Origin of the sequence: Carnobacterium sp., from assembly GCF_045617425.1 — a bacterium.
Taxonomy (GTDB): Bacteria; Bacillota; Bacilli; order Lactobacillales; family Carnobacteriaceae; genus Carnobacterium_B.
The window spans coordinates 173014-230684 of record NZ_JAZLIO010000009.1 but is presented as its reverse complement, the minus strand read 5'-3'; the positions used below and the strand labels follow the sequence as shown (position 1 = coordinate 230684).

The following is a 57671-nucleotide window of genomic DNA, read 5'->3' as shown; positions in this document are numbered from 1 at the left end:
GATGAAGGGCTATCACACTAAAAAGGGTGATGGAACAACTAGAACGAAAGTTTTAGTTCCAGATTCTGCTCATGGAACAAATCCTGCTAGTGCCCATGCTGCCGGTTTTGATGTGGTGGAAATCGCTTCTAATGCGAATGGAACAGTGGATTTAGTCGAACTAAAGAAACAAGTTGGCAACGATACTGCTGGTTTGATGTTGACCAATCCGAATACATTAGGTATTTTTGAGAAAGACATTATCGAGATGGCTGAAATTGTTCATCAAGCGGGTGGACTTGTTTATTATGATGGAGCAAATTTGAATGCTATTTTAGGTCAGACAACTCCAGGAATGATGGGCTTTGATATCGTTCATTTGAATCTACATAAATCCTTTAGTACTCCACATGGAGGAGGAGGTCCTGGTTCTGGTCCAGTAGGGGTCAAGGAATTCTTAACTTCGTATTTACCTGTCCCACGAATTGAAAAACAAGGAGGTCAGTATGTCTTAAATACAGATTATCCTAATTCTATTGGTCGAGTAAAAGGCTATTATGGAAATTTCGGGGTCAATGTTCGTGCGTATACGTATATACGTACAATGGGGCCTGAAGGATTAAGACAAGTATCCGAAAGTGCCGTATTGCATGCCAATTATTTACGTAAGAAATTAGAACCTTATTACGATACACCTTATACTCAATACAGCAAACATGAATTTGTTTTATCCGGATCAAGACAGAAAAAACTTGGGGTTCCAACGACTAGTATTGCAAAACGGATTCTTGATTTTGGCTATTACGCTCCAACGGTTTATTTCCCTTTAATTGTGGAAGAAGCAATAATGATTGAACCAACGGAAACAGAAACAAAAGAGACGTTGGATATATTTGCAGATGCACTGATTCAAATTGCTAAAGAAGTTGAAGAAACACCAGAGCTAGTGTTAACCGCACCGCATACAACTTTTGTAAAACGGTTAGATGAAGTGAAAGCTGCAAGACAGTTAATGGTTAAGTACTCAAAGGAATAGAATGAAAAAACAACCCAACACGTAAATTTACGTAGTTGGGTTGTTTTGTTTTAAAATCAAAATGTATGGTCTATAGTTACACGAATTTAACTATATTTTTTACTACAATGATTTACATCACTTTTGTTGGATTCAAACGACCGTCTGGATCAAAAACTTGTTTGATTTTACGCATGTAAGTTAAATAATTTGGATCAGTCATTTTAGCAAGATAAGGTTTTTTGATAATTCCAATACCATGTTCTGCAGAAGGGAGTCCACCAAGCTCTTTAATTTTTGCGTACATTTTTAACAATACGTCATCACGTTTTGTTTCCCATTCTTGTTGATCTTCTACCGTTCCACGAGCAACACAAGTATGAAGATTTCCATCTCCAGCATGCCCAAAACTAATCATGCTTAGCCCACTTTCAGCTTCTAATTGTTTTGTGTATTGGTAAAGGACAGAAAGTTGATTAATAGGAACCGTTTCATCCATCGTTACTTGTTCAGTGTAATTTACAACTGCAGTTAACAAAGAATCACGTAATGCCCATGCCGTTTTCTCTAGTTCAGGTGTGTCTAGAATAACGATTTCTAAAACGTTATGAGGCTGAACACTTTTTTTAAGTAATTCAACACGATTCATAATCGCTTCTATGCTGTCGCCATCTATTGTCGTTAAAAGATACGATTCTCCTTGTTGGCTAGGAAAAAGAATACCATTTTCTTTTTCACTCAAGTGGATCGTTTCTCTTTCAAAAAATTCAAGAGCAGTTGGATCAACTCCATTTTGCAAAATCGATAAAACAGCATCCGTTGATTCTTTAAGAGTAGGAAAAGCGACAATAAGGGATAAACTAGCTTTAGGCAATGGAATGACTTTTAACTTGATTTGAGTAGTAATTCCAAGTGTTCCTTCAGAACCAATAAATAAATCTTTTAAATCATAACCAGAACTATTTTTGATATTTACACTACCTAAAGTCAATTCTTCACCAGTTGCTAAAATGACATCCAATTGACGAACGTAATCTCTTGTTACACCATACTTAACCGCACGCATGCCGCCAGCATTTGTAGCAATATTCCCACCAATAGAAGAATTTTTTGAGCCAGGATCAGGTGGGTAGAAGAAACCTTTACTTTCGACGAACTCTTGGATCTCATGAAGCAATACACCTGGTTCAACCGTTAAGGTCAATGTTTCTAAATCTAAATCAATGATTTTGTTCATTAGGTGTAAATCAATAATCAATTCATTTTGAACTGGAGCCGTTGCACCAGATAATCCCGTACCTGCTCCACGAGCAATAATGGAAAGATTTTCTTGATTAGCAAATGTAACCAGCGCAATAACTTCAGCTTTTGTCTTGGGTAATGCAACGCCATATACGCTCTCAGCACGACCTACATATTCATCAAATAAATATTTTTCAGGAATATCTTTCCCTTCAAAAATACGAGTTGAGTCGGTAATGATCTCTTTTAATGACATAAAAAAACTCCTTTTAAGTATGAAATAGATAAGTATTTTAGTTCTCACATCAAGTAGTTTAGCACTTAACTACTAGAAAATGCAATTGAATTATAGTATGAGAACGCTCTGAAACGTTGATAAATCAATGATTTTAAAATTGGTATAGGTCGATTTTGTGAAAAATAATTGGAATAAAACTAAAAAAGGATAGAGATTGAAATCTCTATCCTTTTTAGCTATTTAGGAAGTTAATACAGATTGTATATTAGGTGTTTCCTGTGTAAAATTAGGTGCTAAAAGCATATTTTCTAATGTTTGTAGTCGGTGAATCTCATAAGTTGGAATAGGCGTTGCATTTTTAGATCCATTAGGATTAAACCAACATGTATCAATTCCAGCATTGACCCCACCTTGAATGTCAGAAGTTAAAGAATCTCCAATAATTAATGTTTTATTAGCAGAATGGTGAGGGATTTTTTCAAAAACATGGTTAAAAAATTCTTTAGTAGGTTTTTGATAGCCAACTTCTTCAGAAACAAAAATATCTTTGAAGTAAGTGGTCAGTTCTGAGTTATTTAGGCGGATGAACTGTGTACGTGCAACTCCGTTTGTTACCACATAAAGGTTATATTGTTTGGTTAACTTTTGAACTAAAGATTTTGCACCATCAATCAATACGGCGCTTTCTTCCAGATATTGTCTGTATAAGTTATCTAAATGAGCTCCATTTAATGTTAAACCAACTTTTTTAAATAAAATTGAAAAACGAGTATGCAATAATTCTTCCCGCTTAATTTCTCCTTTTTCAAAAGAAGACCATAATTTTTGATTCATATCTTGATAAAATTGCTTAATATCGTCTGTTAAGACAATATCGTGTTCGCTAAATAATTTTTGTAAAGCATAATTTTCAGCTGCTTTAAAATCAAGCAGTGTATCATCTACATCAAATAAAAGTGTTTGGTATCTTTTCAAATGAGTAGCCCCCTTTATTGTATTAATTGTTTTACATAGTCTCTAAAAAGTATACCATTTATCTTGTGTAAAGATAGAAAATTCAGCATAATAAAGCTAACTAATCAAATTTAAAGGATGGATGAAATGAAAGAAAAACAAGTTATATTGAATGGAAATAGTGTTGAAATTTTGGACTATTTTAAACAGAACTTAATGGTTGATCATTATGAACAATCGGCTACCTACGGATTAGATTTTGAATATGGGAAAGGCTTTTTAACTGTTTTTGAAAAATACTTTTTTAGAAATGACAGTGTAGCAAGTTTGACTCTTCATATCCATCCTTTAGAAAATGAACAAGTTGAAGTGATTATAATCGTATCAGGCAGTGAAAGTGGGATTTTCAAAATAGATTGGTGGATAGGAAAGTCGATCATGAAATCAATGGATAAATTGATAGAGGAACTTAGATAGATCAAAAAGCAAGTTGATCAAGTTTAAAGGTAAGTATAAAACAAATCGGTTCGTTTTAAAATATAGGTGTACTCAATCATTTTTGGTATACTATTAGCAGTAAGTGAAAGAGAACAAAAAGAAAGGTTTGATGGAATGAGAAAATTTTTCTCATATAGTTTAGTATTGATTTTTTTGATTGGTTTTGGCTACTGGTTAGGCAGTTCGACTATTTTAGAAGGTACAAAGATTAGTGATACTATTTCTCTGATGGAGAACAAGTTGAATGATAATCCATTAGTACTTGTAGAAGAGACCCCAAATACGAGTGAACAAGAACAATCAATGAATGTGGATTCAACAAGCACGAATGATTTAACAGAGACCGATGAAATTGATGTTGCAGTTGTGGAAAACCGGATGTTAGAATTATTAAATGATTTAAGAAGTGAATTGGGAGTTGCGCCTGTAAGTTCAAATGATCAGTTAAAAAAAGCAGCTAATATACGAGCAATTGAAACAGGAGAATCATTTTCCCATACACGTCCTGATGGAAAAGCTACTTTTACCGTATTAGAAGAGCCAGAAGTTAACTATTCTTACCGGTTAGCGGGAGAAAATTTAGCAATGGGAACGAATTACCTGGCGGAAAAAGAAATGGCTGAATGGTTGTTTAAAGGATTAAAAGATAGTCCAGGGCATTATGAAAATATGGTAAAAAAGGATTTTGAAGAAGTAGGAATTGGTGTTCATTATGATGGCACCAATCTTTATATTGTTCAAATATTTGGAACACCATTATAAGTGTTTTATGCATAAACCTGTTAGGTGAATAGTAAAAAAGATTGAGTTTAATAACTCGATCTTTTTTTGTCGCACTATATGTTGTGGTTGAAAAATAAATCAATCTGATATATAGTGTTTTTGAACAGATGCAACAAAATAGAAGGAGAGTATTTGTGCAACTTTATACAAAGACGGGCGATAAAAAGGGTATACAAATTTAATTAGTGGCGAGAAGGTAAGAAAAGACACAAATCGCGTGGATGCCTATGGAACAATAGATGAATTAAATTCGTTGATTGGATATATTGTGATCCAACTAGAAGAAGGAGATTCAACGTTAAGAGCAGAAAGATCTATTGTTAGTATAGGATTTGAGGAAACGGTGAATCAATATGTTGTAGTTTATATGAATCGATTATCTGATTATTTTTTCGCTGTTGCTAGAGCTGTCAATCATCACTATAATGTAAAGGAAATTTTATACGAAAGAGGAGGAAAAGTTTTTCATCCTGAATTAAAAAAAGAAGATTTAAGTTAAAAAGAATAATTGAGCAGAGGTATTCGATAATTGGAGGAATAAATAAGATGAAAATCATTAAATTAGGACTTATAGGATTAACCGCTCTTAGTTTAGTAGCCTGTGGAGAAACGACTATGTCAGAATCAGACTCTTCTGCTGAAAAAAGCACTTCCTTGGTAGAAGGTCAGGTTAAAGAAACACTCTCTATTATTATTGCATTAGAAGAAGACGGAAAAGAAGTAGACACAGCAACAAAAAACTTAGAAGTATCCGAGGGCACTACGGTCTTAGAAGCCCTAAAAAAAGAATATGAAGTAGTTGAAGAAGGCGGATATATTTCTTCTATTGAAGGAATGAAGCAAGACGAGGAAGCAGGAAAGTATTGGATGTACGAAGTAAACAATACAAAGGCAACTGTAGGAGCAGATGAATACGAGTTACAAAATGGAGATTTGGTGAAGTGGTTTTTAAATGCTTCGCAATAAAAGTGTTGGAAAATTATCCATTCAAAGAATAACCTTACTTGCCTTTCTCACAGCACTTTGCCAAGTTAGCCGTCAATTGCTCCAGTTCCTGCCGAATGTTCAGCCAGTAACGGTTATCTTAATTATTTTAACGTTAACCTTAGGAATAAGTGATGCTCTAATAGTATCTGTATTGTCGATTTTTTTATCAAATATGACACTTGGGATGGGTGTCTGGACAATTGCTCAAATCGGTTCATTCTTTGTAGTGATTTTGGTTACGGGACTAGTAATCAAACCTATGTTTAAAAAAATTCCTTTTGCACTGATGGTTATTTATGCTGGATTTACCGGCTATTTATATGGATTCATTATCTCACTGATCCAAGCCCCTTTTTTTGGTATTCAAAATTTTTGGATTTATTATGCTTCAGGTATTCCTTATGATACAATGCATGCAGCAGGGAATAGTGGGTTTTATTTGATTCTAGCACCGATTTTATTTCCTTTATTAAAAAAATTTCTTAACAAGTATTATTCCAATGGTGATTGGAAGTAAAAAAGATAAAAAGACAGAAAGTTCATTGCAAAACTGAACTTTCTGTCTTTTTTAGTTAACTGTTCTATTTATAGATAAGAAGAAGGGTTAACACGAGTTCCATTTTTGTACATTTCAAAATGTAAATGTACTCCGGTAGAAGATCCAGTTGTTCCCATTGTTCCAATTTGTTGGCCTTGAGAGACCTGTTGCCCTGGAGAAACAAGTAAACTTCCTGCAACCATATGAGCATAAAGAGTTTGCATGCCATTTCCATGGTCAATTTTTACATAGTATCCCCATGATGAATGATATCCTGCAATGACAACTGTACCACTTTGAGCGGCTACGATTGCTCCACCACCACCAAAGTCAATTCCCCCATGTAATTTATGCTCGCCTGTAATTGGATGTATACGATAGCCATAAGGTGAAGTAGAATATCCGCCACTAGGATGAATAAAACCTGAATTAGATGACGGTTTTGATTCTGGTTTAGGTTCTGGCTTAGGTTCTGGTTTGGGTGTAACAGTCGGTTTTTTTGACGAACTAGAATTACTAGAACTATTTGATGAACTACTCGATTTATTAGCACTTGTTGATTTGTCAGGAGAAGAGCTGGCAATTGTTGTTTTTTGTTCGGCAGCTTTTTTAGAAGCTTCCTCTTGCTCTGCTTTTTCTCGTTCAGCTTTTTCTTGAGCCGCAATAGCCGTTAATCTAGTTTCTTCCTCAGCAGCAGCCTTTTTAGCTTCTTCTTCAGCAGCTTTTTGAATGGCTAATTGTCTTGCTTGTTCTTCTTCAATTATACGTTGACGTTCTTCTTGCATTTCTTCAGATAAAGTACTTGTTTGAGTAGCAATTACTTGCTGCTCTTTAACAAATGTATTTTTTTCTTCTTCTGTCATATCATATTGAATAGCAACCTGGACGATTTTATCATCCATTTCAGCTTTTTGAGCGACTAGATTATTTTTAGATAATTCAATCGCATTTTTTGTTTCTTCAATAGCAACTTTTTCAAATTCGGCTTTTACTTCATTAGTTTCCAAAGATTTTTGGTCCACCGCTTGTTCAGTTACAATAGTCTTATTAGCTGTGACAAGTTGATTAACAATGCCTATGCGTCCTACTAAGTCTGAAAAACTTTCAGCAGTTAACATAAGGCCTATTAAATTAGAAGTACTCCCATCCGTTTGTACAGAACGCGCTTGGTTTTCAAGCTTGCCTGTCCGTTGAGCAATGAGTGCTTTTAAAGCTTCAATTTCATTTTTCAATAGTTCAACTTTTGCTTTAGACTCTTCTAATTTTTGTTCTTGATTGTGTAATTTCATAACCGTTTCGTCAATTTGAACTTGCAGTGTAGTGATGTCTGATTCTAAATGACCTTTTTCTGTTTCTAAGTCGTTTAAGGTTTCGTCTTGTTCTTGGATTCTATTATTAAGCTCTGATGATTGTGATTCAAGTTCGTTTTTTTCTTGTTCCATCTCTTCCAACGTAGCCGCTTGAGCAACAGTTGGTAAAAATGGACTAGCGAACATCATCGAAGCCATAATTCCTGTTATTACTTTCTTTTTCAATAGTTTACCCCCATAAATCGTCTTGCATTTGCATACTCAAAAAGTATAGCATAGATAATGAGCAAATAGGATGTTAGTTGTGTAACAAAAAGCTAGAATAGTATTACATAACGATTGTAAGCTGAAATAAACAACGGTATTCATTTTGATAATAACCGAGATAGAAATATAAAAATGAATACCGTGTAACCGTTCTATTCATTAACAGATAGTGGTAAACTAAAGGCAAGAAAAGTAGAGTGGAAATGATGAAGGAGGCGAAATTAGTGTATTATTTAGGCATTGATATTGGAGGCACAGAAACGAATTATGGGTTGATCAATAATCAAGGTGAACTAAGAGAAATCAAGACTAGAAAAACACCTATGCAATCGTTAACGCATTTCCTAGACATGATGGGAGATATTTATGATGAATATGCTCATCAAATTGAAGGTATGGCCATTAGCATGCCGGGTATTATTCATTCAAAAACGGGATATGCTGTTCATGGTGGATCATTAAAATACATCAAGAAAATGAATATGGTTGAGATGTTGGAAACGAGATGTCAAACAACGATTCATGTAGAAAATGATGGCAAAGCAGCAACACTTGGAGAATTGTGGAAAGGGAATTTAAAAGGCATTCAACATGGAATCATGCTGAATCTTGGAACGGGTATCGGTGGAGGAATAGTAGTAAACGGTGCAGTGTTGAAAGGACAGCACTATTCTGCTGGAGAATTTTCATTTATTAAAACGAATACAGCTAGAAGTAAGGATGCATCCTACATGTTTGGGTATCAAAATGGAATAAGGCGGTTGTTTCAAAATATAGCTTTGCAATGTAAACTACCTGTAGAATCCATAGATGGTTTTAAAATGTTTGAACTAATTGAAGGTGGAAATAAAGAAGCCGCATCCTGTTTGAATGACTACTGCTATACATTAGCTATTCAACTGTTCAACTTGCAAACTATTTTAGATCCAGAAAGAATTATCATTAGCGGCGGAATTAGCGGAAATCCGTTATTGATTCAACTCATTAAAGAAAACGTAGGTAAAGTGTATGAAGAAGAGTTAGGTGAAGGGGTGTTTATTGTACCTGAAATAATGAAAAGCAGGTTTGGAAACAAGGGAAATATCATTGGCGCTTTATACAATTATAAATTGAATGAAGAGTAAAAAAATAAAAAGCTTTCAAAACATGTTATAAAATATAACATGGTTTGAAAGCTTTTTTAGGTTATTTTTGCTATTTAATTTAAAATGCTTGTTTAGAGCTTTTTTTAATGTTAGATTTTATAACATATAAAAAAGGGAGGTAAAAATATGTTTTCATCTGTGGATACGTTATGGGTTCTTGTTGGAACGGTATTAGTATTTTTTATGCAAGCAGGTTTTGCGATGGTTGAAACTGGATTTACTAGAGCAAAAAATGCTGGTAATATTATCATGAAAAATTTGATGGATTTTGTATTAGGATCTTTAATGTATTGGATCATTGGTTTTGGAATAATGTTTGGTCCAAGTATAGTTGGTTTATTTGGAAAACCGGATTTATTTGTACAAGGAAATTATGACACTACTATACCGGGGTATGTATTTTTAATGTTTCAAACGGTCTTTGCTGCAACTGCAGCAACAATTGTTTCCGGAGCAATGGCAGAAAGAACAAAATTTAGTGCATACCTAGTTTACACATTGATTATTTCTACAGTTGTTTATCCTATTTCTGGACATTGGATCTGGGGTGGAGGATGGTTAGCACAATTAGGATTTGTCGATTTTGCTGGTTCTACAGCTGTTCATATGGTTGGTGGAGTAACAGCCTTAATCGGAGCAAAACTTGTTGGCGCTAGAATTGGAAAATACGATAAAGATGGAAAAGCAAAAGCTATTCCAGGACATAGTCTAACATTAGGAGCTTTAGGTGTTTTCATTCTTTGGTTTGCTTGGTTTGGATTTAATGGGGCTTCAACGGTCTCCGCCACGGGTGACGAAACATTAGCTCTTATCGGGACGATCTTTTTAAATACAAATTTATCTGCAGTAACGGCTACCTTAATTGCTATGGTGATTACATGGATAAAATATGGAAAACCAGATGTTTCTATGACACTAAATGGTTCGCTAGCTGGTTTAGTAGGAATTACAGCAGGATGTGCGATAGTTTCACCATTTGGTGCAGTAGCTATAGGAGCTATTTCTTCTATTGCATTAGTCTATGGAATAGAATTTGTTGAAAAAAAGGTTAAAATTGATGATCCAGTTGGTGCTTTTGGAGTTCATGGAATTTCGGGTGCTTTAGGAACGATTCTAGTAGGTGTTTTTGCGACTGATGACGGTCTGCTTTATGGCGGCGGTATTAGTCTTTTAGGGGTTCAATTATTAGGAGTTATCGCTGTCATAGCATGGGTAACGATTACTATGTTCATTACGTTTAAACTCGTTGATAAGACAATTGGGTTACGAGTAACAGAAGAAGAAGAAATTGCAGGGATGGATATTTCAGAACACGGATTAGAATCAAGCTATGGTGACTTTGTAACGGTTCCTTTTGGGCAAAAACCCCTATTCGAAGGATTAAAATTTGAAAGTCCAGAACCTGAATTAGCTTTTTCAGATGTAGGACCTTTTGCTATCCATGAGGAAGATAGTCGTGAAACAGTTGAAATTCATCAACAGGTAAAGCCACCTTTTACAACTGGTGAAAAGGAAGAGGCTCGTTTGATGAAAGTGGACATTATAACAAATGAGTCTAAATTTGATAGTTTGAAAAAATCTTTAAATGGTATTGGTATCACAGGTATGACAGTAACAAAAGTACAAGGATATGGCCTGCAAAAAGGACAAACAGCTTATTATAGAGGAGTTGAAATCGAAGCGGATTTACTTCCTAAAATAAGATTAGAAGTAGTGGTTAGCAGTATTCCAGTTTCTCTGGTGATAGAAACTGCTCGAAAAGCACTATATACGGGTACAGTTGGAGATGGGAAAATTTTTGTCTACAATGTTGAGAATGTCGTTCGAGTCAGTTCTGGAGACCAAGGAACAAAAGCTTTAGAATATGATGAAGAGAAAGAAGAAGTTAGGGTCTAATAAATAAAATAAACCAATAAGAAAGTTCTATAAGAACTTTCTTATTGGTTTATTTACTGCTCTATTTATTGTTTCTTAAACTAACAGGTTTATCTAGCATTTCTTTGTAGATAATTCCTTTTACATAATCATTTTGAAAATGAAGATTTTTAGCTTTAACCTCAGTTTGGTAACTTGATTTTCTAGTAGAAGTTACCTTATCAATTGGGGTTAATGAAGTTAGGTCATCTCTATCAAAAAGCGTCTGACTTTTACTTTTATTAACGTCATGTGCATTAAATAGAGTTGAATTTGGAGCTGTAGAAGATCGAACGGGTTCTGATTTTCTTTTAGTATTTTGTTGTAGGTTGCCGCCTCTTTTATGATCTGCATCTTGTTGCATGCGACTAGACAATTGTTTTGCATGCGCTTGTTGGTTTCGTTTTTGTGAAGAATCCTTAGCGTTGCTTGCATACTTTTGTCGAGTGGTATTGTTTGTTAAAAAGGCATCTTTTAAAGAAACAGACTCATTCTTTTCTAATTCTTCTCTTTGATAAGTTTGCCTTTGATTATTTTGTGATGGAGAAGAGTTGCCTACGATAGACGTAATGAAAAAACGGTAAATAGTAGCGATAATAGAAAAGAATGTAGTCCCTATAAGAAATAAAACGACAAGGGCTATTAAAGTATTCATTATCTATCACTTTCTCTCTCAGTAGAATCTGAAATAGAATTTCTCATTTTAGTATCGGCATTAACATTATTCATATTGTAATAATCCATTGCGCCTAAGTTTCCTGATTTTAAAGCTTCGGCTAAAGCCAAAGGTACTTCAGCTTCAGCTTCCACTACGCGTGCACGCATTTTTTGAACTTCAGCAATCATTTCTTGTTCTTGGGCAATCGCCATAGAACGTCTTTCTTCTGCTTTAGCTTGTGCGATATTTTTATCTGCTTGAGCTTGTTCCATTTGTAAGCTGGCACCGATGTTACGACCAACATCAATATCTGCAATATCAATGGAAAGAATTTCAAAAGCAGTACCAGAATCTAATCCTTTTCTTAAAACTGTTTTCGAGATAGAATCCGGATTTTCTAAAACATCTGTGTGTTTAGCTGCACTACCAACGGTGGTTACAATTCCTTCACCAACACGAGCAATGATGGTTTCTTCACCGGCACCACCGACTAAACGTTCGATATTTGCACGGACAGTTACTTTAGCACGAGCTTTAACTTCGATACCGTTCATTGCCATTGCTGCAATGACCGGTGTTTCAATAACCTTTGGATTAACACTGACTTGAACAGCTTCAAAAACGTTTCTTCCTGCTAAGTCAATTGCAGCAGCTTGCTTGAAAACTAAGTCAATATTTGCACGTTGTGCGGCAATCAAAGCATCAATCACTTGATTAATGTCACCACCGGCTAAATAATGGGCTTCTAATTCATTGATATCAATATCTAAACCGGCTTTAGTCGCTTTGATCAACGGACGAATGATATTTTGCGGAGTCACTCGTCTTAAGCGCATTCCTACAAGTGTTCCTATATTAACTTTCACGCCTGAGAAGTAGGCAGTAACCCATAATCCAACGGGTACAAAACGGAAAAATAAACTAATAACGATAATAACGATAATGGCTATGAATAAAAAGCCAATCCAATTTGTGGGGCTCTCTGCAACTGTTGTCATGTTTAATCCACTCTCCTAACAATAATTTTATATCCTTCTACTTTTGTGACAATAACGGGAGTACCTTCATCAATATGTTCGCCTGTACTGACAACATCTAACTCTGTACCATCGAATGCTACTTTTCCAGATGGTCTAAGAGAAGTAGTTGTTTTTCCAGTTTTTCCTAAATAAGCTGTAGCATCATTGTTGCTTGAAAATCCGCTTTTTCTATCTAAGTTATTATTAAGAACGAGTTTTTGTAAATGTGTCAGCGAGTAACCTCTTCGTATGAGCATGATCACCAAAAATGAAGATGCGACGACAGCGATACTTAAATCCCGCAAGGTTGTTCCTAAATCATTATTGGTTAAATAGACACCACCGATGATTAAAAGAAAACCAATTATACCTGCTACACCAAAGTCTGGTATAAAAACTTCAAAAATCAGAAGACAGATCCCTAAAATAAAAATAATGATGGGAATCCAATTTTCTAAACTATTCAAATAAAAATAGCCACCAAAACTTGCTAATGCCAATAGTCCTCCTAAAGTAGATTGAGGCGTTAATGCCGCTATTACTAAACCAACAAAACCAACAGTCAATAATAGTATTTCCAATCTGTTCACCCCCTTTACGATAAGCTCCTTTAATAGTTGCCTGACTAAGTTGTAATTGGACTTACCTACTATCATTTTACCATTAGTAACACAGTAACGCACTTTTAACTCAACATTTCCTAATCTTTTTTTGTTATTTATCTAGTGACATTTTGATGTTAAATATAATTTAGACAGATTAAGTGAGGCTAGTGAAATTGAATTTTTGAAGGAAGATATTAAAAATATGAAAAGAGGTATAAGTTAAATAGGAGCGTATACGAAAAGTACTACAAGAATGACTCAGGTAAAACGCGTCTAAGAAACAACTATGGTTTACTGATTGGCCAATTTTATACAAATCCAGGAGCAGTTTTACTCTCAAATTTATCAAAAGCTCACTTTATACTAAATTTGGTTCAAGCTCGATTAGATGGACTTGTTATTGGGAGTCTAATGGATTTGCTAGGTGCAATAATCATTACGTATGCTATTAAATTAGATGATAAGGAAACACAATTAATAAAAAATAAGAACAATTAAGTGTTTTTTTTGTATTATCCTAAAAAGTTGATCATCCTTTTTAGGTTATTTTTTTAATGGAAAACCACATTAACATATCAGTAAGCGTTTTCCTTTAGTAGTGGTATAATAACTACAGAGTTAAAAAATAAGTTAATTTTAAAGAAAGTAAAAAATAGTTCGATTATTAGATAAATACATTGTAAAATGAAAATACAATGATAGAACGATGAAAGAATGACGGGTTGAAAGTTGGGAGTGAATAGAGTGACGAATAAATCGATGGATGAAGAAACCAAAAATAACCTTGAAAAAGAATTATATTTATTTAACACAGGTGAGCATTTTGATAGTTATTTAATTATGGGATGTAAAAAAGATAGTTACAAAGGAAAAGATGGGTTTCGATTTACCGTTTGGGCTCCTAATGCAAAAAGTGTTGGCTTAACAGGTGATTTTTCAGATTGGCAGATGGGAATTGAAATGGAAAGAATAGGGAGAACTGGCTGTTGGACGGTGTTCAATGATCAAGCAATTGAAGGACAATGCTATAAATACCGAATAGAACAATCTGATGGAACGGTAAAATTAAAAATTGATCCATACGCTTTTGAATTTGAAGTAAGACCTAACGATGCATCTATCGTAAAGAATTTGCCGGAAAAAAAATGGCGAGACGGCCTTTGGACATCAAGTAAGAAACGTTTTTCTATCTATGAACGCCCACTGAACATTTATGAAGTACACCTCAGCTCATGGAAACACCATGAAGACGATTCATGGTACACCATTCCAGAATTGCAACAAGAATTAATTCCTTATGTGAAAAAAATGGGGTACACACATATTGAATTTATGCCCTTGATGGAACATCCCTTAGATGCATCTTGGGGTTACCAATTGACTGGTTATTATGCGTTGTCTTCGAAGTTTGGTACTATGGAAGATTTTCAAAATTTTGTAGAAGCGGCTCATTTAGCAAACATTGGTGTGCTAATGGATTGGGTACCGGGTCACTTCAATCGAAATGATTACGGAATGGTTTATTTTGATGGAACACCTCAATTTGAATACAAAGATAAACATAAAGCAGAAAATAATCGATGGGGTACGATGAATTTTGATTTAGGAAAGGATCAAGTTCAAAGTTTTTTGATTTCAAATGCTCTTTATTGGATCGAACAATTTCATTTAGATGGGTTAAGAGTTGATGCAGTATCGAGTATGTTGTATCTTGATTACGATATTGGTGAATGGATACCTAATGAAGATGGAAGCAACCATAATAAAGTTGGTGTCGCATTCATACAGAAATTAAATGAAAAAGTATTTGAAAGGCACCCTGACACGCTGATGATAGCTGAAGAAAGTACCGCTTGGTCAAAGGTTACAAAACCTGTCTACATGGGGGGCTTAGGATTTAATTATAAATGGAATATGGGATGGATGAATGACACACTGAAGTTTTTTGAAATGGATCCATCATCTCGCAAACATCATTTTAATTTAATCACCTTTTCTTTTATGTATGCATTCAATGAAAATTTTATTTTACCATTTTCTCATGATGAAGTGGTCCATGGAAAAAAATCATTGATGCATAAAATGCCAGGTGATCGTTACAACCAATTTGCCAGCTTGCGTACGCTAGAAGCATATATGATGGTTCACCCAGGAAAAAAATTAAATTTCATGGGAAATGATTTTGGTCAATTTCTAGAATGGCGGATTCATGAAGGATTGGAATGGGAAAGTTTGGATGATGAAATGAATGCTAAGCATTTGTACTTTATGGAATCGCTAAATCTGCTTTATAAAAAAGAGCGTGCACTTTGGGAAATGGATCACCAAACACAAGGTATCCAAATCTTAGATGCGGATAATTCTACTGAAACCATTTTGTCATTCATTCGTAAAGGAAAAAAACCGCGTGACTTTGTAATAGTCATTTGTAATTTTGTTCCAATTGAACGTAAAGGGTATAAAATAGGCGTTCCTTTTGAAGGGGTTTACGAAGAATATTTAAACACTGAGAGGCATGAATATGGTGGCGTCTGGACACATCAGCAAGGACCGTTGAAAACGATAAAAGAAACGACACATCATCAAAATTATACCATTGAATTGATTGTACCGGCAATGAGTGTTTTAATTTTACGACCAAAAAGAATTTTTGGAGTACCAAAAAATTAATCGATAAAAAGGAGGGTTGAGGAAGAATGCTAAGTAGATTCTTCCAATAGTATAATGAAAAAAACTGAAACGTTAGCTATGATTTTAGCAGGAGGACAAGGAACTCGGCTTGGAAAATTAACTAAAGATATTGCTAAACCGGCTGTACCATTTGGTGGGAAATATAGAATCATTGATTTTGCATTAAGCAATTGCGCTAATTCCGGAATCAAGAATGTTGGCGTTGTGACTCAATACCAGCCTTTGGAATTAAATACTCATGTCGGAAATGGGGAAAGCTGGGGACTGAACACGCACGATGGTGGAGCTACTATTCTACAACCCTATTCAAGTGTAGATGGAGAAAAGTGGTTTAAGGGAACTGCTCATGCTATTTATCAAAATATTGATTTTATTGATCGTTATAATCCAGAATACCTATTGGTTCTTTCAGGTGATCATATTTATAAAATGGACTATCAAGATATGATTGCATTCCATAAAGAAAAAAATGCAGCTCTAACAGTAGGAGTCATTCCAGTTCCTCTTGAAGAAGCACCTCGTTTTGGAATTATGAATACTGATCAGACAGACCGAATTATTGAATTTGAAGAAAAACCATCAGAACCTAAAAGTAATTTAGCTTCAATGGGAATTTACATCTTTGACTGGCCTATGCTAAAAAGTTACCTCGTTGATAACCACGCTAAAAACCGTACAATGGAAGATTTTGGAAAAGACGTTATTCCAGCTTACTTAAGAAACAGTGAAAATATATTTGCTTATGCATTTAAAGACTACTGGAAAGATGTTGGAACAATTGAAAGTCTTTGGGAAGCAAATATGGAATTTTTAGATCCAAACCATGCCTTAAATATAAGAGATTCATCGTGGAGGGTGTATACACAAAATCCTTCTGCGCCACCTCAATTCTTGACTAAATCTTCAAAAGTTTCAGATTCTATGATTGCAGATGGATGCTATATTGCTGGGGAAATTAACCATTCTATTTTATCTCATAATGTTAAAGTGGGGAAAAATTCTATCATAAAAGACAGCTTGATCATGGCAAATGTGACTATAGGAGAAAATGTAACAATCAATTGCGCTATCATTGGAGAAAATGCAAAAATTCATGATGGAGCACAACTGAAAGGTGAGGAAAAGAATATTACGGTTGTTGGCTATGCAGAAGAGGTAGGAGGGCTAAAAGATGAAGATTAATGAACAATTATGTGCAGTATTGAATCTGGATGAATCAGAATCTCAATTAATGCCTTTAACAAAAAAAAGAGCAGTTGCTGCATTGCCATTTGGTTCACGGTACAGGTTAATTGATTTTCCACTTTCAAGTTTATATAGTGCAGAGGTAACTTCAGTTGCAATATTTGTAAGGGGTCGGGCAAGAGCGTTAATGGATCATGTCCGAAGCGGTTACCCTTGGGGAATGGAATCTACCGTTGGAGGTGGATTATTTATTCATTCTGGAGCCGAAATAAAAGAAGCTGTGGAGCAGTTGGAATCAGATCAAATTAGCAGTTACTACCAAGATCAAATCGACTTTGTTCAACATTCGAATAAAGGATATGTCGTTGTTATGGGTAGTAAAATGCTGTGCAATGTCGATCTTAAGGCTGTTTTGAGAAACCATATCGATAGTAAATCTGACGTTACAGTTGTATATAAAAATGTTTCTAGGGATTTTTGTTCACCGGATTCTATTGACACATGCCTAACATTTGAAGGAGAAGGAGAAAGTAAGGTCATTGATTTGCTTACAGCTCATGAACTTCCAAGTGAAGAAACAAAAATAGCGATTGGTATGGGCATCGCAATTATGAAAGCTGAAAAATTTATCGAATTAACAAGAGAAGCAGCTAGTAATCGAATAAAAGGAGACATCAATGTTTTAATTAGACATAGTTTAAAAGAAAATACCGTAAATAGTTTTGAATATACGGGATATTTGAAAAATATCGATAACATTTCAAATTATTATCAGGCAAACATGGATTTATTAGATGAAGATAATTACAATGCGTTATTTTATCGTAGTCAACTGGTCATTACAAAAGTCAAAAACGGAGCACCTACCTACTATTCAAAAGAAGCAGATATCAGTAATTCACAGCTGGCAAGTGACTGCGTGATTGATGGAACGGTTGAAGATTCTATTGTTTTTCGTAAAGTCATAATAGAAAAAACAGCAACGGTCAAATATTCTATAATTATGCAAGGTTGTAAAATTGCTCAAGGTGCAGAATTGCAGTACGTTATTTTAGATAAAGGTGTAAAAATTGGTCCGGGAGTTCAGCTAACAGGAACGAAAGAAAATCCTATAGTGATAGAAAAAAATAGTGAAATAACAGTTGAAAAGGAGAGCTGAAAAAATGAAGGTTTTATTTGCTGCGGCTGAATGTGCTCCTTTTTTTAAGACAGGGGGATTAGGCGATGTCGCAGGTGCTCTGCCAAAAGAGTTAAAAAAACAAGGGATAGATATACGAGTTGTATTGCCTTTATATAGTACAATGCCTCAAAAATATAAAGATCAATTAGTAGATGTAACACAGTTTGAAGTGAAAGTTGGTTGGAGAAGTCAATATTGTGGAATCAAAAAATTAAAAAAAGATGACATTAACTATTACTTTATTGATAATTTATATTATTTTAATCGTCCTAGCATTTATGGTTTTGACGATGACGGCGAACGATTTGCTTTTTTTGCACAAGCTATTTGTGAAATGTTAGAAAAAATAGAATTTGTCCCAGATGTTCTACATGTGAACGATTGGCATACATCTATTATTCCTGTTTTGCTAAAGGATAAATATCAATGGATCACAAGTTATCAATCGATAAAAACGATTTTGACGATTCATAATTTACAGTTTCAAGGTGTTTTTGACCAGCTTGTTTTATCTGATTTATATGGAATAGGGTATAATGCCTTTCATGAACACGGCTTAAAATATTATGATGATATCAATTGTTTAAAAGGTGGGATTTTTTATGCGGACCAAGTCACAACAGTTAGTCCAACATATGCACAGGAAATCCAAACACCTCAATTTGGCGAAAATTTAGATGGTGTACTACGGTTCAATAGTTACAAATTAAGCGGTATTTTAAATGGAATTGATTATGAGGTCTTTGATCCTGAAATAGATAATGCTATTCCAGCGCATTTTTCTACAAAAAATTTAAAAGGAAAAACGATTAATAAAACAACTTTGCAAGAGCGGGTTGGATTACCGGTAAATGAGAAAATAGCATTAATGTCTATGGTGAGTAGGTTAACAACTCAAAAAGGCTGCAACTTATTGCGTGATAAAATTGATGAACTGATGCATCGTAATATTCAAGTTCTCATATTAGGTACCGGTGACAAAGAGTACGAAGACAGTTTCAGTTATTTTACTTGGAAGTATCCTGAAAAATTTAAAGTAATTGTTGATTTTGATGTGGCTCTAGCCCAGCATATCTATGCAGGAAGCGATATGTTTATTATGCCCTCAGCGTTTGAACCTTGTGGATTGTCTCAACTTAACTCACTTCGATATGGTACATTGCCGATCGTTCATGAAACGGGTGGGTTAAAAGACACCGTTCAACCCTACAATCCATATACTGGAAAAGGAACTGGCTTTAGTTTCAATGATTTCCGTTCGTCTGTCATGGTTGAAACGATTGACCGTGCATTGACGGTTTATTATGATGAGCCTAAAAAATGGACATCGCTAGTAAAACAAGCCATGTCGAAAGATTTTAGTTGGGAAAAATCCACTAACGAATATATACAAGTTTATACAGCAATGCTTAAAGCATAAGGAAGAACTTCAACAGGCACATAACAATAGGCAACTATTCTTATTTTGGCTGTTGAAGTTTCTTTATTTAGTAGGAACCCCCATTAGCTTGATCAAAAAAGAATACGAGGAGAGAAAAATGCTAACAACTACAGAATTTAAACAGGAATTTGAGAAAATACTTGAAGGGCTTTATGCTTCAAATTTAGAAGATACTTCTTCCATACAACAGTATACGGCTTTAGGAAATTTTATAAAAAGCTATACTTCTGATAATTGGAATCAAACCAATGAACTGTATCTAGAAGAACAAGTAAAACAAGTTTACTACTTTTCAATGGAATTTTTGCCTGGGCGTATGTTGAAAAGCAATTTATTGAATTTAGGAATTTTAACTACTGTGCGAGAAGGAATTGCTGAAATGGGGTTAGATTTCGAAGCGATTGTAAAATCAGAAGTAGATCCAGCTTTAGGCAATGGAGGATTAGGTCGATTAGCTTCTTGTTTTATGGATTCAATTGCTTCTCTGGGGATTCCGGGTAACGGTACAGGTATTCGTTACCGTTATGGATTATTTCAACAAAAATTTGTAGACGGGTATCAAGTTGAGTTGCCAGAGAACTGGCTACGTAACGGAAATGTTTGGGAAGTTAGAAAAGAAAATAAAGCAGTCATGATTCGTTATGGCGGTGAGGTGTATTTGAAAGAAGATGGCGAAAATAAACTGCGCCCTATCTATTCGAATACCCAAAATATTTTAGCAGTGCCTTATGACACAGGAATGATAGGATATGAGAATGATGTTGTAAACAATCTTCGCTTATGGTCAGCTGAAATTCCTCCTGAAGAAGAGATACGTTACAAGACGATTGCTGAACGAGAAGTAGTTAACCAGATTACTGAGGTGCTTTATCCAGATGATTCAAATTACGAAGGACAGCTTCTTCGATTGAGACAAGAGTATTTTTTTACATCTGCAGGTATTCAAAGTATTGTACGATTTTTCAAAAAACAAGATCAGCCATGGAGTGAGTTTCCAAATAAAGTTGCTATTCATGTAAATGATACACATCCAGCTTTATGTGTTCCAGAATTGATGCGTATTTTATTAGATGAAGAAGGACTTAGTTGGGAAATTGCATGGGATATTACGAAAAAATCTATTAGTTATACCAACCACACCATTATGCAAGAAGCTATGGAAAAATGGCCGGTTGACATGGTTAATGGTTTGCTGCCACGTATTTATCAAATCATTGAAGCAATCAATCAACGCCATATAGATAGAAAAATCTCCTTATATGGAGAAGAACTGACGTATCAGACCACTATTATTTCAGACGGTTATGTTAAAATGGCGCACTTAGCTATTATTGGAAGTCACAGTGTAAATGGGGTTGCCCAGTTACATACAGACATTTTAAAAGAAGAAACGCTGCACGATTTTTATAAAATGTATCCATCTAAATTTAATAATAAAACGAATGGTATTACACAAAGAAGATGGCTCCATTTAGCTAACGAAAAATTAACGCAGCTGATTGATGATAAGATCGATCAAGAGTGGAAAACGAATCCAGCTGAATTAAGACAGTTTAAGGCCTATTCAAAAGATCCAAAAACACTAAAACAATTATCTGATATCAAACTTGAAAATAAAAAACGATTTGCGCTTTATGCAAAAGAAAAATACGGTATTGAAATTGATCCTACAGCATTATTTGATGTACAAATAAAAAGACTACATGCATACAAGCGTCAATTATTAAATGCATTGCATATCTTAGACCGTTATTTGAAAATTAAAGACGATCCTACCCTTGAATTACAGCCAAGAGTCTTTATTTTTGGAGCAAAAGCAGCTCCTAGTTACGTTTATGCAAAGCAAATCATCAAGTTTATTAATGCATTAGCTCAGTTAATAAATAACGATCCAGATATAGGCAATAAAATTAAAGTAGTATTTGTAGAAAATTATGGTGTTTCATTAGCCGAGTTGATTATTCCAGCTGCAGATATCAGTGAACAAATATCCTTAGCAGGAAAAGAAGCTTCAGGAACAAGTAATATGAAATTGATGTTAAATGGTGCTTTGACCATGGCAACATTGGACGGTGCTAATATTGAAATTAAAGATTTAGTCGGGGAAGACAATATTTTTCTATTTGGTTTGACGAATGACGAAGTTAATCAGATGAACCGAGAGGGTAATTATTCTTCGATAGCTGTTATGGAATCCAATCCGCGTTTGACTCGAGTCTTGAATTGCCTAATAAATGGCACTATTCCAGGTATCGAAGAAGAAGGCCGAGTAATCTATGACTCATTAACGCTATTTAATGATGAATATTATGTTTTGCAAGATTTTGCAAGTTTTATTGCAGCTCAAGAAAGAGCAGATAATTTATATCAAGATAAACAGGCGTGGAACCAAAAGGCATTGATCAATATTGCAAGTTCAGGTCCATTTTCTGCCGATTTTACAATCATGCGCTACGCTGATGAAATATGGAATGTTAAGGCAAAAGCTGGAAAACAGGCTTCTTTTTTTAAAGGCAACCAGCCAATATAAAAGAGTAATAAGACGGCAACTACAATAGAACTGAGGAAATAAAATGACTGAAATGATTTATTACAATTCGTGGTTATCAGAATACAAAAAACCATTTGGAGCTGTACCGATCAATCAAAAAGTAACCTTTACGATTACATGCAAGTGGCCGGTAATCAAACAAGTCTACCTGATTGTACAAAAGGATTTTGGAGATAAATTTGAAGTCAAGATGCGTTCTATCGGACTATTCCAATACCAAGTTACGATTCAATTAACTGAAGGACAAGGATTGTATTATTATTTTTTTAAAGTAGTTGTTCAAAAAAATCAACAAGACGAAGTCGTTTACTATGGGAACAATCAAAGGTTCAAAGGTGGGGAGGGCCAAATTTATAAACAGGAACATGAGGTGAAGCCTTATCAACTAACGAGTTATTTATATAAAGACCCTTCACCTAAATGGTATCGTGAGGGAATAGCTTACCATATCTTCGTAGATCGATTTTACAATGGCAATGAAGATGGACAAGTGTTGAATCCCAAAAAAAATTCCTTTCTCTATGCTAATCAAGAAGATTTGCCTATGTACATTAAAAATGCAGATGGGGAAATTGTTCGTTGGGAATTTTATGGTGGCAATTTAAGAGGAATCATCCAAAAGTTACCTTATTTAAAAGAAATGGGTATCACTATTTTATATCTTAGTCCGTTATTTGAAGCTCGAAGCAATCACAAATACGATACAGGTGACTATTTGAAAATTGATCCAATGTTTGGCGATCAAGACACGTTTAAGGAACTGATACAAAAAGCCAAAGAGTACGAGATGCGGATTATTTTGGACGGAGTATTCAACCATTCAGGTGCAGATAGCCGTTATTTCAATCGATATGGAACTTATCCTGAGATGGGAGCTTATCAATCTAAGGAAAGCCGTTATTTTGATTGGTACACGTTTAAAGAATTTCCGAATCTTTACGAATCATGGTGGGGTGTAAAAGATTTACCAAAGTTGAATACGGAAAATCCAAGGGTCCAGTCTTTTTTGTATAAGGATCAAAATAGTGTAATCCGCAAATGGTCAAAATTAGGATTAGGCGGTTGGCGTTTAGATGTAGCAGATGAACTATCTGATGATGTATTAAAAGGGATAAGGTTGGCATTAGAAGAAACAGTTGAAGATTCAGTATTGATTGGTGAAGTGTGGGAAGATGCCTCAAATAAAATTGCTTATAATAAACGCCGTCATTACATTGAGGGAGGTCAATTGCATGGAGCAATGAATTATCCTTTCAAGGAAATTATTATTGGACTTCTTCAAAGGTCAATAACTCCGCAAGAAGCTGCTGAGATGTGGATGAACTTAAAAGAAAATTATCCTGCAGAAGCTTTTAAAAGTAATTTTAATAATATTGGCACACATGATACGGAGCGAATCTACACAGTCTTAAACCAGAACGTACCAAAGTTAAAACAAGCAATGGCCTTATTATTTATCGTTCCAGGAGTTCCTTGTCTTTATTATGGGGATGAAGCAGGTGTAAAGGGGAAAGCAGATCCTGATAATCGCCGAATGTATCCATGGGGAAAAGAGAACAAAGAGATTCAAACTTTTGTAAAGAAATTAGCCGCTATACGTAGCAAAGAAACTAGTTTGAAAGATGGAGATTTTTATTCCTTTTCACATGGTGAATTGATGGGAATCGTTAGGTTCAGCAATCAGAAAGAGTTTGTCATTATGCTTTTAAACACAGCTGATAAAGAGAATCAATTAGAAACATCTGCTATTCCAGAGCAGTATGATTTTAAAATTTCATCTTTTTTAGACAAAAACCAATTTAATCGGCTTCAAATACAACCCAACAAAGCAGTACTTTTGATAAAAGGAAAGGATCAAGAAGCAAAAACCATTTTCTTTTAAAAAATGATAAAAAAGAGACATTCAACGGACAACTAATTTGCTCTGTTGAATGTTTCTCTTTGTCTTCTTATCGTATTCAGAAAGTACATGACATTTTGTACCGTAGATGGTAAAATGAAATGTTGGGGCGTGTAAAGAAAATAACTTTCTTTTTTGCTGTGCAAGCTTTAAAAAGACTGCAGCCCATGTCTCCAGATTACTTGTGTCTTAAAAAACACATCGAAAAGGAGAAAAAATAATGAATTTTTTTAAACTGAAAGAAAATCAAACAAGTATTAAGCAAGAAATGATAGCTGGGATTACATCGTTTTTCGCGCTGTCGTATATAATTATAGTCAATCCATTAATCTTAGCTGAAGCTGGGGTTCCCGCTGAGTTAAGTGTGTTCGGTACGATTTTGGTTTCTGCTGTGGGAAGTATTTTAATGGGTTTATGGGGAAATGCTCCACTAGTGCTCACTCCTGGTATGGGAGTCAATGCTTTCTTTACGTATACAATTGTAGGTTCACTGGGATTATCTTGGCAGCAAGCCTTAGCGGTAGTTTTTGTCTCTGGAATAATTTTTACTTGCATTGCCTACACTTCTATCAGCAAGTTATTAGTAGAAGCGATTCCCGACTCATTAAAACATGGTATTACAGCTGGGATTGGTCTTTTCTTGGTCGTTATTGGATTAGAAAATGGCGGTATTCTTGCTGATGGAGGAGCCAACTCATTTATTACATTAGGAGATTTGTCTCAGCCAATTGTCTTACTCGCGGTCATTGGGATTTTATTATCCGGTGTACTCTATTTAAGAAATGTACCAGGCAGCTTTTTTATTGGAATTGCTGTTATCACAATCATTTCTTTAATAACTGGTGTTCATGAAGTAGGAGCTTCTTCGTTTTCGTTGAGTAACCTCTCAGACTACCCATCGCTTGTAGGAGCATTTGATTTTTCAACAGTCCTTAGTGTGCCTTTTATTTTAGCAGTATTTTCTTTGACAATGATTTTAATTTTTGAATCTATAGGTTTATTTGAAGGTATGTTAGAAGATAAGACTCGTTTTACGAGCGCTTTTAAGGTCAGTGGAATTATGACGCTTGTATCAAGTTTACTTGGCACGAGCCCGACTATACCAGCAGCTGAAAGTGCATCTGGTATTAAAGCGGGTGGGAAGACCGGTTTAACAGCTGTGTTTGCTGGAGGACTATTTTTACTTTCTTTAGTTTTTACTCCTTTGTTGTCTTATATTCCAAATGCTGCATTATCACCTGTTATCGTAATTACTGGAGCGATTATGATGGAAAACTTAAAACATATTCCATTTGATGATTTTAGTGAATGGTTCCCTGCCTTTTTAATTGTAGTGATGATTCCTTTAACTTCAAGTATCGTTGATGGATTAGCTTTTGGTTTTGTAGCCTATCCAATTTTTAAATTAGCAAATGGTGAATTTTTCTTAGTAAAAAAAGCGATGAAAGTCGTATCCTTTTTATTCTTGCTCACGATGGTTGCTATTGCAAGTATCTAATCTTAACAGTACTAAAACATGAAAAAAAACTGTACAGAAAAAACCTTGGAATCAGAACGTTGATTTCAAGGTTTTTTTTGTGTATTCAAAAGTAACTTTAGAGAAAAATTAGCAGAAGAGAGTACCCGAAAGAGCCTACCAAAAAACTGCCTATACTGCTTTCTTGCTCTTGAGGAAGTTCTTCTTTCAGGACATTGAGGATTACACCACCAGCTATGAAGGCTTGCAAAATAGAGAGAAGCAGTTCATTTAATTCGGTTAAAGCTCCGATAAGCCATCCCAAAAGAATAGCTACGGTTAAAAGTACTCTACCATATTGATCATAAATATGTTGATGATCTTTACGTAAACTCCAATCATTGGTTAGAAAGTGAACACCTAAAGCGACGAAGTAAAATAGCATTCCAAGAATAGTATTGAATTCTTCTTGTATGAGCAAATACCCAATAATGGAGTTGTAAATAAAAAAGGAACCAATATGAAGCCAAAAGATACCTGAACTAGCATCTTCAGGTTGTTTAAAACGAGGATTATTTTTAGAAAGCTTGACTAAGCGTTCTAAAGAATAAAACAAGGCTAGTCCAGCTAAAGCAATGACATAAATATGGTGTTCTAAGTACCTCCAGGGACTATTTTTTAATTCATTGACTAATACTTCTTGGTAACGATTTAATTCTGGTAATAAATGGACAAAGACATAGGCAACAGAAACTCCAGCTGAAAAAGATAAGAATTTACTCCTTGGTACGACATTTGCAAAACGGATAGATTTAGAGAAAAAATGAATCAAAGAAAAGCCTACTGCACAAAAAAAACTGAGCAATATATACATAATATTCCTCCTATCTCATTAATCTTATTTTAGCTTTTTAGATGATAAAGAAGAACTATTTTGTCTTATGTAGGAGAATAATAGTTAAGGGGAATCACCAAAAAGGAGCTGAGATTTTATTCTCAACTCCTTTTTGATAATGTATTTATGATTTAGCATCAATTTCTGCTAATACTTGCTCAAATACTTCAATAGGTTGAGCACCACTAACACCATATTGTTCATCGATAACAAAGAAAGGGACACCTTGAACGCCAATTTCCACTGCTTGAGCTTGATCTAAACGTACAGCATCTAAATAAGCATTTGAAGTTAGAATTTCTCTAACACGTGCTTCATCTAATCCAATTGATTCAGCTAAATGAACTAAGAAATCATCATCATTTAACCATTTGCCTTCAATAAAATAAGCTTTTTTAGCTAATTCCATAAATTCATTTCCTTTACCTTGTTCTTTGGCAAATTGAAATAAACGATGTGGTTTTAGCGTATTACCATGTTGAATAGTATCGTAATGGTAATCTAAATCAACATTATTAGCCATTTGAGTAACTTGAACAAACATTGATTGAGCTTGATCAACGCTCATTCCTTTATGTTCAGCAAAATACTCTTCCATCGTACCTTCAACCTTTTCTGGTGCTGTTGGATCCAGTTCATAACTATGAAATTCGATTTCTATGTCTGTACGGTCTTTAATTGCGGCTTCTAAATGACGTTTTCCAATGTAACAAAAAGGGCATACGAAATCCGACCAAATTGCAATTTTCATTTTTGATCACTCCTTAAAAATACTTACTAAACATAAGCATAAAGGTAACGGAGCTTAAAAGTCAATTAAAGTTGATTTTTTAGAAAAAAAAAAGCTTGCAAATAATAAACGAAATGTGTATATTTATTATCAAGTTCTAATTTAATTAAAAAAAGATTAAAATAAGATTAAAAACGGGGGATTTAATTATGGAGAAGAAGAAATGGTGGAAATCTGGAGCCGTATTATTAACAGCAGGGATTTTGGTAGCTTGTGGGAATGAAGCAGATAGTGAAACATCTTCATCAAGTTCAGGTGAAGGAAATTTAGCAGAAGAACAAGTATTGAACTTAGTTGAGATTGCTGAATTGCCTACAGGAGATACAGCATTAGCTACAGATACAGTTAGTTTTACCGTTTTTAATAACATCAATGAAGGATTGTATCGTCTTGATAAAGATAGCCAACCTGTTCCAGCTTTAGCTCAAGAAGAAGCAACAGTCAGTGAGGATGGGTTAGAATACACATTTAAGTTACGTGAAGATACAACTTGGTCAAATGGCGATCCTGTAACAGCTGCAGATTTTGTCTATGCTTGGCAAAGGGTTGTTGATCCTGAAACAGCCGCTTCTTATTCTTACTTATTTGAAGGAATCAAAAATGCAACAGCTATCATTGCTGGAGAGGCTGAACCTGAATCTTTAGGAGTTGAAGCTGTTGGCGATTATGAATTAAAAGTTACAATGGAAACACCGGTACCTTACTTTATTTCTTTAATGGCTTTCCCAACATTCTACCCTCAAAACCAAGCTTTTGTGGAAGAACAAGGAGATAAATATGGTACTTCAGCAGAAACAATGGTCTTTAATGGCCCCTTCACATTTAGCAATTGGGATGGAACAAACCTAAATTGGACTTACGAGAAGAATGATGATTATTGGGATGCTGAAAATGTTACTTTAGAAGAAATTAATGTTGAAGTTATTAAAGAAACGTCTACAGCACTAAATTTATATGATTCTGGTCAAATTGATCGAGTTAATTTAACTGGTGAGTTTGCTAAACAATACAAAGACAATGCAGATTATACTGTTGAAACAGAAGCAAGAACGTCTTATCTTCAATTGAATCAAGAAAAAAATGGAGAAGAAACACCATTAGCTAACGAAAACTTACGTAAAGCTATTGCAACTGCATATGATCATGAACTATTGGTCAACGAAATCTTAGCAAATGGTTCTCAAACAGTAGGAGGTCTTGTTCCTTCTGAGTTAGCAGCTAATCCAACTTCTGGAGATGATTTCCGTGCAGAATCTGGGGACTACTTAGCCTTTGATCCTGATGCAGCCAAAGAATATTGGGAAGCAGCTAAGTCTGAACTAGGTACAGACACTGTAACATTAGAATTACTTGGCGATGATGATGAAACAAATAAAAAAGTTGGAGCTTACATGAAAGATCAAATTGAAACGAACTTGCCTGGTGTAGAAGTGACCTTGAAAAACGTTCCTTTTAAATCTCGTTTAGAATTGCAAACAAAGCAAGATTATGATTTTGCTTTAGGTGGTTGGGGAGCTGACTTTGCTGATCCAGTAAACTTTATTGATTTAATGACATCAGAAAGTCCATACAACCGTTCTAGCTATAGCAATGCAGAATTTGATGAACTAGTTGCTTTATCTAAAGGAGAGAACGCAACAGATGTTGATGCACGTTGGACAAACTTGCTTGATGCAGAAAAAATCTTATTAGAAGAAGCAGGTGTTTCTCCTCTATTCCAAAGAGCTGCAGCAACTTTGCAAAAAGAATATGTTAAGGATATTTACAACCACCAAGTAGGAGCTAAATACACTTATAAAGATGCTTATATTGAAGCTCACTAAAAGTTGACTAAGTTTAAGTCATGATTTAATCAGCAGGACTTAAAATTAGAAGAGCTCTAAACAAAGATCCTAGATCTTTGTTTAGAGCTCTTTCTATTTAACTACGTATTTAGGGTTGATTCGCTTTAGAAACAATCCGATTTGTTTGTAAATCGAAAAGAATATTGCAAACAAACAGAGCAGCTAAAATGAAGACACTCACAGTTGTATTATTCCCCAGGTAAAAATGAACAAAGAGAGAATAGATGACTATTTTTGCAATCAGTTGAAGGCTAAAGACTTGCTTTAGTTTTTTAACTAGCGGTACAGTTGGCTTTTCTTTAATTTTTTTTATGATCCTACGATCATTCACAAGAAAAATGCGGACAAACTGATTCTCAAAATCATAGGCACTAAAATGACGTAAGGCTAATAAATTACCCATCACGTAGAAAACAATTAATCCGATTAAAAGGTATTGAAACAAGAGCAGTACTCCTTTCTGAGCAGTGAAGAATGATTTGAATACCCAGTATAACATAATGGATGTAGAAAATAAGTCTATTAATATTTATACAAATAGAACGAGTAAACCCACCCATGAGGTTGATATCATGGATGGGTTCTACTCGGTTAAAACAAATAAATAATCTTTCTCATCTGCATCATCATAAAAAGACAACGTATTATTCGCTTGACGTTTAGCAATTAACTCATAGCCGTAATGGTCGGTGAAAACAAGTTGCTGATGGGAGATAGACGTGATGCTTCCTGCAATAAGCTGACCATTGATAAGAAACTCGCCTTCTTTTGTTATTTTTAAAAGCCTCCGTTTATCATTTGTTTCTTGATTGCTCCAAGTTCCAATAAAAGAAGATAATGGATCTTGAATATAGGAACTTTTAGATAAAGTGTTTTTTTTCTTTGAAACAGAATTTCCCAGCAATCCCGCCACAACAGAAAATCCTAGAAAATAGTTAAGGTATTTAGTCATCTTCATGTTTTTTTCTCCCATAAATAAGTAATAGAATAAGTGCGTAAAAAGTATTGTCAATTTCAACTTCTTTATTATATGCTTATTTAAATGAATTAAATAGGGACTAAAGTATTATTTTGATGTCAAATTGATGTTAAATAGATTACTAAAAGCAAAAGAGCAAGAATAAATGAAATATAGCTACTTTTTTTCTTAAATCAATAGAAAGACTTGATTATCAACAAAAAACAGTCCAAAATACAATAATATGCTTCTTTCCATTGTATGGTGATAGGGGAAAGTAATATAAAAAATAATAAAGGATGTTACTTTAATGAACGTGATTAAATTTGGTGGAAGCTCATTAGCTTCAGGAAGTCAGTTGAAAAAAGTAGTGCAAATCGTAAAAGAAGATTCCGCACGGAAAATAGTTGTCGTATCGGCTCCTGGCAAGCGTTCAGCAGAAGATGAAAAAGTAACAGACCTGTTGATTGGATTTGGAATGAAAGCACTTGTCGGACATGATTATAGCGCAGTAATGGGTAAAATCATAAATCGGTACCAAAATATTGCTGAAGAATTAGGCCTGGGAAATGAAATCATTGATGAAATCAGAACCAATTTAAATTCATTAGTTAACGGTAATAAAGACGAACCCGATTATTATTTAGATGCTTTTAAAGCAAGTGGCGAGAATAATAATGCTAAATTAATAGCGGCTTATTTTAATCAAGAAGGTGTGCCAGCTCGTTATATGAATCCTCAAGAAGCAGGACTGGTCGTAACGAAAGAACCAGGAAATGCTCAAATTTTATCGGAAAGTTACGAACAATTATATAAGTTGCGTGAGAGTAAAGAAGTTATTATTTTTCCAGGTTTTTTTGGCTACACTAAAGATGGAAAAGTGTGTACTTTTTCTAGAGGTGGATCAGATATTACTGGGTCAATTTTAGCAAATGGAATAAAAGCAGATTTATATGAAAACTTTACAGATGTTGATGCTATTTTTGCCGCCAATCCTAGCGTAGTAGAGAATCCTATTGGTATAAAAGAGTTAACTTATCGTGAAATGCGCGAGCTTTCATATGGAGGATTTTCAGTCTTACATGATGAAGCTTTGCAACCAGCATTTAAATTAGGCATTCCTGTTCAAATCAAAAATACAAATAATCCCTCAGCGCCGGGAACTCGTATCATGAAAGAACGTCATATGTCAGAACAAGGCGTAATTGGGATCGCTAGTTCCAGCGGATTCAGCAGTATCTATATTGACAAGTATTTGATGAACCGCGAAATTGGTTTTGGACGTAAGGTTTTGGAAATTCTAGAATCAAAAGGCATCAGTTATGAACATATGCCTTCAGGAATTGATAATTTAACGATTATTTTGCATAGCAATCAAATGACGACAGAAGAAGAACATTCTTTGTTGGTACAATTGAAAGACGAGTTGGATGCAGATAGTGTAACAGTTGAACGTAATATTGCCTTGATCATGATCGTAGGAGAGGGCATGCGCGAAAAAATGTTTACAATGTCAAAAGCAGCGACGGCATTTTCTGAGAACAATATTAATATCGATATGATTAACCAAGGAGCTTCGGAAGTTAGTGTGATGTTTGGTATTCAAGCTAAACACGAAGATCTTGCAGTAAAAGCATTATATGAAGCATTTTTTGTAAAATAAGAGCGTCCTAAAAAAACTGGAACCCTCTGAATAGTTGTTAATTCCATTTTTCTTATAAGAAGAATGGAATTTTTTTTGCTTCACTTATTCATGAGACCAGTTTTCATAGACAAGTGAGCTATTTTTTTGTTCACTTTTCCGTTAAAAGCTATTTCATGGAAGAGTGACCCAAACGGTAATCAGAAAAGTCTAAAATAAAAAACTCATTCGCACTTCTGATGAAAAAAACATCAAAAGGAGGAATGAGTTTTGAACTAAAATGTTTGTCCTGATTAATCTAGTGATTAACCAAATAAAAGGAAATAAGCAATAACAAGTACACCTAAAATAATTCTGTACCAACCAAAAGCTTTAAAGTCATTGTTTTTAATGTAGCCCATTAAGAACTTAATCGAGATAATAGACACTACAAATGCAACTAGCATTCCAGTTAAAAGAATCGCTACTTCCATACCTGTAAAGGCAAACCCAAACTTAATGAGTTTAAGGAAACTTGCGCCAAACATGATTGGTATTGATAAGAAAAAGGAATATTCTGTAGCAACGAAACGAGAAGTACCAATTAAGATAGCTCCTAAGATGGTCGCTCCCGAACGTGAAGTACCAGGAATCAATGAAAGAACTTGGAACATACCAATAAGAAAAGCTGTTTTGTATGTCAAATCTTTGAAAGAAGTGATAGAACTTTCTTTTCCTTTATTCCGATTTTCAATAACAATAAATAAAATTCCGTAAACAATTAGCATAATAGCCACTGTCCAATAATTGTATAAATGCTCGTTTAACCAGTCATCAAATAGAAAACCTAATACGGCTGCGGGAAGTACCCCAACGATTACTTTATACCAGATAGAAAGCGTATCTTTCTTTTCTTCAGTCGTTTTCTTGGGTGAAAATGGGTTTAGCTTATGGAAAAAAATCAACACTACTGCCAGAATGGCACCTAGTTGGATGACGACAAAAAACATTTCTTTAAATCCTGCTGAAGCATCTAAATTAATAAATTGCTCTACCAAAATCATATGACCTGTGCTACTAATGGGTAGCCATTCCGTAACTCCTTCGACAATTCCTAAAAATGCCGCTTTTAATAATTCAATAAAAATCATGTTGTTCTCCTTTCAAATCAAAAATGTGAATTAAGACTCACAAAAATAAGTATACCCAAATTTAGTTCTTTATCCTATAGACTTTAGACAAAATTAAGGAACTTTTTAATCAGACTATCAGTAGTTTTAAAAATAAAATTAAAGTTGACCTTGAATGAACTGGACAAGTAAACTACTAGCTGCAACAAAAAACCAAGTAAGCAGACCAAGTAAAACTGGTTTCACGCCTGTCTTTAAGAGCTCTTTGAAATTTGCAGATAAACCAATCGAAGCTAGTGCCATTGCAATCATAAACCGTGAAAGCCATTTGGCAGAAGTGATGAATACTTCAGGAAGTATGCCGGTACTGCTGATTACAGAAGCAACTAGGAACCATAAGATAAACCAAGGGAATATTTGTTTTAACGAGACTTTCTCAGCATTGCGGCGCTTCTTATAAAGTTGAATGCCAGCAATTAATAATGACACGGGTATGATCAATGTAGCTCTGGTCAATTTTACAATTGTAGCATAGTCTCCAGCAGATTCACTATAACTGTAACCTGCAGCTACAACCGAAGAAGTGTCATTAATAGCTGTCCCTGCCCATAAACCAAATCCACTATCCGTTAAATTCATCAAGTGACCTATAAAAGGAAACAGGAAGACAGCAACAATATTAAATAAGAAAATGGTCGAAATGGATAAAGCTATCTCTTCATCCTTTGCCTCAATAATGGGTGAAACAGCAGCAATTGCTGAACCACCACATATAGCCGTTCCTACTCCTATTAAAGTTGTTGTATTCATCGGAATATGTAACCATTTTCCAATTAAAAAAGCACTGATAAAAGCTACAACAATTGTAATAAGTGTAACGCTTAGCGAGGAAAGTCCAGTTGATTGGATATCCTGGATAGATAAACTAAAACCTAATAAGACAATCGAAGCTTGTAAGATTTTTTTTGAAGAAAATTTAATACCTGGCTGAAAATCAGCAGGAGTACCGATTGTGTTGTTTAAGAATAAACCAATTATAATAGCAAATACAGCACTGCCAATAATAGGAAATACATTTCCCAGTAGCGTAGCAATAAGTGCAATTGCAATGGAAAGAAAAAGCCCTTTACTAATTTTTTTCATCTATTGATCGTCCTTTCTCTAAGATTTAATTTAACTATAGCATATTTTAAACAGGTATCGTTTGTGAAACAAAAAAATTGATGATACAGTGAAGTTGTGAAACCGGTTTATCTGAGGAAAATTTCTGATTTTGAGGGGGTTACACCTTATAGATAAAAAATTTAATAAGGAGGATTTTTTATGGACTCAATTCATCTTCATCACTTGTTAAGTAAAATGACTACAGAAGAAAAAATTGGTCAAATGGTTCAGCTTGCAGGTGAATTTTATAAAAAAGAGGATAGTGAAAACACAGGTCCCATGCATGAGATGAATTTATCTCCAGATAAAATGGCTACCATTGGTTCAGTACTTGGTATATCTGGTGCTCAAACGTTAATAGATATCCAAAAGGGACATTTAGCGAAAAGTCGTCTAGGAATACCGCTATTGTTTATGGCAGATGTCATTCATGGATATCGTACAATTTTTCCAATTCCTTTAGGTATAGCTAGCACATGGGATCCTGACTTAGCTGAAGAAAGTGCTATTCTATCTGCAAAGGAAGCAGCTGTTTCAGGATTACATGTTACCTTTGCTCCCATGGTCGACTTAGTACGTGATGCTCGCTGGGGAAGAGTCCTTGAATCTACTGGAGAAGATCCTTATCTGAATCAGCTATATGCACGTGCCTTTGTCAGAGGCTATCAAGGGAAAGATTTAATGAATAATAAACTTAGTGTAGCAGCTTGTATCAAACACTTTGCGGGATATGGTGCGCCAGTAGCTGGCCGTGAATACAATACTGTTGAATTATCTGAACGAACGTTAAGAGAAATGTACCTTCCTGCTTATCAAGCAGGAATCGATGAAGGTAGTAAATTAGTTATGACGGCATTTAATTCCCTTGATGGTGTTCCAGCTACTGGAAATAAACCTTTGATGCGGGATATTCTACGAAAAAAATTTGGCTTTCAAGGTGTTCTGATATCAGATTGGGCTTCAGTTGGAGAAATGATTCCACATGGGGTTGCTGCTGATTTAAAGCAAGCTGCTGAGTTAGCAATAGAAGCGGGCGTGGACATTGAGATGATGACAGGCGGATACTTAAATTATTTACATGATCTGATTGATGATGGTAAAATTTCTGAAGCTCTTCTTGATGAAGCGGTTTGGCGTATTTTAACCTTAAAAAATGAGTTGGGTTTATTTGAAAATCCTTATCGTGGAGCAAGTAGTGAAAAGGAAAATACAATAGTATTTAGTTTAGAACATCGAACAAAAGCTAGAAAAATAGCCGAAGAATCAATGGTATTATTGAAAAACGAGAAAAAAATGTTACCTTTAAATAGTCAGCAAAAAATCGCATTATTTCTTCCAGAAGGACAATCCAAAGATGTTCTAGGTGCATGGTCTTGGAAAGGACAGCAAAAAGAAAGTGTATCTGTATATGAAGGTTTATTGCAACACGTTTCAAAAGAATCGATAGTGGTGAAAACTTATTCTCCTTTGAAAATTGAAAATAAAAAGGATTGCCTAACAGGTATTGAACATGTTGATGTGGTAATAATCGTAGGGGGAGAGTCTTCCTATATGAGTGGAGAAGGAGCAAGTCGAAGCAACCTTAAATTACCAGTAGAACAGATTCAGTTGATCAAGAATCTTCGCACGACATCTAAGCCCATTAGTTTGATTCTATTCAATGGCAGACCTTTAGATTTGACGGATATTATTCAGGATGTGGATAGTATGATTGAAGCTTGGTTTCCAGGTACAGAAGCTGGGTCTGCAGTCTCAAATCTTCTATTTGGACTAAAAAATCCAAGTGGCAAATTAACGATGTCTTTTCCAAGAGCAGTTGGACAAGTTCCTCTTTATTACAATCAAGATAGCACTGGACGACCGTTAACACCATATAATCAAGAAGATAAGTATCTTTCAAGATATTTGGATGTAGAGAATAGTCCTCTCTTTCCATTTGGTTTTGGATTAAGTTATACGCAATTTAAGTATAGTCCAATGCAGGTTACTGTAGCTGAGTCTAAGGAAGAGGTCAGTATAGAAGTTACTATTACAAATAACGGGACCTTGGCTGGTACTGAAATCATTCAGTTATATGTTAGAGATAAAGTAGGCGAAGTCGTTCGTCCAATTAAAGAATTAAAAAGATTTAAAAAGGTATTTTTAGAACCAAATCAATCAATTGAAGTTTTATTTCACTTGCAAAAACAAGATCTTGAATATGTTCATCAAGATTTATCTGTATCCGTTGAAGCTGGAGAATTTGATTTAATGATAGGCTCTAATAGTGAAGAGCTGGAAATTGAGACAATTTATTTAGATTTAAAAAATAAATGAATAAAAATGCATTAATTAGTCAAGGAATAGCCGTTTTTGTTCTCTTTAGGGTGTCTTTTATGGTATCATAAGATGCAAACTTCTTATTGTTCAATTGGTAAGAAGCAGACTATTAAATAGAGAAAGTAGGAATTGAAATGGGAATGTTTGATTTTTTGAAAAAAGATAATAAAAAGGAAAACAACGCCGCAGCAAAATTATTCGCGCCTGCAAATGGAACAGTTGTAGCTATTGAAGATGTATCAGATCCAGTCTTCTCACAAAAAATGATGGGTGATGGATTTGCAGTTATCCCAACAGACGGAAAAATTTATTCTCCAGTAACTGGAAAAGTTGTCAGTGTATTTCCAACTAAGCATGCAATTGGAATTGAACTTCCAAATGGAGTAGAAGTACTTTTACACATGGGTCTAGATACTGTTGAATTAAATGGTGGACCATTTACCAATTCAGTAGTTGAAGGAGACCAAGTAACACCTGAAACATTAGTTTCTACAGTTGACTTAGTTGCTCTTGAAGCTGCTGGAAAAGATAGCGCAATGGTTGTTGTCTTTACAAATATGGATAAAGTAGCTGATTTCACTTTAAGTGGAAAAGGACAAGCATCTGCTTCAGCAGAAATTGGAACACTTACAGCGAAAGCATAAAAAGAACTGTAATAAGTTTTTTGAAATCAAATTTGATACAATCTACACCTCGAAAGCTAGCGTGAATTCTAGTTTTCGGGGTGTATTCGTGTCACTAAAAAAACTAATGCGAATAAAACTATTCGCATTAGTTTTTTTGGAAACAGTTAGGTAAGTCTAGTTTGCTTATAAAAATTGCTGTAAAGTAGAGCAAAAAGGACTATGATTATCTATAATAGACGAATAAAAGAGTAATACTACATACTACAGAATAAAAAGAGAATGTACTATAAAAAACAGAAGTATTGGCAACAAGCTTATAGAACAGAGAGGAAGTATAGAATGTTAGCAATCAATCATTTCAGTAAAACTTATAAAGGGAAAAAAAAAGCAGTAGACGATATTAGCCTTAAAGTAGAGGAAGGGGATATTTTTGGTTTCATTGGTCATAATGGAGCTGGGAAAAGTACCACAATCAAATCGATAGTGGGTATTCTTGATTATGAAGAAGGAGAAATTTTCATTGATGGTCATTCAATGAAAACAGATCCGCTTTTATGTAAACAAGTTATTGCCTATCTACCAGACAACCCAGATTTGTATGAACATATGACTGGTATTCAGTATCTGAGTTTCATAGCAGATGTCTTTAGAATTCCTACAACTATTCGAGAAGAGAAAATAAAAAAATATGCAGATTTATTTGAAATTACTGAAAATCTTGGAGATTTAATTTCTTCCTATTCGCATGGTATGAAACAAAAACTTGCTATTATTTCCGCTGTGATTCATGAGCCAAAGTTACTTGTATTAGATGAACCTTTTGTTGGTCTGGATCCTAGAGCAGCTGTTGTACTAAAAGAAATCATGCACGAACTCTGTGCACAGGGAAGTTCGGTTTTCTTTTCAACGCATGTACTGGATACTGCAGAGAAACTGTGCAATAAAGTTGCGATGATCAGTCATGGGAAACTTGTTTTTTCAGGAACAATGGAAGATATGTTAAAGGAGAAAAAAGGGAGTTCTCTAGAGGAAATCTTTATAGACATTTTGAATCAAGAATAATTAAAAAAGAGGAGAGCACTTTAAGTTATGAATACTAAAGACGTGAAAATAAAACGGAAAAACCTAAGTTGGCTTCTTGCTAAAAATAGATTGATAGATCAACTTGGTTGGAATTTTTTTCGTTATGAAAAAGATAGGCGTAAAAGAAACAGTAAAATTGCAGTAGCTGTAGCTATTGTTATGGTTTTACTTATGATTATTTCTTATTGTGGTGGGGTGGCGTACGGCTACGTTTATTTAGGAATGGTAGACCTGATTCCTAGTATTGCTATCTTTATCAGCAGCTTGCTCACTTTAACTTTTTCATTATTTAAATCAAATGGAGAATTTTTTAATTTTAGCGATTATGACCAGTTAATGTCTTTGCCAATAGCTGTAAAGACAATTATTAGCAGCCGCTTTTTGAATATGTATATTTGGAATACTTTTATTGCTTTTCTTGTTATGTTTCCAATGGGAATGACTTATTTATTGTTTGAACAGCCTGATTTCATAACTTATCTTATTTGGTTTTTCAGCATCTTTTTAGTCAGTCTGATTCCTACTATTATTGCGGCTATTTTTGGAACAGTGGTTACAGCAATTTCATCTAAATTAAAATACACAAATGCAGTAGCTACGGTCCTTTCCATTGGATTAGTAGTCGTACTCTTGATTTTTCTTATGACTGCTTCAACAACGAATTTCGGGTTTGGAGAACTCATTGATTCTCAAACAGGAACCATAAATGCTGATGCATTTTCAAGCTTAGCTCCTTTTGTTTCGGACCGATTGAACCAATTATACTTACCCACAAAATTGTTCAAGGAAGCAGTAGTGGATGGAAAATTCCTTTCTTTTCTGATCTTTGCGGTTGTTTCTATTGGTTTGTACTTCCTCTTTTTACAACTGTTATCTATAAAATACAAAAAAATCAACACAGCACTGACTTCACATAGTAGAAAGGGGAATTATAAAATTGGGTTGTTGCATCAGAAGGGAATGCTTTTGGCATTGTATAAAAAGACGCTGATGCGAATCTTAAAGTCAACAGTAGCTGCCACAAATTTATTGGTTGGTTGTGTAATGGCAATTCTATTGGCCATTAGTACATTAATTATTGGACCAGAAAAAATACTGCAGAGTCTTGATTTAGCTGAGTACTTTCCAATCTTAAAAAATGTTGCTGGTTATGTCATTGCGGCTATGGTTTCTATGACGAATACGACTACTATCTCACTTGCATTAGAAGGGAAAAACGTCTGGTTGATCAAATCATTGCCAATTTCTCCAAAGACCCTGTATGACAGTTATGTATTAACCAATCTGACGTTTACTATTCCAACATCGATTATCTGTTCACTATTGTTTAGTATCTCTTTAAAAATGAGCTTCATTGAAACAATTTTGGTAATCGTCACACCACTTAGCTTTTTATTATTTACAGCAGTAGCAGGCATTTTTATTGGAAATCGAATGGCTTATTATGACTGGCAGGATGAGACACAACTTGTTAAGCAGAGTATGATGAGTCTCATAGGAATGTTAGGCGGTATGATAATCATTGTATTTTTCGGAGTAATAGCTAATATAGGCGTTCTTCCATTAGAAATCAAAAGCATTACATTTAGTATAAATCTATTTATTTTAATCATTACAGTCCTATTGTATTTGCATGAATGCAATCGTCCAATAAAACAGTAATAATCCAAAAAGAAAGAGTCGCTCAAGAAATTTTCCTTGAGCGACTCTTTCTTAGTTTATGTTGGGCGTACAATAGTGAATTCTTCATCTAGTGTAGCGTATTGGTTACCAGCAAGCCGTGCAACGGGATTTAATTTATCTGTTAAAACATATTCTTTTTCTTGATCAAAGACTGTCTCATCAAAAAAGAAATCTGTTACTCGAATAAAAAAGAAGTCCGTTACAATATTGTCGTGCTCATCTTTAATCGGTACGTATTGATGTAAGATACCTTCAAAGCGAATTTTAGCTTCTACGATAGAAGGAACCTGTACGCTTAGACTATCAATTAACGTTAAGTTTGTTTGGTCCAACTCACTTTCGTCTGGTGAGAGTGGGGCAGATGTTTGATTCATATCCTCAACAACCGTTTGATCAACAATGTGTACAACTGCTTCTTTTCGATCAAGAATATTACGAGCGGTATCTTTACTAACGCCATCTTTTCTTAAGATAGCAACCGTTAATAAAGGTAATTCGTTGGATGCTGCACTGAAGAAGCTGAAAGGAGCAGCATTTACCACTGAACCATCTTTTGATAATGTTGTAACCCACGCGATGGGGCGTGGAATTACACTTCCGCTAACAAATTTGTACTGCTGTTTTTTGTTTAATTGTTCTGCTGTATAGTGAAACATAATTAGTCACTTCCTAAGGGTTAATTTTTAAAAATAAGGTATAGTTTACTCTTGCAGCTTAATTTTAATCTAAATACTCTTTTTGAAATACTTTGGTACTGCGAACGGTATCTATCGGCCGAACCAATTTTTCTATCTCGGTACGTTGATTCCTGAATTTTGGTGGTAAGGCCAAGGTTTCACCCAATATGTCATAATTCTCTTCATCATCGATAAAACCAGGACCATCTGTTGCGAATTCAAACAAAATACCTGGAGATACACGGGCATAAAGAGATTCAAAATAAAAACGATCAACATAACCAGAAGTCGACAACCCAAATTGGTTCATTCGTTGAATCCATTCTTCTAAAACAGCACGATTTTCTACTCGAAATGCAACATGATGCACATTCCCATAACCTTGTCGTGCATCAGGAAGCAAAGCGCTGTACTCAACAATTACTTGCGCGCCATTTCCGCCTTCGCCAACTTCAAATTGGTGATAACTGCCTTCTTTAGCTATCTCTTTAAACAGCAAGACTTTTTCCAATATTTCTTTCATAAAGTCAAAATTTTTCACACGTAAAAAGATAGGACCTAAACCAGTAATAGCAAATTCATCTGGAACTGGGCCTTTATGCCATGGAATACCAGAGGCTACACCTACATTGTTTTCATCTGAGATCAATTGATAGTGTTGATCATCAAAATCATGAAAAGCCAACACTTTGACCCCAAATTGTTCCGTAATTCCTTTATGAGCTACATTATATTTATCAAATCGTTTGACCCAATAATCTAAAGCAGCATCACTTGGCACGCGTAAAGAAGTCTTTGAAATATCATTGGTTCCTTTTGAACCTTTAGGAATACCAGGGAAATCAAAAAACGTCATATCGGTGCCTGCGCTGCCTTTATCGTCTGAAAAGAAAAGGTGATACGTTTGAATGTCATCTTGGTTCACTGTTTTTTTTACTAAGCGGACACCCAAAACGTTCGTAAAGAAGTCATAAATTTTTTCCGCGCTGCTTGTAATAGCTGTTACGTGGTGAATCCCTTTTAATCCATTCATATTAAAAATCCTCCAATTGAGCTTCGATTGCAGCTCGTTTATTCTCTAAGAAAGCGGGAAGTGCTAGAGTTGTTCCTAATGTATCAATTGTTTCATCAAGCAGAAAGCCAGGAGTTTCAGTGGCTAATTCAATTCTTAGACCGTTTGGTTCTTTTACATATAAGCTTTTAAAATAACCTCGTTCAACATATTGATCAATGGGTAGTTTCATTTGCATGGCTTTTTGATACATCTCTTCTAGCTCTCTAGATGAGTGAACGGTATAAGCAATATGATCAATCGAACCTCTTCCCATTCGAGATAAATCTGTCTTGCCGCTAGGAGTAACAGATGTGAACACTACTTGCTGATCAATTTGAACGCGGTGTCTTTGATTTGATAAAGATAGACCTAAATAATCAGTGAAAAAAGAAAGAGTTTTTTCAGGACGCTCAACTTTAAGATAAATTTCAAAAATCCCCATGATTTGATTTCCAAGTGGGACATCTGAATGCTTAGTTGCATTTTCAGATAGAATCATGTCATCAACTTCAATCAAAGAGAGTTTAAAGTGATCAGGATCTTTAAAGAATAGAGAGGATTCATTCTGATTCAACGTGGTTTCAATTGAATAATACGCTAAACGAGATTCCCAATATGCTAACGTGCCTTTAGGAATTTTTAAGGTAACAGTAGAGAAATAATTATTTTCAGGATAAGCACTGCCAACATTCTTTAATTCAAAAAAAGTCAGTAGAGTACCAGGGTTCCCTTGATAATCTCCATAAAATAAATGGCGTACAGCTGTATTTTCTTGATTGACTGTATTTTTAACAAAACGCAATCCAAGAACAGAGGTATAGAAAAAATGGTTTTCCCTAGCTGATTTAGTGAAAGCTGAGATGTGATGGATGCCATTAATCACGGAATAAAATCTCCTTTCGTCTAATAATGAATCAATGAAATGAATCTATAACATAACTATAACACAACATAAAAATACTTACAATAAATAAGTTTAATTCGAGATAAATTATATTGAAATAAAAATAAAAAACGAATCCAAATCTATTAATAGGTTTGGATTCGTTTTTTATTTAGAATTATTCAAAAGCAACACAAACACATTCGGGGGCATAAACATCTTTTTGAAGCAGAGACAATAAGCCAGTTTCAGCATCTCTTTCAAATAAAGTTAGTTTATCTGAATTTTGATGACCAACAACTACAAATTGCTCAGAAGGATCTAATGCGAAATCACGTGGAGTATCTCCTTCAGATGAGATTAACTGGATACGTTCAATGGCATCTCCCATTTCATTTATTGCGTATACTGCAATTGAGTTGTGGCCACGATTAGAAGAGTACAAGAAACGACCGTCTTCAGTAATGCGCACAGCTGATCCGCTATTGAAAGTAGTATGTGTGTCGGGAATAGAGGAAACAGTTTGAACAGTTTCAAATGAACCATCAGCAGCATTGTAAGCTAGTACAATGATTTCACTCGTTAATTCTCCGACAAGGTAAGCGAATTTACCATTAGGGTGAAAAACTAAGTGGCGAGGACCTGTACCAGGCTTAGCCGTATAAGTAGATGCTAGATCTAATTTTCCGTCTTCAGAAACCTTATAAGTATAAATTTTGTCTGTTCCTAAATCACAAGCTACAACATAATTACGATCTGGGGTAAGATTCAAGTAATGTGCATGAGCTTTTTCTTGGTTTTCGTGAACGCTGGATCCTTCATGTTGTTTAACATCTGTTAAGGTTAAAGCGCCTTTATTATCCGTTTTGTAAACAGAAACAAAGCCATCATGATAGCTAGTTGTATAAACTAATGAGCGATCGGCATCGTAAGCCACGTAACATGGTGGAGCAGCATTTTCTTCAATTAATTCACTTGTCTTTTCAAAAAAAGTTGCTGTATTTTCATAAGATGTTGCTGGTTTTTTCTTAAACGCAGCAAGCCCGCCACCAGTAGCCGTTTTACTAACAGAATAAATAATGTCTTTTCCATTTGATAAAGCTAAATAAGTAGGATTGCCTACTTTGGCTAAAAGTTTTGCTTCTTCTAATTGTTTTGTCTGAGTGTTTAAGATGATTTCATAAATGCCTTCACTGTTTCCTTTAGTATAGGTTCCTAAATAAATGGTTTCTTTCATTAATAAAGCCTCCTTGGTTTTATGTAACAGGTTTCAATTTCAAGTATAGCACTTGCGGATTGAAGAATTAAAGCAAAAAGACACTTTTTAGAAAAAAAGTGTCTTTTTGCTTTAATTGGAATCATTTCATTAATGAAGAAAATCTACAATCGTTTCATAGATTCGCTGGTTTGATTGAGTATCATGATAGTAAAGCAGAGCATCTGCTTTTTGTTGGTTTTTACGAGAAACCTGAAATCGATTCATACCGATTTGTTCCAACAAATGAATCAAACTTTCCTCAGAAGTTGTAATTTCACCCGGCAGCTCATTTAAATAAGTATGGGTCGAATTAAATGGCACTTCAGAAGCCAATGTTTTAATATCTGGTTGATAAAATAAAACAGGTTTTAGTAGGAAACTAAAATCAAAAGCAATAGGATCCGCATCCGTGATCAAAAGACTGCTTTCTTTAATCAATCGTTGGACGTCTTCTTGACTTTGAAGCAAGACAGTACAATTACAGTCAGTAAAGGCTGCTACATAATGAAGCATCGAAGTAGGAAGAGCTGTTACAACCTCTAGTTGGTACTGTTGAACAAAGTCTGAAAATGTAGGGTTTTTTAATAGTGAAATAAAGGATAAAGCCATATGTTCAATGACATCCGATTGGTAGTATAAACCAGAATCGTGATTCATCGGAAAAATAAGCAGCTGACATTTATTTTGTGAAAGAGACTCATCTTCTAGTAGCTCATCAAAACGGGGTAAACCAGTAATGGAAACTTTATCTTCAGGGAAGTTTAAAGTTTCGATTGCAAGGCGTTTCTCCGTTTTTGAACTGACAAAAAATAAATCTGCTTTGAATCGCTTAGCATTGTATTCTAAACTAGCTTTACTATCTTGCAATCCAAGGACATTTTTCTGCAAAACAACTTTCTTAGCGCTCAATTCATCTAGCCATAAAGGATTACGTGTTGGCAAGATAGCATAAGGTTCTTCAGTTGTCACCAGTAATTGTGCCATTAATAACGTCCAAATGTATTTTTTCGATTTATAAATTAAGAGGTGATCTTCTCCTAAAGCTTCAGCTTTAGCGTAATCAGGCGAAGTTTTATCAATGACATAATAAACTTCTTTTTCTGGATGCTGTTGTCTCATATAACGATAAAAAGCCCAACCATTATTTTTAGCTTCCATAGGAGTTTCACCGATGATCCAAATACCCCGATTACTATAAAAAGGCCGTAGAACAGGCGCAAAGGGGAGGAGTTCTTTCATATATTCGGCAGTTTCGTTTTCAAAATTTGTAACAGAAAGAATAAAGTTATTTGATTGTCCAGTAAAATTAGGAGCTAAAAACTTAGTGTTTTTTCCATAAGAATAAGAAAAACTAGTGTAATTTTTCTTAGCATTTGCATCACTGGGATTAGAGACACGAATAATAGTTGGATCAAAAAATCCATTTAAATACAATTCGAAGTATAAATCAAAATCTTCGTCATTTGTATTGCTGATAAAAAAATCGCGTGCACATTCTTCTAAATCTATATTAATTTGATAATCATAATAATGGAGATGTGTTCCATCTGTTGAATCCGTAAGCTGATGATCCGAATGGATAATTTGGCGATGGCCGAATTTTCTTCCCACCATCACAGTATCGACACGATTAATAGGAATCGCTTTTGTTACGATTGTACCTGTTAATGCTAGTGTGTTTTTTTTCAATTGAACAGTATCTATTTTTGAATCTTGGACATAGCGTACACTGCGTACTGGAATATTGATAGTGAAACAAAATCCTTGCGTTTTACGACTAAAATAAGGATAAAGATGATGACCGCTATCCTGTACTTCGGTCAACCCATAAGATTCATAATGAGCAAAACGATTCAGAGATAAAGGTTCATCTTTTTCGATTTTATGACCGTCTATTAAATAATGAACAGTATAATAAAATTCAAAATGTTCTTTTGGATCCTTGGGAACGTATTTTTTAATAAAAGAGCGTATATCAACTGAGAAAGAGTATAATCCATTAGTATGATCTGCTTTAAAAGAATATTTTTTCCCGGTTTCTCTATGTAAAATGAAAAATTCTTTGAATTCCGTTGAAATATCTTTTGTTAAAGTGACAGTGATAATTAAGTCATCATCTTGTTTTGCAATACTAAATGATGGATGACGAAGCTCTTTAATTATTTTTTCAGTTTGTTCTATTTTTAAGTGTTGCTCATTAGTAGTAGAATTCATAAAATCCACCTCCATTTTTGGATAGTCTAGTTTAATTTATAATACCAGTCTCGCCAACAGGTAGCAATCACTATAAGTATTTTTAAAAGAATGAGTTACTTTTGTTTATTGGGAAGGTTACCATTTAGTAACCTTTAGAAGAAAGAATATGGTAAAATAAATAGGAATAGAAGAATATGAAAATGAGAAAGGAATGGATAATATGTTAATTGGAACAATAACTGCAATCGGAGAAAATGCTATTAGCAAAAAAGATCCAATGATAATTTTATTTGGAGAGCAAGCTACTGAGGAGATTCGTACTGTAGCCATTATTCAATCTTTTGAAAAAGATAAAGAAACAGTGAAATTACAATCAGGGGATACGATTTCTTTTGATGAAAAAACATATACCATTGAAACAGTTGGAAGTTTAGCAAATGAAAATTTAAATACGATTGGACATATTACCCTTTCGTTTTCAGAAGTTCCAAAGGATGATCGAATCGAAAGCGGTATTTATTTATCGCCGCATGAATTGCCTGAAGTATCTGTGGGTACTAAAATAAGTTACAACAATTAGGTTTATAAGTGTATAGGAACAGATGAGAGGTGAAGATATGGGCGAAGAAAAAATAAAAAGTAAAACCAGTGAGAAAGCAACATGGTTTTGGAAATGGTTTTTAAATAATAAAGTCGTTTCAATTTTATTGATTTCCCTTTTGGTTTTTTTAAATCTATTAGTATTTCCAAAAGTTGAGTATGTGTTTTCACCAATTAGAGATTTTTTGAGTATTATTGGGTTACCGGTTATTTTAGCAGGAGTATTATATTATTTAGTCAACCCTTTGGTAGATTGGATGGAACGAAAAAAAATTCCTCGTTTGTTAGGTATAACTTGGATATTTATTGTTATAGGAGCTTTAATTGTTTGGGGAATTACAACATTGATTCCAATTATTCAGGAACAGACCATTAGTATCATTGAAAATTGGCCAATTTATTGGAATAATATTGTTTCTCAAATAGATAGTTGGTTAAGAAGTGATGTGTTGTCTGAATTTCAAACAAGATTATCTGATTTCAATACAAATATAATGTCCAATGTCTCTGAACAAGCAGATGGGGTTGTAAATTCAACTTTTGCCAGTATTGGAAGCGTAGTAGGTGCAGTGACAAATATCGTCATTGCAATTATCACAATGCCTTTTATCTTGTTTTATTTACTGAAAGATGGAAAAAATCTCCCTTATCACGTGATGAAAATCATTCCTTCAAAAATGAGAGTTAGTACGTATCAATTGTTATCCGAAATCAATATGCAAATTAGTCAGTATATACGTGGTCAATTAATGGTAGCTTTTTTTGTGGGGTTAATGTTTTGGATAGGATTTGCTATTATTGGATTGGAATATGCTATAACCTTAGGCGTACTGGCTGGATTCTTAAATTTGGTCCCTTACCTAGGTTCATTTTTAGCAACTGTTCCCGCTATTGTAATTGCTTTAGTAGACTCACCAAGTATGTTGATTAAGGTATTGATTGTATTTGCAATTGAACAAACAATCGAAGGAAGAGTGATCCAACCGCAAATATTAGGGAATAACTTAGAAGTTCATCCCCTTACGATCATCGTCGTCTTGCTTTCTGCTGGGAAAATTTTTGGTGTTCCTGGTGTAATTTTAGGTATTCCTGGGTATGCTGTTTTAAAAGTTATTGTTGTTCATTTCTTTAGATGGTATAAAGACTACACTGGTTTATATGACAATGATGAAAATCCGGCCCCACTACCAGTTGTAGTGGTAAAGAGGAAATCAAAAAAAGACTAATGGTGATAAAAATATAAGTATAGATAAAAACAGACTGGAAAAAGCTGCTACAGCTAATTTTTCCAGTCTGTTTTTTTGAAGTTAAATCAACTAGCTAAAATGTTTTACCTAATGCAGTTGCTTTTTCAATTCCTTCAGCTATAATATCTGCTGCTTTGTCAGGCGAATAGTCCATACCTTCAACAAATAATTCTTGAAAATCGCTAACACCGATATAATTTAAAATAGTTTTTAAATATTGATTGGCAGGGTCTTTTCCACCGTAAACACCACCATTTGCTTGAATATGTAAAACTTTTTTATCTCCAGCAAGCCCAATTGCTTCGCCTTTTTCATTGTATTTAAAGGTTTTTCCAGCGACCGTAATCGTATCGACCCATGCTTTCAAACGAGCGGGAACATTTAGGTTCCATAGAGGATTTGCGATAACAATTTTATCTGCTTGTAAAAAATCGTCTGTATATCCATTAAATAAAGTGATTTTTTGTTGTTTAGCTTCAGATAATTCATCAAAAGCAGTACCAGTACCCAATTCTGACCAAGCTTGTAATAAATTACGGTCGATATCTGGAACAGCTAAATCATATAAATTAATGTCTTCTATTGTATCTTCAGGATGACTTTCAGTATATGATTTTACGAAAGCATCAGTCACTTGCATCGAACGAGAAAGCTCGCTATCTAGTGGGTGTGCACGAACAACTAATAAATGTGTCATAAATAAAATCCTTCTTTCAGTTTTTATTTTTGAGAGCCTTTTCTTACTTGTCTCTTTAGTAGTTTACTAAAGTTAACTTCAAACAACAAGAGTCAATGGTTATGAGGAAAGGATAGTTAGTTGAAAAAGAATAAGTTGTTACCTATAATAGGAAACATAATTTTGATGTGTTTCTAATCAGATAGAAATAAAGAGTAAGCTCTAGACTAGCTGCACTTATTAGACGATAGAATAGCTTAATATCAAAACAGAGCTCAAGGAGGAAAAAATGTTTAATTTATTGAAAAAGTTGAATTACTGGGCTGTTTTTTGGGCTGTTATCTTTATGGTCATTCAAGTTGTTGGAGACTTGTATCTTCCAACCTTAACAGCGGATATTATTGATAATGGAGTAGCAAAGGGAGATGTAAATTATATTATTTCAGTCGGTATAAAAATGTTAGGGTTTTCATTTGTTAGTATACTTGCCGCAATTGCCAATGTTTATTTGGCTGCGCAACAATCTCAACAATTAGGAAGAAACTTACGAAAGGAAATTTACCGAAAAGTTTCTTATTTTAGTAATGATGAAATCGATAAAATAGGAACGTCTTCGCTAATTACTAGAACGACAAATGATGTAGAACAAATTCAATTGGTTACAATGATCATGCTGAGGATGATGATCATGGCACCTATTATGCTTTTCGGAGCAGGGATATTGGCTTATAGTCGTGAACCAAAATTGGCTCAAGTCTTTATCTATGTCATTCCAGTATTAGCAATTTTTATAGCAGTAATTTTAACTTTTGCAGTGCCTTATTTCAGATCATTGCAAAAGAAAACAGATCGCTTAAATCTGGTATTTCGTGAAGGACTTACAGGGATTAGTGTTATTCGTGCGTTCAATCGAAATGAATCAGAAATGAAACGTTTTGACGAAGCCAATAAAGACTTTGCTGAGACATCTATTAAGGCACAAACGATTATAAGCTTTATGATGCCTGTTATGATTTTAATTGTTAGTGCAACTAATATAGCCATTATTTGGTTTGGTGGAGAGTACGTCAGTGTTGGAGATATGGAAGTTGGAAATTTAGTGACTTTTCTGACGTATGCCATGCAAATTTTGATAAGCGTTATGATGTTATCAATGGTTTTTGTATTCATTCCACGGGGACAAGTTTCTGCAGCGCGTATCAATGACGTTTTAGCTATGGAAAGCACCATTAAAGATCCTGAACATCCAGTTGCTATTCAAAAGCAAGATGTCGGTTCGCTTTCCTTCGAAGATGTAAATTATCGTTATCTGGGAGCAGAAAAACTAGCTTTAGAAGACATTAGTTTTGAAGGCAGAAAAGGTGAAGTAGTTGCAATTGTTGGGGGAACAGGTTCTGGTAAAACAACTATTGCAAACTTACTTACACGCTTTTATGATGTTGAATCGGGAAGGATCACCATTAATGGGGTTGATATACGCAAGATGAAGCAGTCAGAATTGCGCAGTTTTACAGGATATGCTCCACAAAAGGCTTTACTATTCACAGGAACGATTCGTGAAAATTTGCAATATGGAAAACCAGATGCAACAGATGAAGAAATGTGGCATGCATTAGAAATTGCACAAGCAGCTGATTTTGTTTCTGAACTGCCAAAAGACTTAGATTCATTAGTAGAACAAGGTGGTGGGAATTTTTCAGGTGGACAAAGGCAACGATTAAATATTGCTAGAGCAATCGTTTCTAAGGCAGATATCATGATTTTTGACGATTCTTTTTCAGCCCTAGATTTTAAAACAGAAGTAAAATTGAGAAAAGCTTTAATCCCAGAAACCAGAAGTTCAGTAGTTTTGATTATTGCCCAAAGAATCAGTTCGGTTATTCAAGCAGATACCATCGTTGTTTTAGAAGAAGGAAAAATGGTTGCTAAAGGAACACATGAAGAATTAAAAAATACCAATGAGACTTATCAAGAGATAATGAAATCTCAGATGAAAGAGGAGGAGATGTAATGAGTCGAAATAGTCCCGCTCAAACTAAACCTCTTCGTGAAAATAAACCAAAAAATTTTTGGAAGACGATAAAAAGACTGCTTGGTTATATGTCTAAACGGTTAGCTGCGTTAATAGGTGTATTCATTTTAGCTATTATAGCGATTGTATTGCAGGCTCAAACACCAAAAATTTTAGGTGAAGCGACAACTGAAATATTTAAAGGTGTGATGGAAGGGATGCAGTCACAAAAAGCTGGAGAAATAGTTGAGGTTTTGCCAATAGATTTTAAGTCCATTGCTACAATCTTGGTAACTGTGGCAATACTTTATCTTTTTTCTGCAATCTTTACTTACTTTCAACAATTTACAATGACTCGTGTAGCTCAAAGAACCGTTTACGACTTACGAAAAGATTTAAAAGATAAAATGAACCGAGTTCCGATGGATTATTATGATACCCATTCAAATGGCGACATAATGTCTCGTGCAGTAAACGATATGGACCAAATTGCCAATACTCTACAGCAAACATTGACTCAGTTTGTCAACAGTATAGTTACTTTTTTTGCAGTGATCTACATGATGTTTACTATCAGTGGAACCTTAACACTTGTTACTTTGATCACTGTTCCAATAAGCGTGGTTACCATCAGTTTGATCGCCCCAAGGTCACAAAAATTATTTGCAGTGCAGCAAAGAAGTTTGGGAATATTGAATAATCAAGTGGAAGAAACGTATGCAGGGCATGTTGTAGTAAAAACTTACAATCAAGAAGAAGCAGAAATGATAAAATTTGAAGAAAAAAATGATCAACTCTACCAAGCTTCGCGAAAAGCGCAGTTTCTATCTGGAATGATCATGCCGTTAATGGCCTTTATTCGCAATTTAGGGTATTTGGCTGTTGCTGTAGTTGGTGGTATCTTTGTTGCAAATGGAACAGTAACGTTAGGAAATGTACAAGCGATGTTGCAATATTCAAATCAATTGAACCAGCCTATTCGCGAAATGGCAAATCTTATCAATATGATTCAAGCAACAGTGGCTTCAGCGGAGCGTGTTTTTGAGGTGCTAGATGAAGAAGAAATGACCAATGAGTCTTCTTCTATTCCACCTGTAGAGAACTCCACTTACAAGGTTCAATTTGAGCATGTTCAATTTGGTTATGGCGGAAAAGATGAACCTTTATTAATGAAAGATTTTAATTTAAACGTGGAAGCAGGGCAAATGGTTGCTATTGTAGGACCAACTGGTGCAGGAAAATCGACTTTGATTAACTTGTTGGAACGCTTTTACGATGTGAGCGGCGGAAGCATTAAGCTTGATGGTGTGGATATTAGAGATCTCTCCAGAGAAGAAGTGCGGTCACGTTTTGCTATGGTTCTACAAGACACTTGGTTGTTTAATGGTTCTATTATTGACAATATTCGTTATGGAAGTGCATTATACGGTCAAGATGATGAACGGGTTTATAATGCTGCAAAAGCGGCTCATGTAGATGATTTTGTACGTAAACTGCCTCATGGATACGAAACTTTGCTGAATGAAGAAGCCAGTAATATCTCGTCAGGTCAAAGGCAATTGATAACTATTGCGCGTGCTTTTTTAGTGGATCCAGAAATTCTAATTTTAGATGAAGCCACTTCTAGTGTGGATACAAGAACAGAAGTGTTGATTCAAAAAGCAATGAGGAAACTACTAAAAAATAGAACTAGCTTTGTAGTGGCTCATCGACTTTCTACTATTCGTGATGCCGATAATATTATTGTAATGAACCATGGCGATGTTATTGAAACGGGCACACATGATGAATTGATGGCCAAAAACGGATTTTATGCTGATTTATACAACAGTCAATTTGTTCAACAAGTTTCACAATAAACAAGTTTAAACCGTCGTTGTGTTTCTTTTTTATAAATTCTGCTAAACTAGCCCTATACGTTAGGAAGAAAAGGAGTTTAAATAATGGCACACATTAAAAAAATTGTTACTGGAATGATTGGAGAAAATTGTTATATTATCTATCAAGAAGGAAAGGCATTGATTGTTGATCCTGGAGATGAATTTGTAAAGATAAAAAAAGTTTTAGATGAACTAAAAGTGGCACCTGTTGCTATTTTATTGACACATACCCATTATGATCATATCGGTGCTTTGGAAGAAGTTAGAAAAACTTATGCTATTTCTGTTTATGTTAGTGATTTGGAGCAGGGATGGCTTGGCAATCCAATATTAAATCTTTCGATTCACTCAGGACATCCCATTACAGCAGAACCTGCTGAAAATGAATTTGAATTAATGAAAACATATGATATTGAAGGTTTTCAATTTAAAGTTGTTCCAACTCCAGGTCATTCACCGGGTGGGCTCAGTTTTATTTTTTCTGACTTTGTAGTTTCTGGTGATGCATTATTCAAAGGGAGTATTGGTAGAACTGATTTGACTGGCAGTGATTCTGAAGCCTTATTAAAAGGTATTCAAGAGCAGTTGTTTTGTTTATCAGATGATATGCGTGTTTACCCAGGACACGGTGAGGAAACAACAATTGGCTATGAAAAAAGAACGAATCCTTTTTTTAAAGAAGATTAATTTTGTGAAAGCTGGGACGGTCTCGTCTCAGCTTTTTATGGTGCAAAAAAAACCACATTAGCGGGGAACGCTAATGTGGAAAGGGTAAGGTTTCTTTTTACTTTGGAGGAGTAAAAAAGAAAATATGAAAAAGTTGGTTTGTTGTTTTGGTATATACATAGTATAGTACGCAATTATGAAAAAAGTGTGACGAAAAAATAGAAATTAAGTGAAAATCTCCTTTTAATGGTTAATTGTCAGACTAAAAGAGATGTAGCACGTTTCAGTAAAAATAAGATTGTGGAAAAGACTTGTAAATAAAATAATTTCTAGTATACTTATTAAAAGTAAGTGATTTACAAGTAAATAGAAAAAGAAAGAGGAATAAATAAATGATGCTATCAGAAAAGACGATTATTGGGAAAGTAGTATTAAATGTTGAAAATATGAAAAATATGAAAATTTTCTACACTTCTGTAATGGGTTTAGATATAAAAAAAGAAACAGATAACAGCCTTAAATTAGGTGCTTTTGGTGATGAACAAGTTCTATTGGAATTACAATCAGCTGCACCGGCTGGTGAAAAGCCAACTGCAACTGGATTATATCACTTGGCATTTTTATTACCAACTCGTGAAGATTTAGGAGAAATTTTGTATCACATTTTAGTATCTAAATACCCATTAATTGGAGCAAGCGATCATGGTTATAGTGAAGCTCTTTATTTAGATGATCCAGAAGGCAATGGCATTGAAATTTATACCGATAAGCCCAAATCAATGTGGGATATCAGAGAAGATGGTCAAATCGCTGGAGTAACAGAACCAATGGATGCAGAAGGTGTAATAGGAGAAGCAAAAAAAGAATTCCAAGGAATGCCTAAAGGAACGTATATGGGACATGTTCATTTATTTGTAGCTGAATTGGAAGAAACTGAAAGATTTTATCAAGACGTTTTAGGGTTTGATCTGAAATTTAAATTTGGGCCTCAAGCAAAATTCTTCGCAGCTGGTGAGTATCATCACCAAATTGGAGCCAATGTATGGGCTGGTAAAAATATTCCAGCCGCTGAAAAAGGCTTAAGAGGATTAGATTACTTTACTATTATTGTTACTGGTGACGAGTTCTCACAAGTAAAAAACAACCTTGATGCAAAAGAATATGATTATCAAGTAGATGAAGTAACACAAACACTTTCATTGGAAGATACTAATGGAATAACAATGAAACTAACAACAACTAACCAATAAGTCATCAAACCGGCAAACATCTTGCCGGTTTTTTTGTTGTAACAAAAATAACGATTAGAGGTCAGTATAGAAGAAAGCAGCAACTTCCATTATAATGATGAAATAGAAGTATAAAATGATCCAGAAAGGATAATAAAAATGTATCCAAAAACAAACGCATTTATTCAACAATTAATTGAAGATGAATTATTTCCAGGAGCAAGTTTTGGCTTTATTAAAGATAGTAACCAATGGGAATATTATGAAGGTTTATCTGCCACTGTTCCAGAAAAAAAAACCCTTAAAGAAAATTCTATTTATGATATTGCCTCATTAACAAAAGTTTTTTTAACGACAACGATTATCTTGCAACTGTGGCAAGAAGGGAAGTTAGCCATTGATGATAAAGTCAGACAATATTTGACAACTTTTTCAGCTCAAGAGGTAACGATTAGGCATTTGTTAACTCATACATCTGGTTTAGAAGGTTATATACCTAATCGTGATTCTTTATCTGCAAATCAATTAAAGCAAGCTATTCTCCATTTACCAGTAGGAAAAGGATTTGGAAAAGAAGTATGCTACACAGATACAGGATTTATCTTATTGGGGTTTATTATTGAAGAGCTTGAGCAAGACACTTTGCCTAATGTATTTGCTGATCGAGTTAGTGGGCCGTTAAATTTAAAAGAGACTTCTTATCATCCTGTTGATCTACAAAAATGTATTCCAACTGAGGTAGACAAAGAGAGAGGGCTGATAATAGGAGAGGTTCACGATCCTAAAGCGTATATATTAGGAGACCACTGTGGAAGTGCTGGATTATTTTCGACGCTGACAGATTGTCTAACCTTTAGTCACATGATGCTGAATAAAGGAGAATTTAATAGAAAACGTATTCTTAATGAAACAACTGTGCTATCATTGTTAACAGATTGGACACCAACTGGTAAGTTAAACAGGTCTTTGGGATGGGATATTAAGAAAAACGGCAATAAGAATTATTTGTTTCATACTGGATTTACAGGAACTTTTATTTTATTAGACATCAAAGAAAAAGAGGCGTTTGTTTTTCTGTCTAATCGTGTCCATCCAACGAATGATAACAAGTCAGAATATCTTAGCCAACGAGACCTTTTAATAAAGTGTTACTTAGCAGAAAAGGAAGCCATGAATAAGTAATGTATTTTAGGAGGAGTAAAGTGATGAATGAACCTTTGATATTAGCGCCTGTGTTGCAAGAAAAAATTTGGGGCGGGAAAAAATTGCATGATGTATTTGGCTATGATTTGCCAAGTGATAAAACTGGAGAAGCATGGGCCATCAGCGCACATCCAAATGGACCAAGTACAGTGAAAAATGGACCTTACCAAGGTATGACTTTAGCTGAAATATGGAATCAGCACCGTGAAGTATTTGGCAACGAAAAGGGAGAAGTTTTTCCTTTACTGACGAAAATATTAGATGCAGCAGATGATTTATCGGTTCAAGTTCATCCGGATGATCAATACGGTATGGAACACGAAGGTGAATTGGGAAAAACAGAATGTTGGTATGTTATTGATGCAGATGAAGGTTCAGAAATCATTTATGGACACCATGCTCAGACGAAAGAAGAATTAGAACGAATGATTCTTGATGGAGAATGGGATGCATTATTGCGTCGCATTAAAGTTAAGGCAGGTGACTTTTTCTTTGTACCAAGTGGAACGATTCATGCAATTGGTGGAGGCATTACCATTCTGGAAACACAGCAATCTAGTGATACAACTTATCGAGTTTACGACTATGACCGTAAAGATGAGCAAGGAAACACAAGAGAGTTGCATGTCAAACAATCAGTTGATGTGACAACAGTTCCGCATATTGACCCAACTCCTGAAATGAACAGTATGAAACAGGGAGACGCAACCATCACAACCTTTGTAAAAACTTCATTTTTTGATGTTTATAAATGGGAAGTGAATGGCAAAGCCGACTTTGTTGCAACTGCTCCTTACACCCTTGTTAGTGTGTTACATGGAACTGGTAAATTAATTGTCGAAGCAGGAGAGTATGAACTCACAAAAGGAACTCATCTAATCTTGCCAAATGACATTAAAGAATGGACAATTGAAGGCAATTTAGAGATTATTGCATCAAACAACTAGGATGCTGAACTTCCTGGTTAGACACACAGCAATTATTAAGAATTGAAAGCAAGAGCATCCCGCGCATTGCGTAAAATCTTAATAATAGCCTAGTATCTGGGAAGTAAAGCTCAACTAAAACAGGATGCGAAGTTCGACGATTAGGATCGACAGAAAAACAAAGAATCTCGCAGCTCAACTAATAGGATCCGCAGCTTAAACTATTGACTCCTATTTGTGGACAAATAATTCCATTATATTGATAATTTTTCTAATTTAATTATATTTGGGATAAAACTACTCATTTTAGATAGATTTTGATCCAAGTATGAGCAAATAGAAAATAAAAAGAGAAGGAAAAATGATTAATTCATTTTTCCTTCTCTTTTGTTTAGGCAAATAATTCTTCTGCTTCTTTAGGGAATCGTTTTTTTACGGCTTCTTTCAAAATACGATCGGTTAATGTTGTATTTCTAACTAATAATGGTCCATGGAAGTATGAACAGTATGTTTGCTTGTAATGAGCACCTTCTGTTTTATCTTCGCCATTATTGCCATAACCCATTTCAACGACACCTAATGGTTTCACACCTTCACCAAGAAAAGTACGGCCATTATGATTTTCAAAACCTTTATAGGTTTCACCAAACTCATCATTTTTAATGACAATATCGCCAATAAAGCGATTATTGTCTTGATTCAAGGTGTAGTGGTTCAAAGCACCGATACCGTTGATTCTATGTCCAGCAGCATCTACATAATAGTGGCCTAATAATTGGAACCCACCACAGATGCCGACTGTCACGCCATCATTTTCGATGTATTCAGTAATAGCTTCTTTTTTAGCTTGGATATCTTTTGAAACGATTCTTTGCTCAAAATCTTGTCCGCCACCGAAGAAAACTAAATCATACTTATCTGAATCAAATGGATCATTTAAACTAATGATCTCGATATTAAATTGAACACCTCTTTTTTTAGCGCGGTGTTTTAACATCAACAAATTGCCGTTATCTCCATAAGTATTTAATAAATCACCATAAAGATGACAAACATTTAATTCAATCATCTCACATACCTCCCTTAATATAGCCTTGATTTGCTAACTCTTTACGCAATTGTAAGACAGCAGTATAAGTAGCTAGGACGTAGATTTTTTTCGTTGGTGCGTTTTTAAAGCTCTTAATTATTTCAGGAATAGTTGGTATAACTTGAAGCTCTTCTTCAGGAATTCCCGCAACTTCCAAGCGAGCAGTGATGTCTTCTACTCGTTCACCACCAACAGTGACTTGTTTGATGTTCATATTCTGAACGATTTCGTAATTTGCATCCCAGATCCAACTGACATCAGTTCCATCCGCATAGTTTGCATTTAAAATAGAAACAAGCGAAAACGGCTCTGGAGTGAGATTGATCATATCTAAGACTTGATTCAAACCAACAGGATTCTTAACTAAGTTGATCGTAATTTCTTTGTCATCGACTTGAATAACTTC

Annotated in this window: 48 protein-coding genes and 1 pseudogene (2 of these 49 only partly in view); 29 read left to right on the top strand and 20 right to left on the bottom strand. The window is 34.7% G+C overall.

Features of this window, described 5'->3' with window-relative positions; all coding sequences use genetic code 11:
* Positions 1-1015, top strand: partial view of an aminomethyl-transferring glycine dehydrogenase subunit GcvPB gene (gcvPB, locus tag ACKI3H_RS04355; RefSeq protein WP_407371055.1) — the 3' portion only. 446 nt of this gene lie to the left of the window's left edge; the window shows 1015 of its 1461 coding nt (coding positions 447-1461); the start codon falls outside the window, past its left edge; it ends in the stop codon at positions 1013-1015.
* A gap of 112 nt (positions 1016-1127) precedes the next feature.
* Here gcvPB and ACKI3H_RS04350 read toward each other — a convergent pair whose 3' ends face one another.
* Positions 1128-2492 carry an FAD-binding oxidoreductase gene (locus tag ACKI3H_RS04350; RefSeq protein ID WP_407371054.1) on the bottom strand — a complete coding sequence of 455 codons (1365 nt, stop codon included), beginning with the start codon at positions 2490-2492 and terminating at the stop codon, positions 1128-1130.
* Between the two features lie 222 nt (positions 2493-2714).
* Complete coding sequence (locus ACKI3H_RS04345) at positions 2715-3449, bottom strand: YjjG family noncanonical pyrimidine nucleotidase (protein ID WP_407371053.1); 735 nt, start codon at positions 3447-3449, stop codon at positions 2715-2717.
* A gap of 126 nt (positions 3450-3575) precedes the next feature.
* Here ACKI3H_RS04345 and ACKI3H_RS04340 point away from each other — a divergent pair, with 126 nt between their 5' ends.
* The 5 genes and pseudogenes from ACKI3H_RS04340 (at position 3576) to ACKI3H_RS04320 (ending at position 6213) form a co-directional block, all read left to right on the top strand.
* Positions 3576-3905, top strand: coding sequence for a DUF6054 family protein (locus ACKI3H_RS04340; protein WP_407371052.1), 330 nt, complete (start codon positions 3576-3578; stop codon positions 3903-3905).
* A 135-nt stretch (positions 3906-4040) separates the two neighbouring features.
* On the top strand, positions 4041-4688 hold the full coding sequence (locus tag ACKI3H_RS04335; protein ID WP_407371051.1) for a CAP domain-containing protein: 648 nt from the start codon (positions 4041-4043) through the stop codon (positions 4686-4688).
* Between the two features lie 155 nt (positions 4689-4843).
* Positions 4844-5208: pseudogene (locus ACKI3H_RS04330) on the top strand (ATP:cob(I)alamin adenosyltransferase).
* 47 nt (positions 5209-5255) lie between these two features.
* Positions 5256-5675, top strand: a complete 420-nt coding sequence (locus tag ACKI3H_RS04325) for a DUF4430 domain-containing protein (RefSeq protein WP_407371050.1) — start codon at positions 5256-5258, stop codon at positions 5673-5675.
* Positions 5662-6213: an ECF transporter S component gene (locus ACKI3H_RS04320; RefSeq protein WP_407371049.1), complete on the top strand. Its 552-nt coding sequence runs from the start codon at positions 5662-5664 to the stop codon at positions 6211-6213. The genes ACKI3H_RS04325 and ACKI3H_RS04320 overlap by 14 nt, the downstream gene beginning before the upstream one ends.
* A gap of 68 nt (positions 6214-6281) precedes the next feature.
* Here ACKI3H_RS04320 and ACKI3H_RS04315 read toward each other — a convergent pair whose 3' ends face one another.
* On the bottom strand, positions 6282-7769 hold the full coding sequence (locus ACKI3H_RS04315) for a peptidoglycan DD-metalloendopeptidase family protein (protein WP_407371048.1): 1488 nt from the start codon (positions 7767-7769) through the stop codon (positions 6282-6284).
* Positions 7770-8017: 248 nt separating this feature from the next.
* On the opposite strand from ACKI3H_RS04315, the gene ACKI3H_RS04310 reads away from it, so the two are divergent.
* The gene (locus ACKI3H_RS04310) at positions 8018-8935 is read left to right on the top strand and encodes an ROK family protein (protein WP_407371047.1); all 918 of its coding nucleotides are present in this window, start codon (positions 8018-8020) and stop codon (positions 8933-8935) included.
* A 147-nt stretch (positions 8936-9082) separates the two neighbouring features.
* Positions 9083-10852, top strand: coding sequence for an ammonium transporter (locus ACKI3H_RS04305; protein WP_407371046.1), 1770 nt, complete (start codon positions 9083-9085; stop codon positions 10850-10852).
* Between the two features lie 61 nt (positions 10853-10913).
* On the opposite strand, the gene ACKI3H_RS04300 is transcribed toward ACKI3H_RS04305, so the two are convergent.
* The 3 genes from ACKI3H_RS04300 to ACKI3H_RS04290 are packed head-to-tail and all read right to left on the bottom strand — an operon-like array spanning position 10914 to position 13137.
* A complete protein-coding gene (locus ACKI3H_RS04300; RefSeq protein ID WP_407371045.1) occupies positions 10914-11525 on the bottom strand; it encodes a hypothetical protein in 612 nt (203 codons plus the stop codon).
* Positions 11525-12526: a flotillin-like protein FloA gene (gene floA, locus ACKI3H_RS04295; protein WP_407371044.1), complete on the bottom strand. Its 1002-nt coding sequence runs from the start codon at positions 12524-12526 to the stop codon at positions 11525-11527. Before floA ends, ACKI3H_RS04300 begins: the two co-directional genes overlap by 1 nt.
* Before the next feature lie 2 nt (positions 12527-12528).
* Positions 12529-13137 carry an NfeD family protein gene (locus ACKI3H_RS04290; RefSeq protein ID WP_407371043.1) on the bottom strand — a complete coding sequence of 203 codons (609 nt, stop codon included), beginning with the start codon at positions 13135-13137 and terminating at the stop codon, positions 12529-12531.
* A 774-nt stretch (positions 13138-13911) separates the two neighbouring features.
* Between ACKI3H_RS04290 and glgB the strand changes: the two genes are divergently transcribed.
* From glgB to ACKI3H_RS04255, 7 genes are all read left to right on the top strand, one after another.
* Complete coding sequence (gene glgB / locus ACKI3H_RS04285; RefSeq protein WP_407371378.1) at positions 13912-15822, top strand: 1,4-alpha-glucan branching protein GlgB; 1911 nt, start codon at positions 13912-13914, stop codon at positions 15820-15822.
* 54 nt (positions 15823-15876) lie between these two features.
* Positions 15877-17025: a glucose-1-phosphate adenylyltransferase gene (locus ACKI3H_RS04280; protein ID WP_407371042.1), complete on the top strand. Its 1149-nt coding sequence runs from the start codon at positions 15877-15879 to the stop codon at positions 17023-17025.
* Complete coding sequence (glgD, locus tag ACKI3H_RS04275; RefSeq protein ID WP_407371041.1) at positions 17015-18187, top strand: glucose-1-phosphate adenylyltransferase subunit GlgD; 1173 nt, start codon at positions 17015-17017, stop codon at positions 18185-18187. Before ACKI3H_RS04280 ends, glgD begins: the two co-directional genes overlap by 11 nt.
* 4 nt (positions 18188-18191) lie before the next feature.
* Positions 18192-19628: a glycogen synthase GlgA gene (gene glgA / locus ACKI3H_RS04270; protein WP_407371040.1), complete on the top strand. Its 1437-nt coding sequence runs from the start codon at positions 18192-18194 to the stop codon at positions 19626-19628.
* Between the two features lie 118 nt (positions 19629-19746).
* The gene (locus ACKI3H_RS04265) at positions 19747-22179 is read left to right on the top strand and encodes a glycogen/starch/alpha-glucan phosphorylase (RefSeq protein ID WP_407371039.1); all 2433 of its coding nucleotides are present in this window, start codon (positions 19747-19749) and stop codon (positions 22177-22179) included.
* A 43-nt stretch (positions 22180-22222) separates the two neighbouring features.
* Positions 22223-24082: a glycoside hydrolase family 13 protein gene (locus ACKI3H_RS04260; protein ID WP_407371038.1), complete on the top strand. Its 1860-nt coding sequence runs from the start codon at positions 22223-22225 to the stop codon at positions 24080-24082.
* A 238-nt stretch (positions 24083-24320) separates the two neighbouring features.
* The gene (locus ACKI3H_RS04255) at positions 24321-25598 is read left to right on the top strand and encodes an NCS2 family permease (protein WP_407371037.1); all 1278 of its coding nucleotides are present in this window, start codon (positions 24321-24323) and stop codon (positions 25596-25598) included.
* 97 nt (positions 25599-25695) lie between these two features.
* Here ACKI3H_RS04255 and ACKI3H_RS04250 read toward each other — a convergent pair whose 3' ends face one another.
* Together ACKI3H_RS04250 and ACKI3H_RS04245 are read right to left on the bottom strand one after the other, a co-directional pair.
* Positions 25696-26430, bottom strand: coding sequence for a hypothetical protein (locus ACKI3H_RS04250; RefSeq protein ID WP_407371036.1), 735 nt, complete (start codon positions 26428-26430; stop codon positions 25696-25698).
* Positions 26431-26575: 145 nt separating this feature from the next.
* Entirely contained in the window at positions 26576-27202 is a 627-nt protein-coding gene (locus tag ACKI3H_RS04245) for a DsbA family protein (protein WP_407371035.1), read from the bottom strand.
* Positions 27203-27390: 188 nt separating this feature from the next.
* Here ACKI3H_RS04245 and ACKI3H_RS04240 point away from each other — a divergent pair, with 188 nt between their 5' ends.
* Positions 27391-29064, top strand: a complete 1674-nt coding sequence (locus tag ACKI3H_RS04240) for a peptide ABC transporter substrate-binding protein (RefSeq protein WP_407371034.1) — start codon at positions 27391-27393, stop codon at positions 29062-29064.
* Between the two features lie 109 nt (positions 29065-29173).
* On the opposite strand, the gene ACKI3H_RS04235 is transcribed toward ACKI3H_RS04240, so the two are convergent.
* Together ACKI3H_RS04235 and ACKI3H_RS04230 are read right to left on the bottom strand one after the other, a co-directional pair.
* Positions 29174-29530, bottom strand: a complete 357-nt coding sequence (locus tag ACKI3H_RS04235; protein WP_407371033.1) for a hypothetical protein — start codon at positions 29528-29530, stop codon at positions 29174-29176.
* A gap of 138 nt (positions 29531-29668) precedes the next feature.
* Complete coding sequence (locus ACKI3H_RS04230; protein ID WP_407371032.1) at positions 29669-30043, bottom strand: DUF4828 domain-containing protein; 375 nt, start codon at positions 30041-30043, stop codon at positions 29669-29671.
* Positions 30044-30353: 310 nt separating this feature from the next.
* On the opposite strand from ACKI3H_RS04230, the gene ACKI3H_RS04225 reads away from it, so the two are divergent.
* A complete protein-coding gene (locus ACKI3H_RS04225) occupies positions 30354-31706 on the top strand; it encodes an aspartate kinase (RefSeq protein WP_407371031.1) in 1353 nt (450 codons plus the stop codon).
* 284 nt (positions 31707-31990) lie between these two features.
* Here ACKI3H_RS04225 and ACKI3H_RS04220 read toward each other — a convergent pair whose 3' ends face one another.
* Positions 31991-32815, bottom strand: a complete 825-nt coding sequence (locus ACKI3H_RS04220) for an undecaprenyl-diphosphate phosphatase (protein ID WP_407371030.1) — start codon at positions 32813-32815, stop codon at positions 31991-31993.
* A gap of 138 nt (positions 32816-32953) precedes the next feature.
* Positions 32954-33937, bottom strand: a complete 984-nt coding sequence (locus ACKI3H_RS04215; protein ID WP_407371029.1) for a YeiH family protein — start codon at positions 33935-33937, stop codon at positions 32954-32956.
* Between the two features lie 180 nt (positions 33938-34117).
* Here ACKI3H_RS04215 and ACKI3H_RS04210 point away from each other — a divergent pair, with 180 nt between their 5' ends.
* The 4 genes from ACKI3H_RS04210 (at position 34118) to ACKI3H_RS04195 (ending at position 39648) form a co-directional block, all read left to right on the top strand.
* The gene (locus tag ACKI3H_RS04210; protein ID WP_407371028.1) at positions 34118-36274 is read left to right on the top strand and encodes a glycoside hydrolase family 3 N-terminal domain-containing protein; all 2157 of its coding nucleotides are present in this window, start codon (positions 34118-34120) and stop codon (positions 36272-36274) included.
* A gap of 143 nt (positions 36275-36417) precedes the next feature.
* A complete protein-coding gene (locus tag ACKI3H_RS04205; RefSeq protein ID WP_407371377.1) occupies positions 36418-36921 on the top strand; it encodes a PTS glucose transporter subunit IIA in 504 nt (167 codons plus the stop codon).
* 321 nt (positions 36922-37242) lie between these two features.
* Positions 37243-37965 (top strand): ABC transporter ATP-binding protein, encoded by a 723-nt coding sequence (locus ACKI3H_RS04200; RefSeq protein WP_407371027.1) that lies wholly within the window; start codon positions 37243-37245, stop codon positions 37963-37965.
* Positions 37966-37992: 27 nt separating this feature from the next.
* Positions 37993-39648 (top strand): hypothetical protein, encoded by a 1656-nt coding sequence (locus ACKI3H_RS04195; protein WP_407371026.1) that lies wholly within the window; start codon positions 37993-37995, stop codon positions 39646-39648.
* 56 nt (positions 39649-39704) lie between these two features.
* Here the strand turns inward: ACKI3H_RS04195 and ACKI3H_RS04190 are convergent, their stop codons facing one another.
* From ACKI3H_RS04190 to ACKI3H_RS04170, 5 genes are all read right to left on the bottom strand, one after another.
* Positions 39705-40325 carry a flavin reductase family protein gene (locus ACKI3H_RS04190; protein WP_407371025.1) on the bottom strand — a complete coding sequence of 207 codons (621 nt, stop codon included), beginning with the start codon at positions 40323-40325 and terminating at the stop codon, positions 39705-39707.
* A 64-nt stretch (positions 40326-40389) separates the two neighbouring features.
* Positions 40390-41379, bottom strand: coding sequence for a ring-cleaving dioxygenase (locus ACKI3H_RS04185; protein ID WP_407371024.1), 990 nt, complete (start codon positions 41377-41379; stop codon positions 40390-40392).
* Position 41380: 1 nt separating this feature from the next.
* Positions 41381-42283, bottom strand: a complete 903-nt coding sequence (locus ACKI3H_RS04180; protein ID WP_407371023.1) for a VOC family protein — start codon at positions 42281-42283, stop codon at positions 41381-41383.
* Between the two features lie 178 nt (positions 42284-42461).
* Entirely contained in the window at positions 42462-43520 is a 1059-nt protein-coding gene (locus tag ACKI3H_RS04175) for a lactonase family protein (RefSeq protein WP_407371022.1), read from the bottom strand.
* Between the two features lie 129 nt (positions 43521-43649).
* Complete coding sequence (locus tag ACKI3H_RS04170; RefSeq protein ID WP_407371021.1) at positions 43650-45755, bottom strand: CDP-glycerol glycerophosphotransferase family protein; 2106 nt, start codon at positions 45753-45755, stop codon at positions 43650-43652.
* A 202-nt stretch (positions 45756-45957) separates the two neighbouring features.
* On the opposite strand from ACKI3H_RS04170, the gene ACKI3H_RS04165 reads away from it, so the two are divergent.
* On the top strand, positions 45958-46317 hold the full coding sequence (locus tag ACKI3H_RS04165) for a PTS glucitol/sorbitol transporter subunit IIA (protein WP_407371376.1): 360 nt from the start codon (positions 45958-45960) through the stop codon (positions 46315-46317).
* A 37-nt stretch (positions 46318-46354) separates the two neighbouring features.
* Entirely contained in the window at positions 46355-47563 is a 1209-nt protein-coding gene (locus tag ACKI3H_RS04160; RefSeq protein WP_407371020.1) for an AI-2E family transporter, read from the top strand.
* Between the two features lie 94 nt (positions 47564-47657).
* Here ACKI3H_RS04160 and ACKI3H_RS04155 read toward each other — a convergent pair whose 3' ends face one another.
* Positions 47658-48281, bottom strand: coding sequence for an FMN-dependent NADH-azoreductase (locus tag ACKI3H_RS04155; protein ID WP_407371019.1), 624 nt, complete (start codon positions 48279-48281; stop codon positions 47658-47660).
* A 268-nt stretch (positions 48282-48549) separates the two neighbouring features.
* On the opposite strand from ACKI3H_RS04155, the gene ACKI3H_RS04150 reads away from it, so the two are divergent.
* The 6 genes from ACKI3H_RS04150 to manA all read left to right on the top strand — a co-directional run bounded on the left by ACKI3H_RS04150 (position 48550) and on the right by manA (position 56196).
* A complete protein-coding gene (locus tag ACKI3H_RS04150; RefSeq protein WP_407371018.1) occupies positions 48550-50271 on the top strand; it encodes an ABC transporter ATP-binding protein in 1722 nt (573 codons plus the stop codon).
* A complete protein-coding gene (locus ACKI3H_RS04145) occupies positions 50271-52130 on the top strand; it encodes an ABC transporter ATP-binding protein (protein ID WP_407371017.1) in 1860 nt (619 codons plus the stop codon). Before ACKI3H_RS04150 ends, ACKI3H_RS04145 begins: the two co-directional genes overlap by 1 nt.
* A gap of 84 nt (positions 52131-52214) precedes the next feature.
* On the top strand, positions 52215-52838 hold the full coding sequence (locus tag ACKI3H_RS04140; protein WP_407371016.1) for an MBL fold metallo-hydrolase: 624 nt from the start codon (positions 52215-52217) through the stop codon (positions 52836-52838).
* Positions 52839-53209: 371 nt separating this feature from the next.
* Positions 53210-54067 (top strand): VOC family protein, encoded by an 858-nt coding sequence (locus ACKI3H_RS04135; RefSeq protein ID WP_407371015.1) that lies wholly within the window; start codon positions 53210-53212, stop codon positions 54065-54067.
* Positions 54068-54205: 138 nt separating this feature from the next.
* A complete protein-coding gene (locus ACKI3H_RS04130) occupies positions 54206-55228 on the top strand; it encodes a serine hydrolase domain-containing protein (RefSeq protein WP_407371014.1) in 1023 nt (340 codons plus the stop codon).
* 23 nt (positions 55229-55251) lie between these two features.
* The gene (gene manA / locus ACKI3H_RS04125) at positions 55252-56196 is read left to right on the top strand and encodes a mannose-6-phosphate isomerase, class I (protein WP_407371013.1); all 945 of its coding nucleotides are present in this window, start codon (positions 55252-55254) and stop codon (positions 56194-56196) included.
* A 370-nt stretch (positions 56197-56566) separates the two neighbouring features.
* On the opposite strand, the gene ACKI3H_RS04120 is transcribed toward manA, so the two are convergent.
* Both ACKI3H_RS04120 and ACKI3H_RS04115 read right to left on the bottom strand, forming a co-directional pair.
* Positions 56567-57244 (bottom strand): type 1 glutamine amidotransferase, encoded by a 678-nt coding sequence (locus ACKI3H_RS04120; protein WP_407371012.1) that lies wholly within the window; start codon positions 57242-57244, stop codon positions 56567-56569.
* A gap of 1 nt (position 57245) precedes the next feature.
* Positions 57246-57671, bottom strand: the 3' portion of a protein-coding gene (locus ACKI3H_RS04115; RefSeq protein WP_407371011.1) for a MurT ligase domain-containing protein. 924 nt of this gene lie beyond the right edge of the window; only the last 426 of its 1350 coding nucleotides appear in the window; its start codon lies off the right edge, out of view; the stop codon is at positions 57246-57248.

Bases quoted from the DNA above. Each gene is read 5' to 3' on its own strand.
- ACKI3H_RS04210 (WP_407371028.1), top strand. From the start codon at position 34,118: ATGGACTCAATTCATCTTCATCACTTGTTAAGTAAAATGACTACAGAA.
- ACKI3H_RS04310 (WP_407371047.1), top strand. From the start codon at position 8,018: ATGAAGGAGGCGAAATTAGTGTATTATTTAGGCATTGATATTGGAGGC.
- ACKI3H_RS04240 (WP_407371034.1), top strand. From the start codon at position 27,391: ATGGAGAAGAAGAAATGGTGGAAATCTGGAGCCGTATTATTAACAGCA.
- manA (WP_407371013.1), top strand. From the start codon at position 55,252: ATGAATGAACCTTTGATATTAGCGCCTGTGTTGCAAGAAAAAATTTGG.
- ACKI3H_RS04250 (WP_407371036.1), bottom strand. From the start codon at position 26,430: ATGTATATATTGCTCAGTTTTTTTTGTGCAGTAGGCTTTTCTTTGATT.
- ACKI3H_RS04305 (WP_407371046.1), top strand. From the start codon at position 9,083: ATGTTTTCATCTGTGGATACGTTATGGGTTCTTGTTGGAACGGTATTA.
- ACKI3H_RS04350 (WP_407371054.1), bottom strand. From the start codon at position 2,492: ATGTCATTAAAAGAGATCATTACCGACTCAACTCGTATTTTTGAAGGG.
- ACKI3H_RS04340 (WP_407371052.1), top strand. From the start codon at position 3,576: ATGAAAGAAAAACAAGTTATATTGAATGGAAATAGTGTTGAAATTTTG.
- ACKI3H_RS04140 (WP_407371016.1), top strand. From the start codon at position 52,215: ATGGCACACATTAAAAAAATTGTTACTGGAATGATTGGAGAAAATTGT.
- ACKI3H_RS04155 (WP_407371019.1), bottom strand. From the start codon at position 48,281: ATGACACATTTATTAGTTGTTCGTGCACACCCACTAGATAGCGAGCTT.
- glgD (WP_407371041.1), top strand. From the start codon at position 17,015: ATGAAGATTAATGAACAATTATGTGCAGTATTGAATCTGGATGAATCA.
- ACKI3H_RS04120 (WP_407371012.1), bottom strand. From the start codon at position 57,244: ATGATTGAATTAAATGTTTGTCATCTTTATGGTGATTTATTAAATACT.
- ACKI3H_RS04135 (WP_407371015.1), top strand. From the start codon at position 53,210: ATGATGCTATCAGAAAAGACGATTATTGGGAAAGTAGTATTAAATGTT.
- glgB (WP_407371378.1), top strand. From the start codon at position 13,912: ATGGATGAAGAAACCAAAAATAACCTTGAAAAAGAATTATATTTATTT.
- ACKI3H_RS04195 (WP_407371026.1), top strand. From the start codon at position 37,993: ATGAATACTAAAGACGTGAAAATAAAACGGAAAAACCTAAGTTGGCTT.
- ACKI3H_RS04245 (WP_407371035.1), bottom strand. From the start codon at position 27,202: ATGAAAATTGCAATTTGGTCGGATTTCGTATGCCCTTTTTGTTACATT.
- ACKI3H_RS04265 (WP_407371039.1), top strand. From the start codon at position 19,747: ATGCTAACAACTACAGAATTTAAACAGGAATTTGAGAAAATACTTGAA.
- ACKI3H_RS04130 (WP_407371014.1), top strand. From the start codon at position 54,206: ATGTATCCAAAAACAAACGCATTTATTCAACAATTAATTGAAGATGAA.
- ACKI3H_RS04145 (WP_407371017.1), top strand. From the start codon at position 50,271: ATGAGTCGAAATAGTCCCGCTCAAACTAAACCTCTTCGTGAAAATAAA.
- ACKI3H_RS04225 (WP_407371031.1), top strand. From the start codon at position 30,354: ATGAACGTGATTAAATTTGGTGGAAGCTCATTAGCTTCAGGAAGTCAG.
- ACKI3H_RS04280 (WP_407371042.1), top strand. From the start codon at position 15,877: ATGAAAAAAACTGAAACGTTAGCTATGATTTTAGCAGGAGGACAAGGA.
- ACKI3H_RS04220 (WP_407371030.1), bottom strand. From the start codon at position 32,815: ATGATTTTTATTGAATTATTAAAAGCGGCATTTTTAGGAATTGTCGAA.
- ACKI3H_RS04325 (WP_407371050.1), top strand. From the start codon at position 5,256: ATGAAAATCATTAAATTAGGACTTATAGGATTAACCGCTCTTAGTTTA.
- ACKI3H_RS04230 (WP_407371032.1), bottom strand. From the start codon at position 30,043: ATGAAGATGACTAAATACCTTAACTATTTTCTAGGATTTTCTGTTGTG.
- ACKI3H_RS04335 (WP_407371051.1), top strand. From the start codon at position 4,041: ATGAGAAAATTTTTCTCATATAGTTTAGTATTGATTTTTTTGATTGGT.
- ACKI3H_RS04215 (WP_407371029.1), bottom strand. From the start codon at position 33,937: ATGAAAAAAATTAGTAAAGGGCTTTTTCTTTCCATTGCAATTGCACTT.
- ACKI3H_RS04160 (WP_407371020.1), top strand. From the start codon at position 46,355: ATGGGCGAAGAAAAAATAAAAAGTAAAACCAGTGAGAAAGCAACATGG.
- ACKI3H_RS04170 (WP_407371021.1), bottom strand. From the start codon at position 45,755: ATGAATTCTACTACTAATGAGCAACACTTAAAAATAGAACAAACTGAA.
- ACKI3H_RS04300 (WP_407371045.1), bottom strand. From the start codon at position 11,525: ATGAATACTTTAATAGCCCTTGTCGTTTTATTTCTTATAGGGACTACA.
- floA (WP_407371044.1), bottom strand. From the start codon at position 12,526: ATGACAACAGTTGCAGAGAGCCCCACAAATTGGATTGGCTTTTTATTC.
- ACKI3H_RS04190 (WP_407371025.1), bottom strand. From the start codon at position 40,325: ATGTTTCACTATACAGCAGAACAATTAAACAAAAAACAGCAGTACAAA.
- ACKI3H_RS04185 (WP_407371024.1), bottom strand. From the start codon at position 41,379: ATGAATGGATTAAAAGGGATTCACCACGTAACAGCTATTACAAGCAGC.
- ACKI3H_RS04175 (WP_407371022.1), bottom strand. From the start codon at position 43,520: ATGAAAGAAACCATTTATTTAGGAACCTATACTAAAGGAAACAGTGAA.
- ACKI3H_RS04260 (WP_407371038.1), top strand. From the start codon at position 22,223: ATGACTGAAATGATTTATTACAATTCGTGGTTATCAGAATACAAAAAA.
- ACKI3H_RS04200 (WP_407371027.1), top strand. From the start codon at position 37,243: ATGTTAGCAATCAATCATTTCAGTAAAACTTATAAAGGGAAAAAAAAA.
- ACKI3H_RS04150 (WP_407371018.1), top strand. From the start codon at position 48,550: ATGTTTAATTTATTGAAAAAGTTGAATTACTGGGCTGTTTTTTGGGCT.
- ACKI3H_RS04255 (WP_407371037.1), top strand. From the start codon at position 24,321: ATGAATTTTTTTAAACTGAAAGAAAATCAAACAAGTATTAAGCAAGAA.
- glgA (WP_407371040.1), top strand. From the start codon at position 18,192: ATGAAGGTTTTATTTGCTGCGGCTGAATGTGCTCCTTTTTTTAAGACA.
- ACKI3H_RS04165 (WP_407371376.1), top strand. From the start codon at position 45,958: ATGTTAATTGGAACAATAACTGCAATCGGAGAAAATGCTATTAGCAAA.
- ACKI3H_RS04320 (WP_407371049.1), top strand. From the start codon at position 5,662: ATGCTTCGCAATAAAAGTGTTGGAAAATTATCCATTCAAAGAATAACC.
- ACKI3H_RS04205 (WP_407371377.1), top strand. From the start codon at position 36,418: ATGTTTGATTTTTTGAAAAAAGATAATAAAAAGGAAAACAACGCCGCA.